At 62.2% G+C, this 54,597-nt stretch carries 55 protein-coding genes and 17 tRNA genes (1 of these 72 running past the window's edge); 49 read left to right on the top strand and 23 right to left on the bottom strand.

Features of this window, described 5'->3' with window-relative positions:
* Positions 1 to 119: 119 nt before the first annotated feature.
* Complete coding sequence (locus JQ597_RS00880; protein WP_212261837.1) at positions 120 to 1,625, top strand: outer membrane protein; 1,506 nt, start codon at positions 120 to 122, stop codon at positions 1,623 to 1,625.
* Between the two features lie 84 nt (positions 1,626 to 1,709).
* Here the strand turns inward: JQ597_RS00880 and JQ597_RS00875 are convergent, their stop codons facing one another.
* The 5 genes from JQ597_RS00875 to parE form a co-directional block, all read right to left on the bottom strand.
* Positions 1,710 to 2,480, bottom strand: a complete 771-nt coding sequence (locus tag JQ597_RS00875) for an SDR family NAD(P)-dependent oxidoreductase (protein WP_212261834.1) — start codon at positions 2,478 to 2,480, stop codon at positions 1,710 to 1,712.
* A gap of 32 nt (positions 2,481 to 2,512) precedes the next feature.
* Positions 2,513 to 2,698, bottom strand: a complete 186-nt coding sequence (locus JQ597_RS00870; RefSeq protein ID WP_212261831.1) for a hypothetical protein — start codon at positions 2,696 to 2,698, stop codon at positions 2,513 to 2,515.
* A 289-nt stretch (positions 2,699 to 2,987) separates the two neighbouring features.
* Positions 2,988 to 3,800, bottom strand: coding sequence for an outer membrane protein (locus JQ597_RS00865; protein WP_212261829.1), 813 nt, complete (start codon positions 3,798 to 3,800; stop codon positions 2,988 to 2,990).
* Positions 3,801 to 4,028: 228 nt separating this feature from the next.
* Positions 4,029 to 4,793 (bottom strand): outer membrane protein, encoded by a 765-nt coding sequence (locus tag JQ597_RS00860; RefSeq protein WP_249133395.1) that lies wholly within the window; start codon positions 4,791 to 4,793, stop codon positions 4,029 to 4,031.
* 323 nt (positions 4,794 to 5,116) lie between these two features.
* Positions 5,117 to 7,174, bottom strand: coding sequence for a DNA topoisomerase IV subunit B (parE, locus tag JQ597_RS00855; RefSeq protein WP_212261822.1), 2,058 nt, complete (start codon positions 7,172 to 7,174; stop codon positions 5,117 to 5,119).
* Positions 7,175 to 7,463: 289 nt separating this feature from the next.
* Between parE and JQ597_RS00850 the strand changes: the two genes are divergently transcribed.
* The 8 genes from JQ597_RS00850 to JQ597_RS00815 all read left to right on the top strand — a co-directional run bounded on the left by JQ597_RS00850 (position 7,464) and on the right by JQ597_RS00815 (position 16,030).
* A complete protein-coding gene (locus JQ597_RS00850) occupies positions 7,464 to 7,994 on the top strand; it encodes a DedA family protein (protein ID WP_212031317.1) in 531 nt (176 codons plus the stop codon).
* A gap of 215 nt (positions 7,995 to 8,209) precedes the next feature.
* The gene (locus tag JQ597_RS00845; RefSeq protein ID WP_212261817.1) at positions 8,210 to 9,199 is read left to right on the top strand and encodes an MBL fold metallo-hydrolase; all 990 of its coding nucleotides are present in this window, start codon (positions 8,210 to 8,212) and stop codon (positions 9,197 to 9,199) included.
* A 281-nt stretch (positions 9,200 to 9,480) separates the two neighbouring features.
* Positions 9,481 to 10,176, top strand: coding sequence for an FMN-binding negative transcriptional regulator (locus tag JQ597_RS00840; RefSeq protein ID WP_212261814.1), 696 nt, complete (start codon positions 9,481 to 9,483; stop codon positions 10,174 to 10,176).
* A complete protein-coding gene (gene argC, locus JQ597_RS00835; RefSeq protein WP_212261808.1) occupies positions 10,173 to 11,150 on the top strand; it encodes an N-acetyl-gamma-glutamyl-phosphate reductase in 978 nt (325 codons plus the stop codon). The genes JQ597_RS00840 and argC overlap by 4 nt, the downstream gene beginning before the upstream one ends.
* A 189-nt stretch (positions 11,151 to 11,339) precedes the next feature.
* Positions 11,340 to 11,933, top strand: coding sequence for a class I SAM-dependent methyltransferase (locus JQ597_RS00830; RefSeq protein ID WP_212261804.1), 594 nt, complete (start codon positions 11,340 to 11,342; stop codon positions 11,931 to 11,933).
* Between the two features lies 1 nt (position 11,934).
* Positions 11,935 to 13,143, top strand: coding sequence for an MFS transporter (locus JQ597_RS00825; RefSeq protein WP_502754156.1), 1,209 nt, complete (start codon positions 11,935 to 11,937; stop codon positions 13,141 to 13,143).
* 230 nt (positions 13,144 to 13,373) lie between these two features.
* Positions 13,374 to 15,176 (top strand): caspase family protein, encoded by a 1,803-nt coding sequence (locus tag JQ597_RS00820; protein ID WP_212261796.1) that lies wholly within the window; start codon positions 13,374 to 13,376, stop codon positions 15,174 to 15,176.
* The gene (locus JQ597_RS00815) at positions 15,161 to 16,030 is read left to right on the top strand and encodes an alpha/beta fold hydrolase (protein WP_212261793.1); all 870 of its coding nucleotides are present in this window, start codon (positions 15,161 to 15,163) and stop codon (positions 16,028 to 16,030) included. Before JQ597_RS00820 ends, JQ597_RS00815 begins: the two co-directional genes overlap by 16 nt.
* A gap of 79 nt (positions 16,031 to 16,109) precedes the next feature.
* Here the strand turns inward: JQ597_RS00815 and JQ597_RS00810 are convergent, their stop codons facing one another.
* A complete protein-coding gene (locus tag JQ597_RS00810; protein ID WP_212261790.1) occupies positions 16,110 to 16,508 on the bottom strand; it encodes an MAPEG family protein in 399 nt (132 codons plus the stop codon).
* Positions 16,509 to 16,578: 70 nt separating this feature from the next.
* A complete protein-coding gene (locus JQ597_RS00805) occupies positions 16,579 to 18,384 on the bottom strand; it encodes a PHA/PHB synthase family protein (protein ID WP_212261786.1) in 1,806 nt (601 codons plus the stop codon).
* A gap of 297 nt (positions 18,385 to 18,681) precedes the next feature.
* Between JQ597_RS00805 and JQ597_RS00800 the strand changes: the two genes are divergently transcribed.
* The 6 genes from JQ597_RS00800 (at position 18,682) to JQ597_RS00775 (ending at position 24,329) form a co-directional block, all read left to right on the top strand.
* Complete coding sequence (locus tag JQ597_RS00800; protein ID WP_212261783.1) at positions 18,682 to 18,975, top strand: hypothetical protein; 294 nt, start codon at positions 18,682 to 18,684, stop codon at positions 18,973 to 18,975.
* 278 nt (positions 18,976 to 19,253) lie between these two features.
* Entirely contained in the window at positions 19,254 to 20,474 is a 1,221-nt protein-coding gene (locus tag JQ597_RS00795; RefSeq protein ID WP_211995011.1) for an LL-diaminopimelate aminotransferase, read from the top strand.
* 79 nt (positions 20,475 to 20,553) lie between these two features.
* A complete protein-coding gene (locus tag JQ597_RS00790) occupies positions 20,554 to 21,873 on the top strand; it encodes a homoserine dehydrogenase (RefSeq protein ID WP_211995012.1) in 1,320 nt (439 codons plus the stop codon).
* A 108-nt stretch (positions 21,874 to 21,981) separates the two neighbouring features.
* Positions 21,982 to 22,980 (top strand): class II fructose-bisphosphatase, encoded by a 999-nt coding sequence (gene glpX, locus JQ597_RS00785; RefSeq protein WP_212261782.1) that lies wholly within the window; start codon positions 21,982 to 21,984, stop codon positions 22,978 to 22,980.
* 132 nt (positions 22,981 to 23,112) lie between these two features.
* Positions 23,113 to 23,562: a GNAT family N-acetyltransferase gene (locus JQ597_RS00780; RefSeq protein WP_212261779.1), complete on the top strand. Its 450-nt coding sequence runs from the start codon at positions 23,113 to 23,115 to the stop codon at positions 23,560 to 23,562.
* 47 nt (positions 23,563 to 23,609) lie between these two features.
* On the top strand, positions 23,610 to 24,329 hold the full coding sequence (locus JQ597_RS00775) for a haloacid dehalogenase type II (RefSeq protein ID WP_212261778.1): 720 nt from the start codon (positions 23,610 to 23,612) through the stop codon (positions 24,327 to 24,329).
* Positions 24,330 to 24,435: 106 nt separating this feature from the next.
* Here JQ597_RS00775 and JQ597_RS00770 read toward each other — a convergent pair whose 3' ends face one another.
* A complete protein-coding gene (locus JQ597_RS00770) occupies positions 24,436 to 25,518 on the bottom strand; it encodes a methyl-accepting chemotaxis protein (RefSeq protein ID WP_212261775.1) in 1,083 nt (360 codons plus the stop codon).
* A 250-nt stretch (positions 25,519 to 25,768) separates the two neighbouring features.
* Positions 25,769 to 25,903 carry a hypothetical protein gene (locus tag JQ597_RS38015; protein ID WP_283813379.1) on the bottom strand — a complete coding sequence of 45 codons (135 nt, stop codon included), beginning with the start codon at positions 25,901 to 25,903 and terminating at the stop codon, positions 25,769 to 25,771.
* A 339-nt stretch (positions 25,904 to 26,242) separates the two neighbouring features.
* On the opposite strand from JQ597_RS38015, the gene JQ597_RS00765 reads away from it, so the two are divergent.
* The 3 genes from JQ597_RS00765 (at position 26,243) to JQ597_RS00755 (ending at position 29,082) form a co-directional block, all read left to right on the top strand.
* The gene (locus tag JQ597_RS00765; RefSeq protein ID WP_212261773.1) at positions 26,243 to 26,668 is read left to right on the top strand and encodes a hypothetical protein; all 426 of its coding nucleotides are present in this window, start codon (positions 26,243 to 26,245) and stop codon (positions 26,666 to 26,668) included.
* A 185-nt stretch (positions 26,669 to 26,853) separates the two neighbouring features.
* Positions 26,854 to 27,894, top strand: a complete 1,041-nt coding sequence (locus JQ597_RS00760) for an HD-GYP domain-containing protein (RefSeq protein ID WP_212261770.1) — start codon at positions 26,854 to 26,856, stop codon at positions 27,892 to 27,894.
* Between the two features lie 81 nt (positions 27,895 to 27,975).
* Positions 27,976 to 29,082, top strand: coding sequence for a DUF2336 domain-containing protein (locus tag JQ597_RS00755; protein ID WP_212261768.1), 1,107 nt, complete (start codon positions 27,976 to 27,978; stop codon positions 29,080 to 29,082).
* Between the two features lie 15 nt (positions 29,083 to 29,097).
* On the opposite strand, the gene JQ597_RS00750 is transcribed toward JQ597_RS00755, so the two are convergent.
* Positions 29,098 to 29,973 carry an ornithine carbamoyltransferase gene (locus JQ597_RS00750; RefSeq protein WP_212261765.1) on the bottom strand — a complete coding sequence of 292 codons (876 nt, stop codon included), beginning with the start codon at positions 29,971 to 29,973 and terminating at the stop codon, positions 29,098 to 29,100.
* 192 nt (positions 29,974 to 30,165) lie between these two features.
* Between JQ597_RS00750 and JQ597_RS00745 the strand changes: the two genes are divergently transcribed.
* Entirely contained in the window at positions 30,166 to 31,461 is a 1,296-nt protein-coding gene (locus JQ597_RS00745; RefSeq protein WP_212261761.1) for a hypothetical protein, read from the top strand.
* Between the two features lie 49 nt (positions 31,462 to 31,510).
* On the opposite strand, the gene JQ597_RS00740 is transcribed toward JQ597_RS00745, so the two are convergent.
* Positions 31,511 to 31,723, bottom strand: a complete 213-nt coding sequence (locus JQ597_RS00740; protein WP_212261757.1) for a dodecin — start codon at positions 31,721 to 31,723, stop codon at positions 31,511 to 31,513.
* A gap of 771 nt (positions 31,724 to 32,494) precedes the next feature.
* On the opposite strand from JQ597_RS00740, the gene recJ reads away from it, so the two are divergent.
* A complete protein-coding gene (gene recJ / locus JQ597_RS00735; RefSeq protein WP_212261754.1) occupies positions 32,495 to 34,336 on the top strand; it encodes a single-stranded-DNA-specific exonuclease RecJ in 1,842 nt (613 codons plus the stop codon).
* Between the two features lie 47 nt (positions 34,337 to 34,383).
* Positions 34,384 to 35,196, top strand: a complete 813-nt coding sequence (locus JQ597_RS00730) for a glucose 1-dehydrogenase (RefSeq protein ID WP_212261752.1) — start codon at positions 34,384 to 34,386, stop codon at positions 35,194 to 35,196.
* Between the two features lie 116 nt (positions 35,197 to 35,312).
* On the opposite strand, the gene JQ597_RS00725 is transcribed toward JQ597_RS00730, so the two are convergent.
* Both JQ597_RS00725 and JQ597_RS00720 read right to left on the bottom strand, forming a co-directional pair.
* On the bottom strand, positions 35,313 to 36,548 hold the full coding sequence (locus JQ597_RS00725) for a lytic murein transglycosylase (RefSeq protein WP_212261750.1): 1,236 nt from the start codon (positions 36,546 to 36,548) through the stop codon (positions 35,313 to 35,315).
* A 99-nt stretch (positions 36,549 to 36,647) separates the two neighbouring features.
* Positions 36,648 to 37,223, bottom strand: coding sequence for a MarR family transcriptional regulator (locus JQ597_RS00720; RefSeq protein ID WP_212261747.1), 576 nt, complete (start codon positions 37,221 to 37,223; stop codon positions 36,648 to 36,650).
* A 104-nt stretch (positions 37,224 to 37,327) separates the two neighbouring features.
* Here JQ597_RS00720 and JQ597_RS00715 point away from each other — a divergent pair, with 104 nt between their 5' ends.
* Entirely contained in the window at positions 37,328 to 37,807 is a 480-nt protein-coding gene (locus tag JQ597_RS00715) for a carboxymuconolactone decarboxylase family protein (protein WP_212261744.1), read from the top strand.
* A gap of 68 nt (positions 37,808 to 37,875) precedes the next feature.
* Here the strand turns inward: JQ597_RS00715 and JQ597_RS00710 are convergent, their stop codons facing one another.
* The 3 genes from JQ597_RS00710 to JQ597_RS00700 form a co-directional block, all read right to left on the bottom strand.
* The gene (locus JQ597_RS00710; protein ID WP_249147144.1) at positions 37,876 to 39,453 is read right to left on the bottom strand and encodes a M23 family peptidase; all 1,578 of its coding nucleotides are present in this window, start codon (positions 39,451 to 39,453) and stop codon (positions 37,876 to 37,878) included.
* Between the two features lie 64 nt (positions 39,454 to 39,517).
* Entirely contained in the window at positions 39,518 to 40,084 is a 567-nt protein-coding gene (efp, locus tag JQ597_RS00705; RefSeq protein ID WP_212261738.1) for an elongation factor P, read from the bottom strand.
* 166 nt (positions 40,085 to 40,250) lie between these two features.
* Positions 40,251 to 41,027, bottom strand: a complete 777-nt coding sequence (locus tag JQ597_RS00700; protein ID WP_212261735.1) for a hypothetical protein — start codon at positions 41,025 to 41,027, stop codon at positions 40,251 to 40,253.
* 248 nt (positions 41,028 to 41,275) lie between these two features.
* Between JQ597_RS00700 and epmA the strand changes: the two genes are divergently transcribed.
* The 4 genes from epmA to JQ597_RS00680 are packed head-to-tail and all read left to right on the top strand — an operon-like array spanning position 41,276 to position 43,899.
* Entirely contained in the window at positions 41,276 to 42,328 is a 1,053-nt protein-coding gene (gene epmA / locus JQ597_RS00695) for an EF-P lysine aminoacylase EpmA (RefSeq protein WP_212261732.1), read from the top strand.
* Entirely contained in the window at positions 42,325 to 43,416 is a 1,092-nt protein-coding gene (locus JQ597_RS00690; protein ID WP_212261730.1) for a lysine-2,3-aminomutase-like protein, read from the top strand. The genes epmA and JQ597_RS00690 overlap by 4 nt, the downstream gene beginning before the upstream one ends.
* Positions 43,367 to 43,630 carry a hypothetical protein gene (locus tag JQ597_RS00685; RefSeq protein WP_212262497.1) on the top strand — a complete coding sequence of 88 codons (264 nt, stop codon included), beginning with the start codon at positions 43,367 to 43,369 and terminating at the stop codon, positions 43,628 to 43,630. The genes JQ597_RS00690 and JQ597_RS00685 overlap by 50 nt, the downstream gene beginning before the upstream one ends.
* 26 nt (positions 43,631 to 43,656) lie before the next feature.
* The gene (locus JQ597_RS00680) at positions 43,657 to 43,899 is read left to right on the top strand and encodes a hypothetical protein (protein ID WP_212261727.1); all 243 of its coding nucleotides are present in this window, start codon (positions 43,657 to 43,659) and stop codon (positions 43,897 to 43,899) included.
* A 112-nt stretch (positions 43,900 to 44,011) separates the two neighbouring features.
* Here JQ597_RS00680 and JQ597_RS00675 read toward each other — a convergent pair whose 3' ends face one another.
* Positions 44,012 to 45,097: a 3-deoxy-7-phosphoheptulonate synthase gene (locus JQ597_RS00675; RefSeq protein WP_212261724.1), complete on the bottom strand. Its 1,086-nt coding sequence runs from the start codon at positions 45,095 to 45,097 to the stop codon at positions 44,012 to 44,014.
* Here JQ597_RS00675 and JQ597_RS00670 point away from each other — a divergent pair.
* The gene (locus tag JQ597_RS00670) at positions 45,084 to 45,242 is read left to right on the top strand and encodes a hypothetical protein (RefSeq protein ID WP_192735767.1); all 159 of its coding nucleotides are present in this window, start codon (positions 45,084 to 45,086) and stop codon (positions 45,240 to 45,242) included. The genes JQ597_RS00675 and JQ597_RS00670 overlap by 14 nt on opposite strands.
* A gap of 103 nt (positions 45,243 to 45,345) precedes the next feature.
* Here JQ597_RS00670 and JQ597_RS00665 read toward each other — a convergent pair whose 3' ends face one another.
* Together JQ597_RS00665 and JQ597_RS00660 are read right to left on the bottom strand one after the other, a co-directional pair.
* Positions 45,346 to 45,933: an HdeD family acid-resistance protein gene (locus JQ597_RS00665; RefSeq protein ID WP_212261721.1), complete on the bottom strand. Its 588-nt coding sequence runs from the start codon at positions 45,931 to 45,933 to the stop codon at positions 45,346 to 45,348.
* Between the two features lie 110 nt (positions 45,934 to 46,043).
* Positions 46,044 to 47,081, bottom strand: coding sequence for a PrsW family glutamic-type intramembrane protease (locus tag JQ597_RS00660; RefSeq protein WP_212261718.1), 1,038 nt, complete (start codon positions 47,079 to 47,081; stop codon positions 46,044 to 46,046).
* A 277-nt stretch (positions 47,082 to 47,358) separates the two neighbouring features.
* Between JQ597_RS00660 and JQ597_RS00655 the strand changes: the two genes are divergently transcribed.
* Positions 47,359 to 48,135: an outer membrane protein gene (locus JQ597_RS00655; RefSeq protein WP_212261715.1), complete on the top strand. Its 777-nt coding sequence runs from the start codon at positions 47,359 to 47,361 to the stop codon at positions 48,133 to 48,135.
* A gap of 181 nt (positions 48,136 to 48,316) precedes the next feature.
* On the opposite strand, the gene JQ597_RS00650 is transcribed toward JQ597_RS00655, so the two are convergent.
* Genes JQ597_RS00650 through JQ597_RS00640 form a run of 3 tightly spaced genes read right to left on the bottom strand, consistent with a single transcriptional unit; the run spans position 48,317 to position 50,184 of the window.
* The gene (locus JQ597_RS00650) at positions 48,317 to 49,549 is read right to left on the bottom strand and encodes a Zn-dependent hydrolase (RefSeq protein ID WP_212261712.1); all 1,233 of its coding nucleotides are present in this window, start codon (positions 49,547 to 49,549) and stop codon (positions 48,317 to 48,319) included.
* 26 nt (positions 49,550 to 49,575) lie between these two features.
* Entirely contained in the window at positions 49,576 to 49,971 is a 396-nt protein-coding gene (locus tag JQ597_RS00645; protein ID WP_212261709.1) for a nuclear transport factor 2 family protein, read from the bottom strand.
* Between the two features lie 18 nt (positions 49,972 to 49,989).
* Complete coding sequence (locus tag JQ597_RS00640) at positions 49,990 to 50,184, bottom strand: hypothetical protein (protein WP_212261706.1); 195 nt, start codon at positions 50,182 to 50,184, stop codon at positions 49,990 to 49,992.
* A 247-nt stretch (positions 50,185 to 50,431) separates the two neighbouring features.
* Between JQ597_RS00640 and JQ597_RS00635 the strand changes: the two genes are divergently transcribed.
* From JQ597_RS00635 to JQ597_RS00555, 17 genes are all read left to right on the top strand, one after another.
* Positions 50,432 to 50,626, top strand: a complete 195-nt coding sequence (locus JQ597_RS00635; protein ID WP_192735774.1) for a hypothetical protein — start codon at positions 50,432 to 50,434, stop codon at positions 50,624 to 50,626.
* A 167-nt stretch (positions 50,627 to 50,793) separates the two neighbouring features.
* A tRNA-Thr gene (locus JQ597_RS00630) sits at positions 50,794 to 50,868 on the top strand.
* Between the two features lie 29 nt (positions 50,869 to 50,897).
* Positions 50,898 to 50,982, top strand: a tRNA-Leu gene (locus tag JQ597_RS00625).
* Between the two features lie 4 nt (positions 50,983 to 50,986).
* Positions 50,987 to 51,061, top strand: a tRNA-Val gene (locus tag JQ597_RS00620).
* A gap of 8 nt (positions 51,062 to 51,069) precedes the next feature.
* A tRNA-Val gene (locus JQ597_RS00615) sits at positions 51,070 to 51,144 on the top strand.
* A gap of 6 nt (positions 51,145 to 51,150) precedes the next feature.
* Positions 51,151 to 51,224 (top strand) — tRNA-Ile (locus tag JQ597_RS00610).
* Between the two features lie 16 nt (positions 51,225 to 51,240).
* Positions 51,241 to 51,384 carry a hypothetical protein gene (locus JQ597_RS00605; RefSeq protein ID WP_212261703.1) on the top strand — a complete coding sequence of 48 codons (144 nt, stop codon included), beginning with the start codon at positions 51,241 to 51,243 and terminating at the stop codon, positions 51,382 to 51,384.
* Positions 51,385 to 51,427: 43 nt separating this feature from the next.
* Positions 51,428 to 51,513 (top strand) — tRNA-Lys (locus JQ597_RS00600).
* A gap of 48 nt (positions 51,514 to 51,561) precedes the next feature.
* Positions 51,562 to 51,644 (top strand) — tRNA-Leu (locus JQ597_RS00595).
* 25 nt (positions 51,645 to 51,669) lie between these two features.
* Positions 51,670 to 51,745 (top strand) — tRNA-Asp (locus JQ597_RS00590).
* A gap of 55 nt (positions 51,746 to 51,800) precedes the next feature.
* Positions 51,801 to 52,337: an HNH endonuclease gene (locus tag JQ597_RS00585; protein ID WP_212261700.1), complete on the top strand. Its 537-nt coding sequence runs from the start codon at positions 51,801 to 51,803 to the stop codon at positions 52,335 to 52,337.
* Between the two features lie 25 nt (positions 52,338 to 52,362).
* Positions 52,363 to 52,438: transfer RNA gene (locus JQ597_RS00580), tRNA-Arg, on the top strand.
* 73 nt (positions 52,439 to 52,511) lie between these two features.
* Positions 52,512 to 52,596, top strand: a tRNA-Tyr gene (locus JQ597_RS00575).
* Between the two features lie 32 nt (positions 52,597 to 52,628).
* Positions 52,629 to 52,702, top strand: a tRNA-Gly gene (locus JQ597_RS00570).
* Between the two features lie 191 nt (positions 52,703 to 52,893).
* Positions 52,894 to 52,969 (top strand) — tRNA-Asn (locus tag JQ597_RS00565).
* Between the two features lie 51 nt (positions 52,970 to 53,020).
* Positions 53,021 to 53,099: transfer RNA gene (locus JQ597_RS00560), tRNA-Arg, on the top strand.
* A 7-nt stretch (positions 53,100 to 53,106) separates the two neighbouring features.
* Positions 53,107 to 53,185, top strand: a tRNA-Pro gene (locus JQ597_RS00555).
* Between the two features lie 6 nt (positions 53,186 to 53,191).
* On the opposite strand, the gene JQ597_RS00550 is transcribed toward JQ597_RS00555, so the two are convergent.
* Entirely contained in the window at positions 53,192 to 53,503 is a 312-nt protein-coding gene (locus tag JQ597_RS00550; RefSeq protein ID WP_212261698.1) for a hypothetical protein, read from the bottom strand.
* Between the two features lie 7 nt (positions 53,504 to 53,510).
* Here JQ597_RS00550 and JQ597_RS00545 point away from each other — a divergent pair.
* From JQ597_RS00545 to JQ597_RS00530, 4 genes are all read left to right on the top strand, one after another.
* Positions 53,511 to 53,587 (top strand) — tRNA-Glu (locus JQ597_RS00545).
* A 4-nt stretch (positions 53,588 to 53,591) separates the two neighbouring features.
* A tRNA-Gln gene (locus JQ597_RS00540) sits at positions 53,592 to 53,669 on the top strand.
* A gap of 166 nt (positions 53,670 to 53,835) precedes the next feature.
* Positions 53,836 to 53,911 (top strand) — tRNA-Trp (locus tag JQ597_RS00535).
* A 454-nt stretch (positions 53,912 to 54,365) separates the two neighbouring features.
* Positions 54,366 to 54,597, top strand: partial view of a hypothetical protein gene (locus JQ597_RS00530; RefSeq protein WP_212261696.1) — the 5' portion only. 68 nt of this gene lie beyond the right edge of the window; only the first 232 of its 300 coding nucleotides appear in the window; the start codon lies at positions 54,366 to 54,368; the stop codon falls past the right edge of the window.

Here is a 54,597-nt window from a genome sequence, read left to right as displayed (position 1 = left end):
GCTCGCGACGTTGCAGCCCTCGCAGTGCCCACGGCGACAAGCCCGGTGCCAGCCGGGACACGTCGGGATTTCGGTTGTCGATGTACGCTCCCCAACTCTGATAGAGGGGATTATTCAAAGTGAAGAAACTGGCGCTCGCCCTGTCCACGGTTGCGGCATTTGCCGCCCCGACTTTCGCGGCGGATCTTCCCGCCCGCACCTATTCCAAGGCACCAGCAATGGCCGTAACGGTGACAGACTGGACCGGTTGCTATGTCGGCGGTGGCGGTGGTTACGGCATGTGGAACCAGGAAAACTCGACCTTCGGCGGCGGCCCGCCCCCCATTCCGGCTGGCGATACCGTAACGACGGGCGGTCGCGGCTATTTCGGAACGGTGCAGATCGGTTGCGACTATCAGTTCGCGGCAGCGGGTGGAAACTTTGTTGTCGGCGCCTTCGGCGATTACGACTTCGCCAGCCTCAAGGGAACGCTTGCTCCCTCCGGTGCCTCTATGGTTGGTGAGGAAAAGATGAGTTCGGCCTGGGCGGTCGGCGGCCGTCTCGGCTGGCTGGTCAGCCCCAGTTTCCTGACCTATTTCTCGGCCGGTTATACCGAGGCGACTTTCGACCGCACCAATTTGAGCTTCAACTTCCCGCCCTTCGTTTCAGCCAATCGTTTCCTGGACAAGCAAACCTATAAGGGCTGGTTCGTCGGCGCCGGCAACGAATATGCACTGGATATCCTGCCCGGCCTGTTCTGGAAGAACGAATATCGCTTCTCGGAATTCGACGCGGCAACTAATTCCATTCGATTGACCGCAACTGGATTGCCAAGTGGCGTCTCAGAGGATTCCAAGAAATTCGTCCACACGGTCCGGAGCGAGCTGGTCTACCGCTTCAACTGGGGCGGATCGGCCCCAGCCAAGACTTACGCCAAGGGTCCAGCTTCGCCCACGCCAGTGGTGAACTGGACCGGGTGCTATGTCGGCGGCGGTGGCGGCTATGGCCTTTGGAACCAGGAAAACACCACTTACGATGACGGTCCGCCCCGGACCCGGTTCAGCGAGTCGGCGACCACGGGGGGCCGTGGCTATCTTGGAACGGTGCAAGGCGGCTGCGACTACCAGCTGGGCGCTGCAGGCGCGCGCTTTGTCGTTGGCGCCTTCGGCGATTACGATTTCAGCAGCCTCAAGGGAAATCTCAATCCGCAGCGTGTTAACGGCGTTGGCGACGAGAAGATGAGTTCGGCCTGGTCGGCTGGCGGCCGTCTCGGTTGGTTGGCGCTGCCCAACCTTCTGACTTATGTCTCGGTCGGCTATACCGAAGCGACCTTCGACCGCACTGATTTTACCGGCATCTCTGCCCCCTTCGGTGTTCCGGCCGGCCTCTTTACGGACAAGCGCACCTACAAGGGCTGGTTCATCGGCGCCGGCGACGAATATGCGCTGAACTTCCTGCCCGGCCTGTTCTGGAAAAACGAGTATCGCTTCTCGGAGTTCGATGTGGCGACCAATCCCATTCGGATCACTGCAACGGGCTTGCCGACTGGTGTCTCGATCGACTCCGAGAAATACACCCACACCGTTCGCAGCCAGTTGGTCTACCGCTTCAACTGGGGTGGCGGTGCGGTCGTTGCGAAGTACTGATCTCTGCTCAATCAGCAGCTGAAAAAGCCCCGGCATCGTCCGGGGCTTTTTTCGTTGCGGAAGTACTTCAGCGTGACGCGGGCGCTATCCCATGACCGAGAAACCACCGTCGATCGGGATCGCGGTGCCGGTGGTGAAATCGGACGCGGGCGAAGACAGAAACACCGCAATCCCGGCGAAATCGTCGATCACGCCCCAGCGCGCTGCCGGCGTGCGCGCCAGCACCTTGTCGTGCAGCCCGTCGATCTGCGCGCGGGCGCCCCTGGTGAGATCGGTGTCGATCCAGCCCGGCAGCACCGCGTTGACCTGGATGTTGTCCGCGGCCCAGGCCACCGCGCAGGCGCGGGTGAACTGCACGATGCCGCCCTTGCTCGCAGCGTAAGCCGACGCAAAGCTGGCGCCGAAGATCGACATCATCGAACCGATATTGATGACCTTGCCGCCGCCGGCTTGTTTCATCGCAGGGTAGACCGCCTGCGAGACCAGGAAGGCGCTGGTTAGGTTGGTCTGGATCACGCTGTTCCACTCGGCGAGATCGAGCACATGCGGCGGTTTGCGGATGCTGATGCCGGCATTGTTGACGAGGATGTCGATCCGGCCGAGTTCGCCGGCCACGCGCGCGGCCATGGCATCGACCGCCGCCTTGTCGGTGACATCTGCGATTACCGATATCGCCTTGGCGCCGTTGCGCGCGAGCTCGGCGGCCGCGGCAACCGATTTGGCTTCATTGCGCCCGACAACCGCAATCGCGGCTCCGGCGTCCGCCAACCCGCGCGCCATGCCGAGGCCGATGCCGCCATTGCCGCCGGTGACGATGGCGACCTTGCCGCTGAGATCGAACAGTTTTGTTTTCATTGTTGTTGTCCCGTTGTTGTTATCGGCCGCGATCAGCTCTTGCCTTGCCAGATCAGGATCAGGCCGAGGGCGCCGAGCACGGCACCATAGCCCGCCCATTGCAGCTGGTTGATCATGAAGCTCGATTGCGGCCAGGTGATCGCGCCGGTGCCCTGGCCGATCCAGAGCAGGCCGACGGCGAGCGCCAGAAAGCCAACGATCAAGAGCAATCTGGCCATGGATACTCCCCGCCGCTTTTGAACGGCTTGACCGGCGTCCCCGGAAACCATTGCCGAGGCCGACCGAGGCTGTCGATCGAATACAATGCGGGCGGCTTCGGCAAGGGCGGAAATGATCAGGAGACTGATGATCGGGGGCAGGCTGCGCCGCGCTTACCAACAGCTCAAGACTGCAACTCGGGCCAGGAGCATGCGGGCGCGGCAACGACCTCACGCAACCAGACACAAAAAAGCCCCGGATGATGCCGGGGCTTTTGAGCTGCTGATTTAGCAGAGATCAATATGTCGATCAGTACTTGGCGACGACCGGGCCACCCCAGTTGAAGCGGTAGACCAGCGAGGTGCTGATGGTCTGCACGAAAGGCTTGAACGTGATATCGCGGCCAAACAGGGCGTTGGTGCCATCAAGGCGTTCCGAGAGACGCTTGCTGTCGAGATAGGCAGCGCGATATTCAGTTTTCATGAACCAGCCCGGCGCGGTGATACCGAAGATGTTCAGGTTGTTCTCGACGCCGCCGCCGACGAACGCGCCACCGGTGTTGAAGCGATCGGTGTGCAGACCGGAAGCAGTACCGGTGTCCGAATTCAGCAGCGTGCTGCCCGTCCAATACGTTCCGGTGTAACCGGCGTTGACGTAGGACAGAACGTTCGGGGCGACGAGATAGCCGAGGCGAGCACCGACGGCCCAGGCGGTTTCCATCTTGGTGGTACCGACGATACCCCCGGTAATCGAACCTGCGCCGATCACGCCCGCATCGCCGATATTGCCCTTGAGGCTGCCAAACGTGCCGTCGCCGAACACGCCGAACACCCACGATGGGCTCGCTTGCCAGTCATAACCAACGCCGACAGTGCCGAACCATCCATCACCACCCGTCCGGGTGTTCGTGCAAATAATGCAAGTACCGGTCGCGGTAGCATCGACGCCTCCGTTGGCATCCCAGACGCCGCCGCCGCCACCGCCGAAAATGTAAAAGCCCGTCCAGCTCGGAGCCATCGCCACCGGAGCCGGAGCCTTGGCATAGCGGGGGGCCATGTCGGCTGCGAGAGCCGGGGCGCTGAATGCCGCAACTGCGGTCAGAGCGAGCACTAATTTCTTCATTGTCCAAACCCTCAATCTTAAGCGTCGTAAACCGACCGCCCAAATGGTGCGCTTGCACCGATTCCCGAAACCCAGTGTCAGGACTATACGCAGTTCCGCCTGAAATGCTGTTGCAGAGCGGCCACACGCCTGGAGAAACCGATCAGCTGCCCTTAACCTGTTGGCTGTCTTGAGCACAAAAAAGCCCCGGACGATGCCGGGGCTTTTGAGCTGCTGATTTAGCAGAGATCAGTACTTGGCGACGACCGGGCCACCCCAGTTGAAGCGATAGACCAGCTCGGTCTTCGCGGTGTAGACGGTCAACTTGCGCGAGTCGATGTTGCCGCCGTTGGCTAGGTTGAACGGGGCGACGCCGGCACCGGCGCACCGCGTACCAGCAAATTGGCAGGTGAGGCTCGAGTCCCCGCGATCATACCAGGAGGCGCGGCCTTCGCTCTTCACGAACAGGCCGGGCAGGAAGTCGAGCTGATATTCGAAGCCGCTGCCGACGAAGAAGCCGTCAAACGTGCGGCCCGGAACCTGAAGGCCGGTTGCGCCGAACGCCGCGACGGTCTCCCGGAGATTGTAGGCTTCGGTGTGCGCCTGAGTGTAGCCGGCGTTGAAATAGGTCAGGAACGACGGGTTCACGAGATAACCGATGCGACCGCCAACAGCCCAGGACCAATCCATCTTGTTTTCGCCGACGAAGGTTTCGCCGGGACCGAACACGCGCCAGGCGTGGTCACCCTTGATGTCGGAGTAGGTGCCATCGACGAAAGCGCCGACAACCCAGCGGCCGCTGAACTGGTAGTCGCAGCCCACGCCAGCCGTTGCCAGCCAGCCATCCGAACCGGAGGTGGCGCCGAGGACGTTGGTGCCGAAGGGGGCGGCACCGTCGCGCGAGTAACGGTCGGTGCGGGAGATGCCATAGCCGCCACCGCCGCTGATCCAGCAGCCGGTCCAGCTTACGGCCGGGGCAACCGCGACCGGAGCCTTGGCATAACGGGGAGCCATGTCAGCCGCGAGAGCCGGGGCAGTCAACGCTGCCATAGCGGTCAGAGCGAGCACCAATTTCTTCATTGTCCAAACCCTCAAAATTAAGCGTCGTAACCGACCGCCCAAATGGTGCGCTTGCACCGATTCCATAAGCCCAGTGACGGGAATATACGCGGTTCCATCTAAAATGCTGTTGCGGCGAGAGCACATCCGCTCGAAAAGGAACCGCGGGAAAGAGCCTGAAAAATAGGCACGATCAGGTGCCCTCATGGGGTGAAACACGCCGAAACCGGCCGGTAGTCCAGATAATCGCGCGGCGTCGGCCGAAATCACCCCGGAGGTCAGACGTCCAGCAGATCCTCGCTGGCAAACTCCGCCTTGTCGGTGATGAAGGCGAATCGGGCCTCGGCCTTGGTGCCCATCAGCCGCTCGACCGAATCGGCGGTGCCTTCGCGGTCGTCGGCCAGCAGCACCACGCGCAGCAGGGTGCGCTTGGCCGGGTCCATCGTGGTTTCCTTGAGCTGCGCCGGCATCATCTCGCCGAGGCCTTTGAAGCGGCCGACATCGACCTTGGCATTGGCGTTGAATTCGCTTCTGAGCAGCGTGTCCTTGTGGGCGTCGTCGCGGGCGTAGACCGTCTTGGCGCCGTGGGTGAGCCGGTAGAGCGGCGGCACTGCGAGATAGAGATGGCCCTCGTCGATCAGCCGCGGCGTCTGCCGGTAGAAGAAAGTGATCAGCAGCGAGGCGATATGGGCGCCGTCGACGTCGGCGTCGGTCATGATGATGATGCGGGAATAGCGCAAATCTTCTTCACGGTATTGCGCGAGCGTGCCGCAGCCGATCGCCTGCATCAGGTCGGAGAGCTGGGCGTTGGCGGTGAGCTTGTCCTTGCCGGCGGAGGCGACGTTGAGGATCTTTCCGCGCAAGGGCAGCACGGCCTGGGTCTTGCGGTCGCGCGCCTGCTTGGCGCTGCCGCCGGCCGAGTCGCCCTCGACGATGAACAGCTCGGAGCCTTCGGTCGCGGTGTTGGTGCAGTCGGCGAGCTTGCCGGGCAGCCGCAGCTTCTTCACTGCGGTCTTGCGCGAGGTCTCTTTCTCGGCGCGGCGGCGCAGCCGCTCGTCGGCGCGCTCGACGACGAAATCCAGCAGCTTGTTGGCCTGCTGCGGATTGCCGGACAGCCAGTGGTCGAACGGGTCCTTGATCGCCTGTTCGACGATCTTCTGGGCCTCGGCGGTGGCGAGGCGGTCCTTGGTCTGGCCCTGGAATTCCGGCTCGCGCACGAACACGCTGAGCATCACGGCCGCGCCCACCATCACGTCTTCCGAGGTGATCGGAGCGGCGCGCTTGCCCTGGCCGATGCGCTCGGCGTGATCCTTCAGGCCGCGCAACATCGCGCTGCGCATGCCGGATTCGTGGGTGCCGCCGTCGGGCGTCGGCACGGTGTTGCAATAGGAGGAGAGGAAGCCGTCGGCGTCCGCCGTCCAGGCCACCGCCCATTCGCAGGCACCGTGGGCGCCGTTGCGTCCCGATTTGCCGGAGAAGATATCCGGGTGCACCAGCGTGTCGGCATGGATCGCGGCGGCCAGATAATCCTTCAAACCCCCGGGGAAGTGGAATTCGTCCTCGGCCGGCACCTCTTCGAGGCCGCGCAGCAATTCAGGATCGCAGCGCCAGCGGATCTTCACGCCACCGAACAGGTAGGCCTTCGAGCGCGCCATCTTGAACAACCGTTGCGGCTTGAAGGCCGCCTTGGCGCCGAAAATCTCGGTGTCGGGCTTGAAGCGGATGGTGGTGCCGCGGCGGTTGTTGATCTTGCCGAGCTCCTGGAGCTTGCCCTTGGGATGACCACGCTCGAAGGTCATCTTGTAGAGTTTTTGTTCGCGTGCGACCTCGACCTCGAGGAGCGAGGAGAGGGCGTTGACGACGGAGACGCCGACGCCGTGCAGGCCGCCCGAGGTCTCATAGACCTTGGAGTCGAACTTGCCGCCGGAATGCAGCGTGCACATGATGACTTCGAGCGCGGATTTCTTCGGAAATTTCGGATGCGGATCGACGGGAATGCCGCGGCCATTGTCGGTCACGGTCAAAAAGCCGTCGGCGCCGAGTTCGACCTCGATGAAGGAGGCATGGCCTGCCAGCGCCTCGTCCATGGCGTTGTCGATGACTTCGGCGAACAGATGGTGCAGCGCCTTTTCATCGGTGCCGCCGATATACATGCCGGGCCGGCGCCGGACCGGCTCCAGACCTTCGAGCACCTCGATATCGGCCGCGGTATAGCCGGCTTCGGCGCTGTTGGACCTGGCGGCGACCTTCAGCGAGGCGCGGCCCTTTGATTCATCGGCCCCGAACAAGTCGCTGGCGGATTTAGTTTTGGCAGCTGTTTTCAATGGCTTGGGCATGGTTCTTCATGTGATGCGCGCAACCTGGCGCAGCGAATCGATCTGTCTGACTATGCCACGGATGGGCTTAAAAAGTGACGGCCGGGCCGAACGCTGCAACCGCTCGGGCCGGCCGTACCACGAGATAAGTGCTGTTGTCAGGCGCGGAACACGGGAGAGGGGGTAAATCACGCACCGCGTCCGCCTTTGTGACTTGAAGTCACGCAACGGGCTGGCGTACCTGTTCCAAGGCCATGGGCTCGCGGGTTTGATTCAATGGCCGGATTGGGGCTGGGAAGGCGTTTAAGGGATGCAAGATTTTGCGCGCGCCCTGGCTGATTTCGTGCGCGATCATCAGGCCTGGGCAGCACCGGTTGTGCTGCTGCTGGCGTTCGGCGAATCGCTGGCGTTCGTCTCACTGGTCGTTCCGGCCTGGGGGGCTCTGGTCGCGATCGGCGCCCTGATGGGCGTCAGCGGCATCAACTTCTGGCCGATCTGGATTGCCGGCGGCATTGGCGCGGGGCTCGGTGACTGGGTCTCCTATTGGTTCGGCTTCAAATACAAGGAGCAGGTCGCTCAGATCTGGCCGCTGTCGCGCTATCCGGAAATCCTGCCGCGCGGCGAGGCCTTTGTAAAAAAGTGGGGCGTGCCCTCCATTTTCATCGGGCGGTTCTTTGGACCGCTGCGGGCGTCGGTGCCGCTCGCAGCCGGCATTTTCGAGATGCCGTATTGGCCATTCCAGATCGCCAATTTCGTCTCCGCGCTGGTCTGGTCGGCAGCGTTGTTGCTGTTTGGCGACGTGATCGCGCACATCATCGAATGGGTGTGGCGGTTGTTGTGACGCAAGCTCGCCCTGCCGGAATAAGCCGCCGGGGGCAGGGGTTAGCTCTCATGATGGGGAACACCGGGCTGCCTGCCGTCGCACCGGCGTCATCGCGCCAGCACTTAAGGGCTGGTAGAAGCGGCGGCAACCAGGGCCGAGAACACGTCACACGGACACGTCGATAAGCGGAAAATCCCGCGAACCGCATTCATCGTCTCACTGGAGGACATCACATGGATTTGACACGACGTTACGCACTCGCCGGTGCCGCGGCTCTCGCTGCTTCGCCTCTGTTGCCCAGCATGCCGGCCAAGGCGGCCGCGCCGATGGCCGACAAACAGGCGCCGAGCTTCTATCGTTACAAGGTGGGGGACGCGCAGGTGACCGTCATTTCCGACGGTGTGAACACGTTTGCGCTCGGCGATAGCTTCATCACCAACGTGAAGAAGGAGGAGGTCGCCGCGGCGCTCGAGAAAGCCCACATGCCGAAAGACAAGGTCAGCATCCAGTTCGGACCGCTGGTCATCAACTCCGGCGGCAAGCTGATCGTTCTCGACACCGGTAACGGCCCGGGCGCCTTCGCTTCCAGCAAGGGCGCGGTCGGCCAGTTCGCAACCAATATGTCCGCGGCCGGCATCGATCCGAAGTCCGTCGATATGGTGGTGATCTCGCATTTCCACGGTGATCACATCAACGGACTTCTGACCGCGGAGAACGTGTTGGCATTCCCCAACGCCGAGGTGTTGGTGCCCGCCACTGAATGGAAATATTTCATGGACGACGGCGAGATGGGCAAGCAGACCACGGAACGCATGAAGGGCGTGTTCGCGAATGCCCGTCGCGTTTTCGACGCAGGCCTCAAGAAGAAGGTGACACCGTACGAGTGGGGCAAGGACGTTGTCCCTGGTCTGCTCGCCGTGGAAACCGCCGGCCACACCCCGGGTCACACCTCCTATGTATTGTCGTCGGGTTCGGGGAAGGTGTTCGTCCAGTCGGATGTCACCAACATCCCCTATCTCTTCGCCGCCAATCCGGGCTGGCACGCCTTCTTCGACCAGGACGCCGCCATGGCCGAGAAGGCCCGGCGCAAGACCTACGACATGGTCGTGGCGGAAAAGCTCATGGTGCAGGGCTTCCACTATCCGTTCCCGGGCCTTGGGAATGTGGAGAAGGACGGCAGTGGGTATCGCGTGGTGCCAGCGCATTGGAACCCGGTGATTTAGGCTTTCCTTGCCCCAACGATCGAGCAAAAGGCCGCCCTTCGGGGCGGCCTTTGTGTTCTAGCCCGGTGTTTTGGCTTGACGATGGAACCGCGCGGCCCTATAGGCACGCCCATGATCAACGCTTCGACCAGCATCATCGCCCGCCGCCGCCGCATTGTCGCGGTATGGGCGGTTGTCTGCGTTTAAGATCATCGCCTCTGCCGCCGGATACGATCCGCGGCTCTTTCCCTTCAAGACACGCGGTTTGATCTGGCGGCTCCTACGTCAAGCAGGAGTTTGAAATGTATACGCCGCCTCCGTTCAAGCCCGACCGTACCGCCAGCCTGGCGTTTGCGGAAGCGCGCGGCTTTGGCCTCGTCTGCGCGTGGGATGGCGCCAAGCCGATTGCCTCACCGCTGCCGTTCTATCTCGGCTTTGCCGATGACGGGACGCCGCGCGCGCTGTTTCATGTTGCCCGTCATAATCCGCTGGTAAAGCTCGCCGGCGGGACCTCGTCCTGGCTGCTGGCCGTGAACGGCGCGGATGCCTATGTGTCGCCCGACTGGTACGTCTCGCCCGATCAAGTGCCGACCTGGCTCTACCAGGCCGTGCACCTGACAGGCACGGTACGGGCACTGTCCGACGACGAACTGGCCGAGCAGATCGAGACGCTCAGCGCCAAGTTCGAAAACTGGCTGTTGCCGAAGAAGCCCTGGTTGTCGTCGAAAATGACGGCCGGGCGGCTGGACGCCATGAAGAAGGCGATCGTGGGTCTGGTGATGACGGTTGAGGAGATCGAGGGCAGCTTCAAATTGAACCAGCACAAATCCGAGACCGACTATGCCGCCATCAGCAACGCGCTGGCGTCGCAGGGTGACGCTGATGCAGCCGAGATCGCAGGTCTGATGCGCGCGGCGCGCCCGCAGGCCTTCATGACCGACATTACCGACACAGCAGCAACGAACGAAGCGACGACGCTTGAAAGGAACGCGCCATGACCCTGACCGATATCAAGCCGCACACGATCGGCGACACCAGGAAGCCCACCATCTTTGTCGATGGCGCGTCCGGAACGACGGGCCTTGGTATTCAGGAGCGGCTGCGCCTGCAGGGCGACGTCGCGCTGAAGAGCATTGCCGAGGACAAGCGCAAGGACGCCGGCGCCAAGCGGGCGCTGATGGAGGAGGTGGATCTCGTGATCCTCTGCCTGCCGGACGATGCGGCGAAGGAAACCGTGGCGCTGATCGACGGCATGGGCGCCAAGGGACCCAAGGTGCTCGACGCCTCGACGGCGTTTCGCGTCGCGCCCGACTGGACCTACGGTTTTGCGGAACTCGCGCCTGACCAGGCCGACAAGATCCGGAGCGCACGGAAAGTCTCAAACCCGGGTTGCTATCCGACCGGCGGGATCGCGCTGCTGCGGCCACTCGTGGATGCCGGTCTGCTGCCGGCGGACTATCCGATCACCATCAATGCCGTCAGCGGTTATTCCGGCGGCGGCAAGTCGATGATCGAAAGTTTCGAGGCCGGCACCGCGCCGTCCTTCGAGCTCTATGGCCTTGGCTTCGAGCACAAACATCTGCCGGAGACGCAGCTTTACTCGCGCCTGACGCGGCGGCCTATTTTCGTTCCGTCGGTCGGCAACTACCGGCAGGGCATGCTGGTGTCGGTGCCGTTGCATCTCGACGCGCTTCCGGCCAAGCCCGATGGCGCCCAACTGCATGCCGCACTCGCAAAGCGGTACGCGGGCAGCAAATATGTTTCCGTGATGCCGCTCGAATACGCGACGTCAAAAACCGGACGCATCGAACCCGAGGCGCTGAACGAGACCAACATGCTCGAACTGTACGTCTTCGCGAGCGAGCAATATCCGCAAGCCGTGCTGGTCGCGCGTCTCGACAATCTCGGCAAGGGCGCCTCCGGAGCCGCCGTGCAGAACATGCGGCTGATGCTCGGGTTGGCCGACAGTTAGGCCCAAAGCCTTACGCTCAAGCCGGCATCACGCCATCAGCGCGATGCCGGCGCTGCCCGTTCGGCCGTCGGGGGCTTGCGAGCGCATCCCAGAACCGCAGAATCCATAGTTGCGTCCGGCGAAGGCGGGTCTACTGTTTTACCGCAACACGCGGCTGATGCTGAGCCTCGCCGACAGCGAGAGGAATTCGTGGACGAGGCGACGCTTCAATTCTACCGCGGCCATGCCGAGGCTTACGCGGCGCGCGAGATCACCTCGCGTCGGGCAAGGCTGGAGGCGTTCGTCTCGCTGCTTCCACCTGGTGCTGCCATTCTCGAACTCGGATGCGGCGCCGGCGGCGACACCGCTGAAATGCTGGCGCGGGGCTTTGACGTGTCGCCGACGGATGGATCGCCGGAAATGGCGGAGGTGGCCTCGCGCCGTCTCGGCCGCCCGGTCGGGACGCTGCTGTTCCATGGCATCGACGCGGTCGAGACTTATGACGGCGTGTGGGCCAATGCCTGCCTGCTGCACGTTCCGCGCGATGAACTAACGCAGGTGCTATCGCTGATCTGGCGCGCGCTGAAACCCGGCGGCGCTTTCTTTGCCAGCTTCAAGACCGGTGACGCCGAAGGCCGCGACACGCTGGGCCGCTACTACAATTACCCGTCGCCGGATTGGCTGCGCGAAACCTACGCCAGCGCGGGCAACTGGAATTCACTTGAGATCGAGACCGGCGAGGTCATGGGCTTCGACAACCAGTGGGCCCCGATGCTGTTTGTCGTGGCCCGGAAAAGCCCCTGATCTGATGGTCCTTCAGTCCGGCAAGACAATTTTCCGCGTTCTGATCGTTCTCGCGATCGCTCAGGTAATCGGATGGGGCACGATCGGGCTTCTTGCGGTCGTGGGCGGGCAGGTCGCCGCCGATCTCCATATGGACATCTCGGCGGTGTTTGCCGGCAACTCGATCTTCTATGTCCTGATGGGTCTGTGCGCTCCGATCCTGGCAAGGCCGTTCACGCAATTTGGCGCCCGCCGGGTGATGATCGCGGGGACCATCATCGGTGCGCCAGGCTTCGTCCTGCTCTCGCTCGCACACGGCCCGATACAGTTTTTCGCTGCGTGGGTGATCCTCGGCACGGCCGGCAGCGCCACGCTGGCCACGGCCGCCTACATCATGCTCAACGAGATCGCCGGGCGGGATGCGAAGCGCGGCATCGGCGCCATGATGCTGGTGACCGGGCTTTCCAGCAGTGTTTTTTGGCCCACCACGTCGTTTCTGTCAGACGTTATGGGCTGGCGCGGAACCTGTCTGGTCTATTCCGGGATGCTGCTGCTGTTGTGCCTTCCGCTCTATTATTTCGGATTGCCGCGTCGAACCGAACCAAAAGATGAGGCGATTTTCGCGGCGCAGCCGGCGGGCACGTCACCTATCGTGAAAAAAAGCACGTTCTTGCTCATCCTGGCTGCGCTCGCGCTCAATGCATTCGTCGCCTTCGGATTCAGCGCCGTGCTGATCGAGCTCCTGAAGGTGGAGGGCCTGTCGCCGGCCACGGCCGTTACCTTCGGCTCGATGCTGGGCGTGATCCAGGTCAGCGCCCGGGGATTGGATTTTCTTGGCGGCGGGCGGTGGGATGGGATCACGACGGGGCTGTTTGCCGGCTCAGCTATCCCTGTGGCGATGTTTCTGCTGATGATCGGCGGCGGATCGCATTGGGCGATCGCGGCCTTCATTCTGCTGTATGGCATGGGCAGCGGCGCGTTCGCGGTCGCCCGGGCGACCATACCCTTGGTGTTCTACGACCAGGCCGAATTCGCCAAGGCGACCTCGCGCATTGCGCTGCCGCTCAACCTCATTTCCGCAGCTTCGCCTCCGGTTCTTGTTGGCTTGCTGACGAATTTCGGCAGCAACGCGCTGCTTGGCCTTGCGATGGCATGTTCGTGCGGGGCTCTCCTGATCCTGCTCTGGCTCAGGAAATTGCGTCCGACGACCGGGGCGATGGCCGCGAACTGATCGGGATAGGGGGGTGCCGGTATCAGAAGCAGTGGAAGATCGCCAGCGCCAGCACGGCCCGTGCGGGGCAGCCGACGGTGACGGCCAGGGTGGCGGAACACCGGTGGTGGGACTTGAGCAGATCGCGCTGTTTCCCGTGATTCGACGATCGCCAGTATTGACCGGCATTGCGACCTTTAGTTGAATGACCCACCGCGTCATGGCACACAGCCGTGGCGGATGGGGGCAGGATGTCGCGTATTGCGATCGTCATCGGGGTCAACAAACCGAAAGCGCCTGCGCCTCTGCAAGGCGCGGTGAACGACGCCAAGGCGTTTTCCGACTGGATCGCCAAGCAAGGTTTTGAAGTAAGGACCTTCACTGACGACAAGGGGCCGGTGGCATTCGCCAGCATTTTTAACGAGGTCGATCGCGTCGTTGACGCGGCCACCTATTCGCAGGTCGTCTTTTACTTCGCCGGCCATGGCTTTCAGAACGGCAGCTCGGAAATCTGGTTGCTCTCGGGCGCTCCGAACAACGCCAGCGAAGCGATATCCGTGGAAGCCTCGGTGATGGCGGCCCGGGAAAGCGGGCTCAAGAACGTGGTGTTCATCTCGGACGCCTGCCGGTCGATCCCCTCGCGAATGCAGGATAGCCGCGTCGATGGCGGCTCGATCTTTCCCAACGTGCCGCTTAAACGGCGTACGCGACCGGAGATCGATCGCGTGTTCGCAACGCTGCCGTCGCTGGTGGCGGTGGAAGCCGCGAAGGCGGACGACAACGCGCGCCTGGGAGGCATCTTCACGAAGGTGTTTATGGCGGGCTATCTCAATCCGCCGCCGGCCTTCATCGATAAGGTCCCGGAGAACGGCGGACTCATCGAGGTTGTGACAAACCGTAAACTCAAGGAGTTGATTTACGAACGGGTCCAGGATGCGGCCTCGGAAGAAATGCCAAAGGCAGGGCAAACTCCGGAGTTCATCCTGGAATCGGTACAGGCCTATGTTGGTCGTGTTGCGCGCGTTACCAGCCCGTTGAATGAGACGGGCTCGGGATTGGAGACCCTCGGTCCCCGAAGACGACTGGCCATGCGGAAACGTCTCCGGCGTGCGGCGCCCGTCCCGTCGGTGGCTGCACTGGCACTCCAGGCAATCGAAGCGGCTGCTCAGGGGCAGGGTGCCCGGGACGCGGCCGCGGCCGTTCGGAAAATCGGCCATGGCGCCAGCATATCCGACGCGATCGACCGCTATCTGGTTGACGCCCCGGTCGACCATTTTGAGACTCAGACCGGCTTTGCGGTGACCGGTGCGCAGGTTGTCGGGGCAACCTCGCCGCAATTTCCAGCCGAAATTCTAGGAACACAACTTGTACGCCTTCATCCGGCACGTATCGACGTTCCCTCGACAAGCGTGCTGATCGAATTCGACGGCGGCAGCGGCACGGTGTTGCCGGGATTGCGCGGTTACATCGGGCACGTCTTCGTCGACGGCGGCAGGGTAAGCAACGTCAATTACGTGCCATCGACGAACAGCAAACGGTGGAGCGAGTACCAGAACGTGCGCCGGGATATAGAGGCATTGCGCGCCGCCGTTGCGGCTGCCGCCAGCCTCGGCGTGTTTCGGATTGCGCCTCAGGAAGCACAGGCATTCGCCAACAATGTAAGACAACTCAAGGTATTCGATCCCGCGCTTGGTCTGTATGCCGCGTACGCCTTTGCCAGTGCCGGTATCGACGATCAGGTCGAATCGGTACTCGAGTACATGCGCCGGGACTTGGTCGCGGAACTGTTTGACGTTGCAATGCTGGCGCGCCGAGGAGTTCGGCCGCGCGAAGCCGGCGCAGATGCCGCAACCGATCTTCCGATCCTGCCGTTCTGTCCGATGTTGCGGCAGGGCTGGTCATTGCTGGCAGTGCGAGACGCCCAATTGCCGGATGCCATGCGCAAGGCACGCGATTGGTTGCTACCGGCCCTATGGACCACTTTCGCGCCGCAAGGCGTCGAGCTTTTACGCGAGGCAATAAAGCGGGGCGATTTGCAATGCGACTGCTGCTGATCCATGGCCGGGCGCAAGAAGGCAAGTCGTCGAAGGTCATCGAGGACGAGTGGATGGCCGCGCTTGGCCGCGGATTCTCGGGTATCGGCGTCAGAATGCCAGCCGGCCTGCAGATCGACGCACCTTTCTACGGCGACGAACTCCTGAAGCAACTGGCGCGTCACGACCTGCCTCCCGCCGACGGCGTCGCGACACGCGGCGGTGCCATGAACGACGAATATGCGGCATTCCTGGAAGATGTGGCGATCCAGCTCAGGAGCGATGACAAGGTTACGCATCGCGAGGTCGAAGAGGAAATGGGGCCGGTACCGCAGCCGCGTGGTCCGGAAAACTGGGAATGGGTTCAGGCCATCATTCGCGTCATCGATCGCCGCACCCCCGGCGTTTCAAACTACAGCATCGGACAATTGCTTCGTGACGTGTTCATCTACGCCAACGATTCCAAAACCCGGCGCGAGATCAACAAGATTGTGGCGGCTCAACTGACGAACGAGCCCACCGTAATTGTCGCCCACTCGCTTGGCTCCGTCGTTGCTTATGAGGTGCTGCGAGAGCATGCCGGCAACTCCGTGCCGCGGCTCGTCACGGTCGGATCTCCGCTTGGAATCCGCGCAATTCGCGACAAGCTCGCAACGCCGCTCACGATGCCGACCGGGATTCGGGACTGGTACAACGCATTCGATGACCGCGATGTCGTCGCGCTCTATCCGCTCAATGCCGAGAATTTTGCTATCAAGCCGCCGATCAAGAACTACCCGTTTGTGAATAATCACACCGACAATCGGCACGGCATCGCCGGGTATCTCGATGATGCCGATGTCGCCACTCAGATCGCCGCGGCGCTCGGCGCCTGACGGACCTACGCACGACCTGACAGGGCACGCTTCCGTGAAGAAGCCGTGCTGTGGATGCACGTAACGTTCGGGATGCCTTTCAAAGCACCTGGAAGATCGCCAGCGCCAGCACGGCTTGCGCGAGGAAGCCGACGGTGAAGGCCAGGGTGCGGAACACCGGCAGGCCCAGCGTGTAGACGATCAGATGGGCGACGCGGGACCAGAAATAGACCATGCAGGCCATCACGGTCCATTTGGTGGAATAGTCGGCCGCGTTGAGGATCAGGACCAGGGGGGCGAAGATGATGAGGTTTTCGACCGCGTTGTCATGCGCGAACATCAGCCGGTTGGCCCATTCCGAATGCGGCTTGTCGTTGCGCGAGGGATTGGCCATGGCGCCGGAGAGGCCGCGGATCTGACAGCGATTGATGATGTAGGGGACCCACAGCAGACCGGTCAAAATCACGGTCAGCGTCAGCCAGAACAGTTCACGCGTCATCGTTTCCCCCTCGCTCGATTTCGATTCCCGATACGGGATATCAGCTTATAGCCAACCCTGCGGGCTTGCGCTACGCGCGGACGCGAACGTAGCTGCCGGGCGCATCCTCGATCGGCGGCATCGCCTCGGAGCCGACCGCGCGCGCGGGCACCATCTCGGCGTCGAGGCCCTCCAGCCATTGACGCCAGTCCGGCCACCACGATCCCTTGTGCTCGGTGGCGTTCTTGAGCCACTCGGCCAGGGTGACGTCCTTGATGTTGTCGTTGGTCCAGTACTGATATTTTCCCGACGCCGGCGGATTGACCACGCCGGCGATGTGGCCGGATCCGGACAGCACGTATTTGACCGGCCCGCCGAAGAACTGCGAGCCGTACAGCACCGAATCCGCGGGCGCGATGTGATCTTCGCGCGTCGCCAGATTATAGACCGGCACCTTCACCTTCGAGAGGTCGAGCAGCGTGTTATCAAGCACCATGCTGCCGGTGGACAGCCGGTTCTCCAGGTAGCAATTGCGCAAGTAGAAGGAATGGTTGGCTGCCGGCATCCGCGTCGCGTCGGAATTCCAGTGCAGCAGGTCGAAGGAGGAGGGCGGTTGTCCCTTCAGGTAATTGCTGATGACGTAGGACCAGATCAGGTCGTTCGAGCGCAGCATATTGAAGGCCATCGCCATCTTGCTGCCTTCAAGCACGCCGGCCGCCTGCATGTCGCGCTCGAGCGCCGAGATCTGGTCTTCGTCGACGAACACAAGCAGATCGCCGGCATGGGTGAAGTCGACCTGGGCTGCAAAGAACGTCGCCGAGGTGACGCGCACGCGGCGCTTTTCGGCGAGCCACGCCAGCGTCGAGGCGAGCAGGGTGCCGCCGACGCAATAACCCGCGGTATGAACCTTCATCTCGCCCGTGACCTTTTCGATGACGTCCATCGCGGTCAGCGGTCCCTGCCTCATGTAGTCGTCAAACGTCTTCTTGCCGAGTTCCTTGTCCGGATTGACCCAGGAGATCACGAACACGGTGATGCCCTGATCGACGCACCATTTGATGTAGGATTTTTCGGGCTTGAGATCGAGGATGTAGAACTTGTTGATCCAGGGCGGCACGATCAGCAGCGGCGTGCGCAGCACGGTTTCCGTGGTGGGCGTGTACTGGATCAGCTGCATCAGCTCGTTCTGGAAAATCACCTTGCCCGGCGTCGTCGCCATGTTGACGCCGACGACGAGGTTGGAGGGATCGGACTGGCGGATGCGCAACGTGCCGCGGCCGGCTTCGATGTCCTCGGCCAGCATCTTCATGCCGCGCACCAGATTGTCGCCGTTCGACGCCAGCGTCTCGCGCAGCACTTCCGGATTGGTGAAGACGAAATTCGACGGCGAGATCGCATTGCTGATCTGCTGGACGTAGAATTCGGCCTTCTTGCGCGTATGCGGATCGATGCCTTCGGCGTTCTTCACCAGTTCCTGCGCCCATTGCGTGGTGAGCAGGTAAAGCTGCATCACGAAGTCGAAGAACTTGTTGGTCTTCCACTCCGGATCCTTGAAGCGTTTGTCGCGCGGCGACGGCTCGATCGCGGGCGGGGCCTCTTCGCCGGCCATGCGGCGCACCGTCGAACCCCAGAGATCGAGATAGGCTTTGGCCATCTTGACCTGCAGATCGGACGCCCGCTCCTTGTCCGAAAGCCAGTATTCGGCGACCGTGCCGAAAGTCTTGATCACCTCAGCGATCTCATTCGGCGGTTTGTCCCTCAGCTCACCGTTTTCGCGCGGCTTCAGGTAGGCCGCGAGCGCCTGGCCACTGCTCTCCATGGCCCTGGCGATGTTCATGGCGAAGGCTTCAGCGTTGAAGGATTTCGCAGCGTGGATTTCGGTGTTAACGTCGGTCATGTCTGGGACACTATAACTTCATTTCGAGTTCGTCACCGCGCCGATTGGCGGCGGTAGTATTGGGTTAATCCTGTTGCACTGCGATAAAATTTCTCCGTTCGGACACATTGAAGCCGCACCGTTTGAGTTACCTGTTCTGGCTTTAATCGTTTCGGGCGACAATGGTTTGAAGGGTTGCGGAGAATTTGACGCAGCTCGACGATCCAGCGCTGCAAGGCGCATACCAACAGCCCTTGCCAACGCGCACTGTGCAAACGATCTAAGGCAACGGGACAGGTATTGGGGACTTCCGGACGGATGCCGGTGGATCGGATCATAAGGCTGTGGTCGATGGCCGCGCTGCTCGCCACCGCGCTCGCGGTCAGCGGCTGCTCGACGTCGATCGCGGATTTGCCAGGTGTCGGCGTGCCGGGCGACGCGCCCGCGCGTCCGAAGGAAGCCGGCGGCTATCTGCCGGTCCACGACCTGCCGCCGGAGCGCGACGAGGCGGTCATCAAGCCGGCGGAGCAGGCCAAGATCGAGGCCGAACTGCGTGCCGCGCGGGATCGTCAGGCGGCCGCGGCCGCTGCGCCAAATCCTGCCGCCAAATAACCTGTCTGTCTTGACGCGTTCGTGACGCGATCCTGCCGCCGCCCCGGATCAAGTCCGGGGCAGGCTTTCGCTTGAAAACGCTATAGTCTCTGGCGCTGCGGGACGCCCGTGCTAAAAGAGCCTTAATTCAACCGCATCACGGTCCGGCACTCAGGATCCTGCGCCTGAATTCGCTCTAAATCATTGATTGAGCGCGAGTTTTGGACGAGGCCGAATTCGGCTTCGAAAACCGCAGATTCTACCGATTCTGTCCCGCTGGTCGTCGGAGCAAGGGTCCCATGGAAGATTTCTACCGCATCCGCCGTCTGCCGCCTTACGTGTTCGAACAGGTCAACCGGGCCAAGGCGGCCGCGCGGAACGCGGGTGCCGACATCATCGACCTCGGCATGGGCAACCCGGATTTGCCGACGCCGGCCCATGTGATCGAGAAGCTGAAGGATACGCTGGGCAAGCCGCGGACCGACCGCTATTCGGCCTCGCGCGGCATTACCGGGCTCCGCAAGGCGCAGGCCGCCTATTACGCGCGCCGGTTCGGCGTCAAGCTCAATCCGGAAACCCAGGTCGTAGCGACCCTGGGCTCCAAGGAGGGCTTCGCCAATGTGGCGCAGGCGATCACCGCGCCCGGTGACGTCGTGCTGTGCCCCAATCCGAGCTATCCCATTCACGCCTTCGGCTTCCTGATGGCGGGCGGCGTGATCCGCTCGGTACCCTCAGAGCCGACGCCGCAATTCTTCGAAGCGGTGGAGCGCGCGATCATCCATTCGATCCCGAAGCCGATCGCGCTGATCGTCTGCTATCCCTCCAATCCGACCGCCTATGTCGCCGACCTCGATTTCTACAAGGATCTGGTGGCGTTCGCGAAGAAGCACGAGATCTTCATCCTGTCGGATCTGGCCTATGCCGAAGTCTATTTCGACGACAAGAACCCGCCGCCCTCGGTGTTGCAGGTTCCCGGCGCGATCGACGTCACAGTCGAATTCACCTCGATGTCGAAGACGTTTTCGATGGCGGGCTGGCGCATGGGCTTTGCCGTCGGCAATGAGCGGATCATCGCCGCGCTGGCGCGGGTGAAATCCTATCTCGACTACGGCGCGTTCACGCCGGTCCAGGTCGCGGCCACCGCGGCCCTGAACGGACCGGATGACTGCATTCGCGAGATGCGCGACACCTACCGCAAGCGCCGCGACGCGCTGGTGGAAAGTTTTGGCCGCGCGGGATGGGATATTCCGCCGCCAGCCGCCTCGATGTTCGCCTGGGCGCCGTTGCCGAAGGCCTTTGAGGGCGTCGGCAGCATGCAGTTCGCCACCCTGATGGTGGAGAAATCGGGCGTGGTAGTGTCGCCGGGCGTCGCCTTTGGCGAGCACGGCGAGGGCTATGTCCGCATCGCCATGGTGGAAAACGAGCAGCGTATTCGCCAGGCCGCGCGCGGCGTGCGCCGCTTCCTTGAAAGCGGCATTGAAACGTTGCACAACGTGGTTCCTCTCGCCAACCGGCGGTAGGCATGATCCCGAAAAGCGGACTTCCGGTTTTCGGAACCAGATCGTGCTTGGTTAGGTCTCTTCGGCAGGTTTTTTGGTCATGGTCGCACCCCTGAAAGTGGGCATCGCGGGGCTCGGCACTGTTGGCGCCGAAGTCGTCCGCCTCATCGAAGCGCAGGCGCGGACCTTGTCGGCGCGCAGTGGACGCGGCGTGCGCGTCGTCGCCGTCACCGCACGCTCCAAGGTGAAGAAGCGCAAGCTCGATCTGCGCGGCATCGAATGGGTCAAAAGCCCGCTGGCGTTGGCCAATCACCCCGGCATCGATTGCTTCGTCGAACTGATGGGCGGTTCCGGCGATCCGGCGCTGTCGGCGATCGAGGCGGCGCTCAAATCAGGCAAATCAGTGGTGACAGCCAACAAGGCGCTGATCGCCAAGCACGGCGTGCGGCTGGCGAAGGCCGCCGAGAAGCATGGCGGCGCGCTGAACTACGAAGCGGCGGTGGGGGCTGCGATCCCCGTCATCAAGACCCTGCGCGAGGGGCTGGCCGGCACATCAGTCAATCGCGTCTATGGCATCCTCAACGGCACCTGCAATTACATATTGACCCGGATGGAGCAGGAGGGCCTGTCGTTCGCCGAATGCCTGAAGGACGCCCAGCGGCTCGGCTATGCCGAGGCCAATCCGTCGTTCGACGTCGATGGCCACGACACCGCCCAAAAGCTTGCGATCCTGGCCAGCCTCGCGTTCGGCACGAAGGTTGCACAGAGCGCGGTGTACGTCGAAGGAATCTCCTCGATCGCGCCGGAAGATCTGCGCGCCGCGGAGGAACTCGGCTATCGGGTCAAATTGCTTGGGGTCGCGGTGCGGACGGCGAAGGGAATTGAACAGCGCGTGCATCCGACCATGGTGCCGAAATCCTCCTCGATTGCGCAAGTGATGGGCGTCACCAATGCCGTCACCATCGACGGCGAGGGCATTCCGCCGATCACGCTGGTCGGCCCGGGCGCCGGAGGTGCGGCCACCGCGTCCGCCGTCGTCGCAGACATCGCCGATGTGGCGCGCGGGATTCGCGCCAAGCCGTTCGGACGCCCGGTTGAGCGCCTGCGCGCGACCACAAAAGCGCCGATGGAACGCCATGAGGGCGGCTATTATATCCGCCTGATGGCGCGCGACCTCGCTGGAACCGCTGCCACCATCGCGACCCGTCTGGCGGAACAGAAGATATCGCTGGAATCGATCGTGCAGCGCCATCCCGACGGCGTTGACGCCAACGGATCAACCAAGAAAGCGTCACCTGTTCCGGTTATTCTGATTACCTATGCAACGTCGGAAGATGCGGTCTATCGTGCGCTGGAAGCGGTGCAGCGCGACAAAGTGATCAGCGGCCGGCCGCAGGTGATACGGATTGAGAAGAACTAGCGCGCAATCCCCCGGTTCGCGCACATGCGCGATCCCCAGATTGTGCGCCACAAGAAACTGATATGCGGACCGAATGGTCCGCTGTGAAGACTCAAAGGAGTGCTTGTTATGTCGACCCATATTTCCGTTCCGCCGCAACTGTTGCTCGAGCGCATTCTCACGCTTGAAATCGTGCGGGTAACGGAACGCGCTGCGGTTTCGGCCGCGCGCTTGCGCGGCCACGGCCAGGAAAAGGCGGCCGACCAGGCCGCGGTCGACGCGATGCGGCGCGAGCTCAACAAGCTGCCGATCGAAGGCACTATCGTGATCGGCGAGGGCGAGCGCGACGAGGCGCCGATGCTGTTCATCGGCGAGAAGGTCGGCCTCAACGCCGGCCCGCAGGTCGATATCGCGGTCGATCCGCTCGAAGGCACCACGCTGTGCGCCAAGAACATGCCGGGCGCGATCGCGACCATGGCGATGGCCGATGGCGGCACGCTGCTGCACGCGCCTGACGTCTACATGCAAAAGCTGGCGGTCGGTCCCGGTTACGCCAAGGGCGTGGTCGAACTGGACGCTTCGCCCGCCGACAATGTGCGCCGGCTCGCCAAAGCAAAAGGCGTCGATCCCGCAGCAATCACCGTGCTGGTGCTCGATCGTCCGCGCCACGCCGACATCATTGCCGGCGTTCGCAGCACGGGCGCCGCGGTGCGCCTGATCACCGACGGCGACGTCGCCGGCGTGATTCATTGCGCCGACCCCGACAATACCGGCGTCGACATGTATATCGGCACCGGCGGTGCGCCCGAGGGCGTGCTGGCGGCGGCCGCGTTGCGCTGCATCGGCGGCCAGATGCAGTGCCGCCTGATCCTCGACTCCGAGGAAAAGCGCGAGCGCGCCTACAAGATGGGCGTCACCGATCCCAAGATGATTTACGGCATCGAGGACATGGCGCGGGGCGACTGCCTGTTCGCGGCGACCGGCGTTACCACTGGTTCCCTGCTGTCCGGCGTCAAGTTCCGCAAGGACGTCATCGAAACCGAAACCGTCGTGATGCGTTCGGTCACTGGTACTGTCCGCTACATCAAGGCCGAGCACCGGCAACTGGACAAGTTCCACCTCGATTAGAGACTCGATTGGAGCCGTTGGCTCTGATTGAAATCAGAGCCAACGCTCTAATCTCCTTGATTGTTCTGACGCGTTTTCTTGACGCGAACCGGTACCCACTTCGCTTGAAAACGCTTTGTGAGGAACATGGAAATGGCTGGAGAAATCATCATCCGGCCGATCGGCGAAGACGAACGTGCGGCGTGGAATCCGCTGTGGGACGGCTATCTCGCCTTCTACAAGACGGCGCTGACGCAGGACGTCAGCGATCTCGCCTGGTCGCGGTTTCACGATCCGGACGAGACGATGTTTGCGCTCGGCGGCTATGTCGATGGCCGGCTCGCCGGGTTCGCGCATTACCTGTTCCATCGCTCGACCTGGGCGCCGAAGCGATATTGTTACCTCGAAGATCTGTACGTCGCGGATGACGTGCGCCGCCATGGGCTGGGGCGTGCGCTGATCGAGGCGGTGTATCAAAAGGCCGAGGCGGCGGGGGCAAGCCGGGTCTATTGGCTGACGCAATCGAATAATGCGCAGGCGCGTGCGCTCTACGACAAGGTTGCCGACAATCTCGGATTCATCCAATACCGTAAGGTGCTTTAATCGTCGCGTCCGACCAATCAAGAACAACAAGGGCAGGGGGAGCAAGCATGTCTGATATTTCGGCGGTCAAAGCGCTGGTGTTCGATGTCTTCGGCACCGTCGTCGACTGGCGCAGCAGCCTGATCGCGGATTTCACCAAATGGTCGCAGACACGGGGCATCAAGGCGGATTGGACCGCGCTCGTTGACGGCTGGCGCGCGGTCTATTCGGCCTCGATGGATGAAGTGAGAAAACATCCCGAACGCGGCTACATGATCCTCGACACGCTGCACCGGCAATCGCTGGAAAAGCTGGTCGCGCAGTTCGGCATATCGGGCCTTGATGACGCCGATTTGCATTACCTCACCATGGGCTGGCACCGGCTGCATCCCTGGCCGGACAGCGTCGCGGGCCTGACGCGGCTGAAGACAAAATACATCATCTCGCCGCTCTCCAACGGCAACGTCGCGCTCTTGACCAACATGGCGAAGTTCGCCGGTCTGCCGTGGGACCTGATCACGTCGGCCGAATTGTTCGAGCATTACAAGCCCGATCCCGAAACCTATCTCGGCGCGGCAAAATTGCTGTGCCTGCCGCCGGAGCAGGTGATGATGGTCGCCGCGCATAACCAGGATTTGAAAGCCGCGCAGAAATACGGTTTGAAGACCGCCTTCGTCGCGCGCCCGACCGAATACGGCCCCTTGCAGAAATACGATTTCGAAGCCAAGGGCGACTGGGACATCGTCGCCAAGGATTTTGGCGGCATTGCCGACAGGATGGGGTGTTAGCAGCTGCGGCCTGTAGCCCGCATGAGCGGAGCGATATGCGGGTGTCAGTACGAGAGAACCCCGGATGTCGCTGCGCTCATCCGGGCTACGCTGGCCACTTCCGCAACTACGCGGCGCTCAATATCACGCCGTACCAGCCAAGCCCCCGATACGTCTCGTACCCCGGAGTCGCGTGAAACGCGACCAGCGTGCCTGATCGGTCCTGGTAGAAGCCGCTGCGCCGTCCATCCAGTGAAAGCTGCACGCGCTCGGTGAGGATGCCCTGGCCGTCGGAGGCCGCGATGACGCGGAATTGCGAATCGACCAGCAGCACACGGGCCTTGTCGGCGGCACCGACGCGCACGCCCTGGACGATGGCGCGGGCCTGCGCTTCCCAATCGAAATGGATCGCGAGAATGCCGGCCGCGGCGGCGTTCGCCTTGCCACCGGCGCGCACGCTGGCGCAATAAGTGGCGACCTGGGCGTGGCCGAGCAGGGGCTGGGATTCAACGTCGCCCGCGACATAGTCGTCGCCCGAGCGCAAAGCCCGCGCGTCGCGAAACCATTTGGTCGACGCCACGTTCTGGCCGACGACGCCATAGCGATCCGCCCGGCCGTTGGCCAGCACATTGCCGTCGAGGTCGCAGAGCCACAGATCCAGATACACGGTATAGGCGCCAAGAATCACCGCGAGCCGCTCCGACACATGCGCGACGGCCGAAGCATCGGGGGAGGCGGCGCAGTCGACGATGGCTGAATCGGTGGCCCACCAGCGCACGTCGCAGGTGCGCTCATAGAGGTTGCGGTCGATCAGCTCGATGGCGTTCAGCGACAGATCCACCATGCGCTCGCCGCGCGACCGGTCGCTCATGCGCGCGATCGAGTTCATCAAATTGCCGGTGCGGTTGGTGAGCTGGCTTTCAAGCTCGCGGGCAATGGTTTCGACCTGCTGGCCGACGTTGCGGACTTCCTGCGCAACCACGGCAAAACCGGCGCCCTGCGCGCCGGCGCGCGAGCTTTCGATCAGCGCGTTCAGCGCCAGCATCTTCATCTGGTTGGTGATTTTCTGGATCGATTTGGTCTTGTCGCAGGCGACCTGGTTGACCTCGGCGGTGAGGCGGGAGATCAGCGCGGAGATGTCGGATTCATCCTCGTCGGTCGCTGAATGGGCCGCGGTTTTGGCGGTCGATCTTGCAAGCGCGACGGACATCTGGAACTTCCTCTGCCTTCGCCCCCTCGATCGATCTCCTGCAGAGCGAATCGGGATTTAGGTGGGCGCACGTTCCATCCGTTGTCGCGAATCTTGCCTAATAGCGGGTTTAAATTCCGGGTCGGCTTGCGTAGTTGTACGGAGGCGAACTGCACGTTGTTTGTGCAGGTCATTTTTTAGGCAGCGACGGGACTCCGCAGCGCAACGACGCGAACCCCGACGGGTGAGGTCGGGGGTCGCCGGCGCTGGCTCAGTAGGTCTTCTTCGGGACCGAGGGCGGGGAAAAGGGGTTGAAGGGCAGGGTGCCGTTGCCCAACTTGCCGCCGGTCACCGCGTCCAGTTCTTTTGCCGTCAGTTCGATCGACTTTTCGTTCGCGCGTTCCATGTTGCTTCTCCTGTTGCTGTCCCGGTGCAACATTGCATCGGTCTGATCAGGACAATGACGGATCGGCGATGGCGGCGCTGTTCCCCGGGTGACAACCGGCGGTGAAGCCGGTTGGGCGCAATGCGCCCCGCAGGCTACGCAATGGTAGGCGTCGCCCGGATGAGCCAAGGTCGCGCGAATCCGCCCCCGATGATAAAGTCCGCGACGTCAGGGCGCTTTCCCGAGACTTGATCGTATCCGACCAAAGCCCAATGGTACGGAAGACATGTCCCGGCGGATATTATTGCAAGTTGCCGTAGGAAAAACCCTCGCCCGCCGGGCCAAGAAGGGGTGTCGATAATGCCAGATCCCGTCGCCTTGTTCGCCACCGTCGTCCTGCTGTTTCCGATGGGTTATTTCCTGCTGGCGGCGCCGGCCTTTCTGCTGGTGTCGCTCGACATTCCGCCGGTCACCCAGCTGTTGCGCGGCATGTTCAGCTCCTATTTCCTGATGGTGGCCATTGCCGGCGCCATTGGGACGGTCGCCGTTGCCATGACGGGCCGGCTGTTTGTCGCCATTGGAATTGCCTTGATCGCGGCCTTCGCGGTCTGGGCGCGCCGCTGGTTTCTGCAGCGGTGGGATGCGCAGCTTCGTGCCAGGGATGCCGGCGACGCCGGTGCGGTGCGCCGGCTGCGGCGGCTGCATTGGGGCGGCATGCTGTGCAATGCGGTCGAGCTGGCGGTTATCTTGATCAGCATTCCCTACGTCGTCGTCACGCCGGCCTGATCAGCGCGGCAGGGCGGACCCCTCACCCAACAAGGTTACGTAGAAGTCCGGAGAAAAACCGGCATGGCGGCAATCTCCCGTTAGGGAGGTTTGCGTACGATTATCCGTTATTGCTTGGAATGATTGTTCACCATTGCGTTCGCTGAACCGGAGAGACCGCAGAGTCGGCTTTCACAGGTGGCACCATGCTTGTTCATTTCGTTACCGATGAACCCACGAAGATTCCAGCCATCCGCGCGATGCTGGAGCCGCAATATGACGTTCAGCCCCAATTGCTGGGGACCGGCAACGCGAGGATCAGCTCAGGCGGCGTATTGATGGTTGACGCCGACCTGCGCAAGCCAGTCCCTGTGGAACAGATCAAGCGTGTCCTGCAGGACCTGCGTTGCGCTTCGGAAAAGCTGTTTGTCGTTCAGAACCATCTGCACCACATGGTGGCTCAGGCGTATGCACTTGGCGCGACAGCCGTGGTTTCGCGTCCAAAGGAAATCATATCGAAACTGCAGCAAATCGATGTCGCCCAGAGGGCCGCGCAGGCCGGCATTGCCGTCGCATCAACCGAGATCACCGATGGTGCGGCAGCCTTCGCATCCATGTTTGCGGCGATACGGGAGGGCAAACCGCTAACGCTTTCGAGTGCCGAGGACGCCACATCGGAGATCGTCAACGGTATCGAGCAAAACGGACTTGGCGTCTGGCTTGACGACGTGCGCCGCTATCACCAAGGCACGTTCCAGCACTGCCTGCTGGTCACGGGAGTGGCGGTCGGCTTCGCCCTGAGTATCAAGTTCTCCAATGCCGACGTAAAGCGGCTCGGACTGGCCGCCACTCTGCACGATGTCGGAAAGGCACGCATTCCCCTGGCTATTCTCGACAAGCCCGGACGTCTTGACCCGGGCGAAGAAGAGATCATGAAACGCCATCCGATTATCGGATACGAATTGTTGAAGGCTCTGCCGGGAATTAGCCCGGAGACTCTTGATGGCGTGAGGCACCACCACGAGTTTCTGGATGGTTCCGGTTATCCCGATGGGCTGACGGCGCCGGAGATTTCCGACCTCGTACGATTGTTGACGATATCCGACATTTTCGCCGCGCTCATCGAGTCGCGGCCGTACAGACCGGCAATGTCCCGGCAGGATGCCTACAAGATCCTGTGCGCCATGGATGGAAAGCTGGAACGGTCGCTCGTGAAGGTGTTTCAGAACGTGGCGCTAACGGCATGACCCAAAACTGCGGAATGAGGTTTGCGACGTTTTCTGCAAGGTAATTTCAGCCCGGACTTCTCATATGGAGCTAGACTAGCCATGGTGGCCGCAGCATCGCCGGATTCTATCGCGGGACTGACCGGGGCCGCAAAGGATGAGTCGGCTCAGCGGGATGCCCGAATTCTGAAGCAGGTGGCGGCCCTGTTCTTGTCCAATGTCGATCGCCTCCGTGAATCCCAGATAGCTGCGTTCGATGGCGTCCTTGTGCCCCTGATCGGGCGGATCGAGGCAGCAACCCTGGTCCACCTGAGCGAAGCCCTGTCCACGACGGATCTCGCGCCGTGCGAGACCATCCGCAAGCTTGCGTTTCACGATGATCCCTTGGTGGCTGCGCCCGTTCTGCGAAACTCCAATCGTCTGTCGGAAGCGGACCTTATTGAAATCGTCAAGACCCGTAGCCAGCAGCATTTGTTGGCAATCTCCGGCAGAAATACTCTCAGCGAAACGCTGACCGATGCGCTGATGAGGCTTGGCGATGTCAACGTCTCCAACGCGCTCGCGCGAAATGCGGGAGCGCGGTTCTCCGAATGCGGTTACGCGACGCTTGTCGGAAGGGCCGAGCGTGACGAAAGCCTCACCGAAAAGCTCGGCCTCCGACTGGACATTCCTGCGAATTTGCTGCGAGAGCTGCTCACAAAGGCGACCGACATCGTGCGGGCGCGATTTTTGACGGCACCGCGGCCGGTTGTGCAGGCGCGTGGGACGAACGCCAAACCGATCAACGCCGCTCCGCGAAAGAAGATTGACTACACCCAGGCGCAGGCCGAGGTCCTGGCGCTCAATCGCTCCGGCAAGCTCAACGATTCAACGGTGAACCGGTTTGCGGTTCGGAGCGAATACGTCCACGTGGTGGCAGCGCTCTCATTGTTGTCTGAGGTGAAGATCGAGGCAATTGAGCCATTGATGGAGCCAGAGCGGTTGTATGGACTGATCGTGGCGTGCAGAGCCAGCAGGTTAAGCTGGTCGACAATGACGATGATCATCCGCAATCGGCCAGGTTGCGCGCCGCCGACGCAACGCGAGCTCGATCAAGCTCACGAGGTATTTGACACCTTATTGCTGTCTGTGGCGCAGTGGACGGCGCGGTTCGGAGCCGATCGAATGGCGGCGAAAAAGATTAATTGTGCAGCTGCGGCACGGCAGTAGAAATCTGCGCTGACGTCAGGAGACGTCGAATGCCCACTCCAGAACTGCATTTTGGGCGTGGAGCAGAAAGGCTTTGGCTTCAATAACGCGACATGCCCGATGCGTCATGGCATCGGCGGATACCTCTTTGCCACGGGATACCGGAGGGCAGGGCACGAAGTCGGCCTCCGGGTGGAGCCTGTCCAGCAGTGTGGGCGTGACCTGATATTCAAGCAACTCCTCGGGTTCAGCATCGGCTGCCCAGCAATCGGTGACGACAAGGTCGGCATCAACAAGTTCGTTCATATCGGCGCTGGTGCGAAAGCGCAGCGTGGAAGCCGCGGCATCCTGGTCGAGCCATTTGTCGGGATGGACCTGGACGACGTTGATCGGCAGGACCGCCGCAGCCTCGATCCACGATCCCAGAATGTTGGATTTTGGAGCGATAACCCCGACCTTGATCCCCTCGATACGGCTGTGCCGGTGGAGGTGAAAGGCCAGATCGCCGAGCGTTTCGCAGGGATGGTTTTGCCGGGTACGGGCGTTGATGACAGGTGCGCGCGCCGAATGGGCAAGAGATCGCATGACGGCCAGATCCGGCGCACGGGTGACAATTCCGTCGAACCAATTGTCGAGGTAGGCGGCGAGATCAGGCAAATCCTCCCGCGTATCCCACCGCAATGGCGCATGGGTGCAAATGCCGCCCATGGCCTGGATGCCGAGGTCAAAGGCCGTCGTGTTCCTCCAGCCGGAGTCGTTCACCACGAGCACGATTCGACGGCCGGCCAGGCTTTGAACCATCCGCCGCTGGCGCCAGAACGCCGCCATGTTCTGGGCGCGCTCGATGATCGCCATCGCGTCGGAGGCATTCAGATCGCTGATCGCCAAAAGATCGCGGGTTTTCTCGTTCATGGTTCTCTTGCTTATAATTTCAATTACCGGCGTCCCATCCAGACGGTGCGCCCGGCGCGGGCGGCGTGGAACTACTTCTTCGGCTCCAATCCTACGGGCTTGTTTACAACCTTGGCTCGAGTGTCTCTAATGGATTCGGGGCTCTAGCGAACAATCGCATTGTTGTTCCGGTTTCCCTGAGGCGGTTCCTCAATGGCGAATGCTGGTGTGATGTCGACTGCGGCCGCAGATCTCGTCCGTAAGGCCGTCCTCCTTGCCTCTTCGTTGTTGTTCTTGGCCGCCCTGTCAGGCTGCCAGCCCGGTACGTCCGAAGGCATCAAGTTCGGCTGGTTTTACCGGATGGTCGTCGAACTGTCGCATGGCGGCGAGCCGCTCAATATGGAAGTCATTATCGGCTGCGGCTCGCAGGTCAGGCAAATCCCTGGCGAAGGGCGAAGCGCGCGCGCGATTTGGGCGCCTTACATCTTCGGAGTTCGCACAAAAAACGGCGAGGGCGTTTTGGTGCAGAGCCCGAATATCTGCGACCGGGATGTTGTCAAGGAGCCGGTGCCTGCCGATTTCCTTCCCGTTGTGTTCTGGGCGCCGGATGCTGGCAACCTGGAGTTTCTCGTCGCTTATCTTCACGAGAGCGCCTACGAGCAGCCGGTCTCGAAGCTGAAATTCCATCGCGCCACTATTACCGAAGCAACCGAAGCCGATTACAGGGCGTGGCGCGAGACCAAGTGGAAGGACAACATTGTCCCGATCGGAAGTCGGCGTGAAGATCACGTCAACGGGCGAAGCTATTTCCGTGGCGAAGGGTTTTTCCCCAAGGAAGATCCGCGCAACAAACTGTTGTTGCGCATGTCTTGCTATTCCTTTCTCCGGGTCCCCATTCCCTCCGATCTGCAGGAACTGATCAGGGCGCAATGGCCGCCGACTCATCCCCATTATTGGCTGCTTGGGTGGCCAATCGCGTGGCCGATCCTGTTCGAGGAAAAGCCGGACGTCACGCATTACTGGGAGAAATTTCGTGCCGAGGCCAGGCGGCGGGGACTCCTGGATCGCGAGGAGCCGCGCGGTCTTGCCACCTTCTATGAAGGCAAGGGAGTCAACCGCCGCTCCGGGGTGGGTCATCTCGAGCGCAATCCAAAATCGCTGGCCTCCGGTCAGGGGTTACGAATCCCGGTTCGCGTTGAGACAGGTTTTCCTTGGGCAACCGAGCGGATGAAGACACAAGGCGCGTTCGACCTTCACGCCGACACCGCGAACGGCGCTGACCAGGGTTTTGCTTACTGCTACCGCGACTTGTTTGGCTACTACTTCTCCCAGCCGCCGGTTGGAGAACTACGGGCGGCCGATCATCGCATCCTTATCGACGGCAAACTGATCGGAATCTGGCCGGAAGCAAAAACCATGGCTCCGGGCGCCGTCATCGTCGAGCGCGACGAATATCTCTGGCTCAAAAACGATTTCCCGCTGACGCATGAACTCGCGAGGATGCAATGAAAGCCGTCGGGCGGATTGAGCCGGAGGCGCAATCCGCCGTCACTGTCAGCTATTGCGTCTCCAGCGTAAACCCGATTTTGAGGGTCACCTGATAGTGAGCAATCTTGCCGTCCTTGATGTGCCCCCGAGTTTCGACGACTTCAAACCAATCCATGTTTCGGATCGTCTTGCCGGCCAGTTCGACTGCCGTATTGATGGCGTCCTCGATGCTGGTTTCAGACGAGCCGACGATTTCAAGAATCTTGTAAACATGATTCTTCATTTTGGACCCTCCCGGCCGATTGCACCCCTTGATGCATCCTTTCGCCCCGACCGAAGGCGACGATGCGACAACGACAAGGGATGTCGTGATTTCGCAGACAATAACCAGATGCAACCGGAGTGGTTCCCGATCGGCAAGTCATGAGCCAATCGCCCGACGAACTGCGACAAAACAACCCGACGGGCAAATCAGTTCTGCTTTTCGGAAATCATGTCAAGTGCAAATTTCCGAAAATCAAAAATATTTCCCTTTCCTTCGACCCAAATCACCGGCACATTCTTGCCATCCCGTCCCACTCAGAGGGGCGTCGGCCGTCGTCACGACGAGGGGCGGGGATGCGGTGGACGTTGAGGTTGCGATTGACGGTCGTGACTGACGCGTACGGCGAAAGCGTGTGGTCCTGGCGCTCGTAACGGCGTCAAGTCTTTCGGGAGCTAACGCTTCCGAGGGGCGACGGTGGCAATAGAGGCCGTCTCACCGGGGAGAGCGCGTCATAAGCCGTAAAGCCACTGCGCAGGGAATGTCGGATGTTCTCCGCTGCCCTGTATGCTCATGTGCAGCATTCTTATGCACAATCGCACATGAGACCGCGGGTGCAGCGCGCATCCGGCATTCCCTGCGCCCTCTGTCTTCGAGGGCGAAGAATTTGATAGCAAACCTCGGGCGACCAGCGCCGCGAGCTGTTGACGCACGTCTGCTTTGCTTTGACATTGATTTGGGAAGTGCGCAGAGATGGCGGGCTGACCCCAGGCCCGCTAGACCGAAAGCCCTATGACGCCTCCCGCCACCGCTTTGCCCGTTGAATTGCCGCCGGCGTTCCTCGGCGTGTCGCAATCGGCGACCGGCAAATTGTGGCGCGACCGGCTCGATGCGCGGGGGGCGGCGAAGGCGCTGGCGATCGTGCAGCGCTACCAGCTGCCGGAGATGCTGGCACGGGTGATCGCGGGCCGCGATGTCGAGATCGACGCCGTCGAGGATTTCCTCGATCCGACCATCCGCAAATTGATGCCGGATCCCCACACCGTGACGCAGATGGAGACCGCGGCCAAACGCATCGCGGACGCGGCCACACGCGGCGAGAAAGTCGCGATCTTCGGCGATTACGATGTCGACGGCGCCACGTCTGCGGCGCTGCTGACCTGGCACTTGCGCCATTGCGGGCTCGACCCCTTGATCCATATTCCCGACCGCATCTTCGAAGGCTACGGGCCCAATGTGGAGGCCGTGCGCGCGCTTGCAGGTCGCGGCGCGACGCTGCTGGTGACAGTCGATTGCGGCACCACCAGCATCGAGCCACTGGCGGAAGCACGAAAGCTCGGCATGTCCGTCGTCGTCATCGATCACCATCAAACCGGCGACGAACTGCCTGAGGTCGACGCGCTGGTGAATCCGAACCGGGCAGATGATCTTTCGGGCCTCGGTTATCTCGCCGCCGTCGGCCTCGTGCTGGTGACGCTGGTCGCCGTTAACAGGGAATTGCGCGGCCGCGGCTTCTGGAACAGCGAACGGCCGGAGCCGGATTTGCTCGGCATGCTGCATCACGTGGCGCTCGGCACCGTCGCCGATGTCGCGCCGCTGACCGGGCTCAACCGTGCCTTCGTCGCCAAGGGCCTGATCGCGATGCGCCGCCGCGACCATGTCGGGCACACCGCCCTGATGGACGTGTCGCGGCTCAATGGCCCGCCCGAGGCCTGGCACCTCGGCTTCATGCTGGGGCCGCGCATCAATGCCGGCGGCCGCATCGGCCGGGCTGATTTGGGCGTGCGGCTGTTGCTGGAAGGCGATATCTCCGAGGCCGCGCGGATCGCCGCCGAGCTGGATCGGCTGAACTCCGAGCGCCGCATCATCGAGCAGGCGGCGGAAGCGCAGGCCGAAGCCGAGGCGCTGGCTTCGCTCGGGCTCGAGGACAAGGGGTCGGTCATCGTCACGGCCTCCGAAGGCTGGCATCCCGGCGTCGTCGGCCTCGTCGCCTCGCGGCTGAAGGAGAAATTCGCGCGGCCGGCGTTTGCGATCGCATTGGAGCCGGGCGGCATCGGCACCGGTTCGGGCCGCTCGATTTCGGGCGTCGACCTCGGCAAGGCGGTGCGGCAGGCCGTGAAGGAAAAACTGCTGATGAAAGGCGGTGGCCACGCCATGGCCGCGGGCGTGACGCTGCGCAAGGAAAAGCTCGCGGAGTTTCGCGCCTATATGGAAAGCGCGCTCGCCGAAGACGTCGCCAGTTCCCGTCACGAAAACGAGCTGTTTATCGACGGTGCGGTGAGCGCCCGCAGCGTGACACCGGAATTCGCAGGCATCCTGAACCGCGCCGGGCCGTTCGGCGCCGGCAATCCGGAGCCTGTGATCGCGCTGCCGGCGCATCAGCTGGTCTATGCCGATGAAGTCGGACAAGCGCATCTGCGCGTGCGCTTCAAGTCCGGCGACGGCGTCATCGTCAACGGCATCGCGTTCCGGTCCGTCGGGCAAAAGCTCGGCCACGCACTGACGCAAAACCGCGGCCAGCCGCTGCATGTCGCAGGCTCGCTCGCGGTCGATCGCTACCAGGGCACCGAGCGCGTGCAATTGCGCGTGATCGATGTCGCCGTGCCCGATCAGGGACCGGCCGTGATCAGGTAGGTTCATCCACCAGACGACAAAACCAACAACCAAAAACGGGAGCAGACATGACAGGACAGGTTCAGGGAAAAGTCGCGCTCGTAACCGGCGGCGCATCCGGCATCGGCGCGGCATGTGCCGAATTGCTGGCGCGCGAAGGCGCTTCGGTTGCGGTCACCGATGTCGACGAGCTCAGGGGGCCGGAGGTTGTCGCCGGGATCAAGAAGGCCGGCAACGAGGCTGTCTTCCTGCAGCAGGACGTCACCAGCGAAGCGCGCTGGATCGATGTCGTAGCCGAGGTGATGAAGCGCTATGGCCGGCTCGACGTGCTGGTTTCCAACGCGGGCATCGGCATCGCGGTGCCCTCGATCACGGAGATGTCGCTGGAAGACTGGCGGCGGCAGACCGCGATCAATCTCGACGGCGTGTTCCTGTCGGTGAAGCACTGCCTGCCGGCGATGCGCAAGACCGGCGGCGGCTCCGTGATCATGATGTCGTCGCTCGCCGGCATTCGCGGCGCGGCCAGCCTGTCCGGCTATTGCGCCACCAAGGGCGGCGTCCGGCTGTTTGCGAAAGCGATCGCGATGGAATGTGCCACGTTCGGCGACGGCATCCGCGTCAACTCGGTACATCCGGGGATCATCGACACGCCGATCTGGGGCAAGATCCCGACAGAGGCGACGGGGCGCGGCCAGAACGCGCCGATCGATCCCGAGGAGCGGGCGAAGTTCGCGACGCCGCTGGCCCGCGCCGGCCATGCCATGGACATCGCGAAAGGCGTTTTGTATCTCGCCTCCGATGCGTCGAGCTACGTGACCGGAACTGAACTCGTCATTGACGGCGGTATGAACGCTGGCGGGGTCGCGCGGCCGGGGGCGTGACTATGTTTGTCCGTCATTCCGGGATGGTCCGAAGGACCAGACCTCAGATGCGCAATTGCGCATCGGGGAATCTCGAGATTCCGGGTTCACGCTTCGCGTGCCCCGGAATGACCGGACTAACCGCCTTGCCGCAGCCGCGCCAGCACCTTGAGCCCGCCATAGCCATCGGCCGGCAACAGGCCCATCTTGGTCTGGTAATCCCGGACCGCCTTCATGGTGTCATTCCCGACTCGGCCATCGGTGCCGCCGGTGTCGAAGCCGGCTTTTGTCAGCCGCGTCTGCATCTCCTGCACCTCGGCCAGCGTCAGCGCGCGTTCGGAGCCCGGGAAGGGATGAATGAACGGCGGCGCGCCGAGAATGCGGTCGCCGAGATGGCAGATCGCAAGCGCATAATTCATCGACGGATTGTAGCTGCGCACCGCATAGAAATTCGGCCCGAGCAGGAACGCCGGTCCGCCGGCGACCGGCACCCACAATTGCGCGGATGCATTCGGTTGCGGGAACGGCTTGCCGTCGGCGCGGGTGACGCCGGCGCCGGCCCACGCCGCATAGGTGCGGTTGCCGCTGCCGGACGCGCCGCCGGCGCGGACCTCATAACCCCAGTGTTCGCCGCGGTGGTACTTGCCGCGATTGACCAGATAGCGCGCGCTCGAGCCCAGCGCGTCGTCCGGCCTGCCGAACGGCGAGACGCGGCCGTCCTTGTCGTAGTCCATGCCGACATTGAGCCAGACTTCCGGCATCCACTGGGTATGCCCCATCGCGCCGGCCCAGGATCCCCGCATTTCCTCCGGCGTGCCCCAACCGCGGTCGACGATCTTCAGCGCGTTGATCAGTTCGGTTTCCCAATAGGCGCGGCGGCGCGGCTCGTTCCAGGCCAGCGCTGCGAGCGAGGGAAAGATCGGGCGCATATGGTTCTGCTGCACCAAGGGATCGCCAAAGGCGGATTCAACGCCCCACAGCGCCAGCAATGTGCCGCGCTCGACGCCAAAGTCCTGCTCGATCCTAGTGAACAGCGCCTCGTTCTTCCGCAGCGCTTCCTTGCCCGCCGTGATGCGCCAGTCCGAGGCGCGGCGATTGACGTATTGCCAGATCTGCTCGTGGAATTCCGGCTGCTTCTGCATCTGCCGGAACACGGACATGTCGGGCTCGATCCGGCCCATCACGCGGCTCCAGGTCGCGTCCGATATGCCTTTTGCCAGGGCGCGAGCGCGGAAGGTATCGCGCCACTGGTCGAAGCCGGGCGGCGCCGCGGCCAACGCGGCAAGCGGATTGGCGAGCACAGCTGCGGCGCCGATGCCGGCTTGCAGCAGGGCACGGCGGGTCGGCGATCTCAGAGAATCGAACGGGTCCATGGCGGTATTGTACGGGGCAGGGTGCGCTCACCAAAGCGCATTTGCATGGCGCCGTCGTCGCAGCCGGAACGCGGAACTCCGGAAGGTAGAATAGCTGCCCTAGGCCTGCTGAAAGTCCGCGGCAATCCGTGCGAGCCAACGCCGGACGGTCGCCTGCGCGGAGGCCGAGAACCCGGCCGCCAGCCGCCGCTCCACCGCCTGGACATGGCGTCGGCATTTGTCGAGCAGGACCGTGCCGCGACGGGTCAGTGTCCACTGCAGCACCCGGCCGTGGATCGGGTGCGGGGTCTTCCGGATGGCGCCGTCGCGTTCCAAATTGCGGATGATGACGCCGACGGTTTGCGGAGTCAGCAGGGCGACCCGCGCGAGATCGGCGCCCGACAGGCCGGGATAGGCCCGCAGCATCGTCAGCACCACGAATTGCGGCGTGGTGACACCGAGTTCGGCGAGTGCCCGCTCCAGTGTCAGCCGGGTCGCGGCCTGGGCCTGCCGCAGCAAATAGGCGAGGTGGCCTTGCTCGCCGCGCTTGCCTTCGCCCGGCGGCGGCGGGCGGATCATCGCGAGCACGGGATTGGCGGCGGATTTTGTCCGGCGCTGGTGAGGGTTTTTGCGAGAGGATTTCCGGCGCGCAGGCTTTTTTGCCGCGACGGTTTTTTTGGATTTTTTCGACGCCATTTTTTGCGGCCGGCGCGGTTTGGATTTTACCGAAGCTCTGATCTTGCGCGCCATATAAGGGCTCTTATAATAAATCAGTACACTGATAACAGAAGGCAATGAACATGTCACATGCCCGCAAGGAATATAAGGATTTCATGGCGCTGGCGCCCGAGGCCTATGAGGTCGTGCTGGCGCTCGGCAAGGTCGCCGCCGCGGCGGGCATCGACAAGCAACTGCTCGAACTGATCAAGCTGCGCGCCTCGCAGATCAACGGCTGTGCGTTTTGCGTGCAGTATCACATCCTGCAAAGCGAGAACCTCGGCATGTCGGCCGACAAGCTCAACCTGGTCGTGGTCTGGCGCGAGGCGCCGCAATTCTCAGCCCGCGAACGCGCGGCCTTGGCGTGGACGGAAGCGTTGACGTTGCTCAGCGGCGGCGTCAGCGACGAGGTCTATGCGCAGGCGAGCGCCGAATTCTCGGAAAAGGAACTGGCCTATCTCACCTCGGCGATTGCCTCGATCAACGTCTGGAACAGATTCGGCGCCGCTTTCCGCTGGACCCCGCCGGCGCGGCAAAAGCCGGTCGGTGCTGCTGCGTCCTAGCGAACGGCCACAGCGTTTTCGAGCGAAGTGGAACCCGGTTCGCGTGAAGAAAACGCGTGAACAAGAGCCTAGTTGCCGCTCTCGCCACCTTCCTGCGGATCGGGCCGGATCACGTCTAGCGGCTGGGCGTGGGCGACAGCGGCCGGCGCGACAGGGTCCGTGCCGAGCTCGCGCCCGCGACCGCGCAGCAGGCGCTCATAGGCCGAGATCAGCGTGGTGTAGGGATTGACCCAGATCCAGCCGTCCCGCGTGAACACCTGCACGTCGAAATGCAGATGCAGCGAGGTGCCGTTGGGAAAGTCGAGATAGTTCGAAGCCACGCCGATTTTTTCGCCCTCAGTGACCTGGCGGCCATTGAGGATGCCGTCCGCGTCCAGGCTGGACGGATTCATGTGCATGTAGCGAAAGCGGATATGTTCGTTACGGGTGTTGACCTGCAACGTCGCCGCCTGCTGCTTCAGCGAACGGATCAGGACGCCGTCGCGAACCGCGACGACCGCCTGCTGCTTCGGATCGCAACTGCCCGGGCTTTCGCCGTTCTGCGCCATGCACGCGCCGGGACGGATGTCCTGCCCCTGATGGCCGAAACCGGCGGCACATTGGCCGACCTCGAAACTGCGCGCCTCGCAGAAATTGTCCTGCCAGGGATATCCGCGCTCGTCGGGTTTGCGTTTGCCGAAGGATTGCGAGCGGGCGAACGCGGGCGCCTTTTCCAGCGGAAACCGGATCTGCGAATAGACGGTGACATCGGTGCGGCCGCCGCGCTTGCGCGCGCCGCTGTTGGCGACGATGTCACCGCTCGGACGATAGGTGAAGTCGGGCGAGGGCACGATCGGCCGCTCGGCAATCTCGGACGAAATATCCCGGCGCGGCCGCGACGGCTGGCCGCCGGCGATGCGCAGCGCCTTGAGGAAGCGTTCGGCGACCGGATAGGCCTCGCGGCAGGCCAGCCGCCGCGGGCGCGGCGTCGAGTCGAGGCACTGGATCGACACCACATAGGGCACGCCGAAGCGCGTGAAGGCGTAGCGCACATAGCCTTCGCGGATGAAGCGCCGCAGGTCCGGGAATTGCGCCGCCAGCGCCTTGACCGGCTCGCCCTTGCCGGCGAGCGGATCGGCGAGGTCGTAGGTCAGGATCGAGCCCGTGATCTGCACCTCGACGGGCTTAGCGTAAGTCCGCTGCGGCATGCCGTCGCCCGCGCCCGGCTCGAACGAAAACATCGCGTCGTAGCCGGCTGCGCCGGCGTGGAACAGATCGGCGGGGCGGAAGTCGGCTTGATAGCGCGATACCGAGAGGGTGTCGGGTGCGCCGTTCTGGCGGGCATCGAGATAGCTTGCGGTGTCGAACGGCAACAGCACCGGAACAGGACTGCGTCCGATCCCGGGGAATACAGGCGAGGTAATCGCGTTCAGTTGCACCAGCGCTGGCATCGAGCGCGGGTCCCAGCGGGGCGCCCGCCGCTGGCTGGCAAAGGTGAAGGCGGACGCAACCGCGGGCTGGGTATTGATCTCGGAGCGGAGCTGATCCAGCACCGCGCGCCATTCGACGCGAATGGCCGAGATCGAAGGCGTCCGGAACTCGTCGGCCGATGCACCGATGGCGCAGGCGGAAAGCACGCAAAAGGCTGCCAGCCAGCGCCTCAGCAAGCGGACAGCCTTGGTACCCAATGCATCGCCCCCCGGCGCATGCCCCGATGTCTAACTCTGGCGCCTAGTCCTTGGCGCGCTCGACGTAGGAGCCGTCCTCGGTCATGACCACGATCCGCGTTCCCGTTCCGACGTGCGGCGGCACGTTGGTGCGTACGCCGTTGGAAAGGATAGCAGGTTTGTAGGACGAAGACGCGGTCTGGCCCTTGGTGACCGGCTCGGTTTCGACAACTTCCAGCGTCGCGCGCTGCGGCATCTGGATCGCGACCGGAACCATGTCGTGCAGCGAGAGCTTCACCGACATGTTTTCCTGCAGATACGGCGCGGCCGAACCGATGATTTCCTTGGACACCTGGACCTGGTCGTAGGTCTCGCCGTTCATGAAATGGAAGCCATCGGTGTCCTCGTAGAGGTAGTTGAAATTGTGATCCTCGATCGTCGCCTTCTCGACCTGGTCGGTGGTCTTGTAGCGTTCCGAAATCTTCACGCCGTCGCCGATCCGGCGCATTTCGATCTGACTGACCGGAGTTCCCTTGCCGGGATGGATGTTCTCGGCGGTCAGAACCACATAGAGCTTGCCGTCCTGCTCGATGACGTTGCCCTTGCGAATTGAACTGGCGATGACTTTCAAAGCGGTTTTCCTGAATTTCTGGCCTCCGACCGGTCAGGACAATTGTGTCCCGCGGCCAATGAGGCGGTTTCGGGCTGCAACATACTGATTTGCCCTCCAGATACCAGCCTTTTGCGGCCCGTTCCGGCAGGTTACGGACTGGCCGGATCGACGGTCCGTGCGGCGGCTATTTCCGCTTGGGGCGAGGGGACGTGAAGGCCTGGGCGTTGTGCTCGGCAAAGGCGGCGGGCACCGTAAATGTCCCGGTTTTCAGGTCATAGGCACACCACCAGTCCTCGATATAGGGCCGCGGCTTGTCTTCGCCCTGGGCGTCGAAGGAGAGGCTGATCACGACGTAGCGGCTGTCGGGCCAATGCAGGCCCAACCCAGCGTAATTGTCGTCCATTCCTTTGACGAGGGCGGCAAATACGTGACTGAGCGAATCGCGGTCCTTGGGGTCGCGACGCAGCTTTTTGGCTGCCGGCGAGCCCCAGAAATAATCCCAGGCCATCTCGCTCAGCGGCTTCGGCGTGGCGGAGGAAAACTGAAATCCGTTCCGCCGGTACAGAAACAGCGTTTGGAAACCGGCACCGGTTTTCTGCATGCGTACCAGCCACTGGCTGTTCGGGGTAAAGCGAAAGCCTGCGGGGTAGCCCGCGAGATCGATGCCTTCGCCAGTATTCAGCAGCGAGGGGTGTCGACGCCCCTCGTCGAAGGTCCAGAACTGGAACAGAAAACCTTCATCGCCCTTGTCCGCGGCATATTGCTCAACCCGAATTTGCCTGTCGGGTGAGGTGAAAATGTCATCCGCATCCGTCTTCAGTTTGAACTCAGACCCGGGGCCGGTCGCGCTGGCGGGCGTTGGCGTGGTGACGACGAGCAACAGCATACCTGCCAGCAGAAGCGCTGTTCGTCGTAACCATCCGCCAGACATGTGTGCATTCCGTTCCATTTTGCTGCCCATTGGACTCGCCAATGGCCGCGAGGTTCAGGGCGCAACTTCAAGTTCGCGGCGCCGATCGCGCGAATGGACAAGACGTGCGTCTTTCGACATGACAGACGGACCGGACGCGGGGTATCCGCGGTGTTCCCGGCATGGCTGCTTTCCAGCGGAGAAAGTTGAATAGTGTCAATGGTATCCGGCGATATCCTGAACGTTTTCATGGGCTCGTACGCCGCTGCAGGCGCGCGCGCCGCTCCGGCTGGTTGCTGATGGCCGGGATCGACCAACCATCGCCATGGTGGTCGCCGGCGCGGCATGCGGACCGGAAGCCGTTCCTGATGGCGCGGGCTGCGATCACGAAGGGCTTGCGGGCCTGGTTCGACGAGCAGGGATTCGCCGAGGCCGAGACGGGCATCCTGCAGGTCTCGCCGGGCAACGAGACGCATCTGCACGCGCCCCGGACCGAACTGACCGGCGGAGACGGAACCCGCGCGCTGCGCTATTTGCGGACTTCACCGGAGTTCGCTGCCAAGAAACTGCTCGCGGCGGGCGAAGACAAGATATTCGAGTTTGCACGCGTGTTCCGCGACCGCGAGCGCGGCGATCTTCATTTGCCTGAATTCACCATGCTGGAATGGTACCGCGCCAACGCGGCATATGACGCCATTATGGCCGACACGATTGTGGTGATCGCCCATGCGGCGCAGGCGACGGGCATCGGGCAATTCTCGTTTCGCGGCCGCATCACCGATCCCTTCGCCGAGCCTGAATTGCTGACGGTCGCGACCGCGTTCGAACAGTTCGCCGGGATCGACTTGCTGGCGACGGTCGCGGGTGGCGAAGGGGATCGCAGGGCGCTCGCCGAGGCGTCAAAATCGCGGGTGCGGATTGCGGACGACGACACCTGGTCCGATATCTTCAGCAAGGTCCTGGTCGAGCATATCGAACCAAATCTCGGGCAGGGGTGTTTGACGGTATTATTTGAGTATCCGGTGCCGGAGGCAGCGCTGGCGCGCGCGAAAGCGTCCGATCCGCGCGTGGCCGAGCGGTTTGAGGTCTACGCTTGCGGCGTCGAGCTTGCGAACGGGTTTGGCGAATTGACCGATGCTGCCGAACAGCGCCGCCGTTTTGCGCAGGCAATGGACGAGAAAGCGCGGCGTTACGGCGAACGCTATCCGCTCGACGAGGATTTCCTGCAGGCGGTCGCCGTGATGCCGCAGGCCAGCGGTGTCGCGCTCGGTTTTGACCGACTGGTGATGCTGGCAAGCGGTGCGCTCAGGGTGGATCAGGTGGTATGGACACCACCGGCGGGAGAAGCATGAACAGGATCGATCCGAAATTGGCGGCGACGTTGCGGCAACCGGCGGAACTCGTCGATTGCGGGCTGGCGCCTGCGGCTGAACTGGCCGATCTCGAACAGGTGGCCGCGCGCTACGCGATTGCGGTGACGCCGGATATCGCCGCGCTGATCGATACCGATGATCCAGACGACCCGATCGCGCGGCAGTTCGTTCCAAGCACGCTGGAACTGGTGCAGGAGGCCGGCGAGCGCGCCGATCCGATCGGCGATGACGCCCATTCACCGGTCGCCGGCATCGTTCATCGCTATCCGGATCGTGTGCTGTTCAAACTGGTTCACGTTTGCGCGGTGTATTGCCGCTTCTGTTTTCGCCGCGAGATGGTCGGCCCCGGCAAGGCGACGGCGCTGTCGGACAACGCCTATCGTGACGCGCTCGACTATATCCGAGTGCATCCCGAGATCTGGGAAGTCATCCTGACCGGCGGCGATCCCCTGATGCTGTCGCCGCGCCGGTTGGCCGAGATCATGGCCGACATCGCCGCCATCGATCACGTCAAAATCATCCGCCTTCACACCCGCGTGCCGGTCGCGGCCCCCGCGCGCATCAGCGACGAGATGGTCGCAGCGTTGAGGGTTGGTGGCGCCACGACCTGGGTCGCGGTTCACGCCAACCATCCGCGTGAGCTGACGGTGGAAGCCCGCGCCGCTTGCGCCCGGTTGGTCGATGCCGGCATCCCCCTGGTGAGCCAGTCGGTGCTGCTCCGCGGTGTCAATGACGATGCGGCGACGCTGGAAGCCCTGATGCGGTCCTTCGTCGAATGCCGGATCAAGCCGTATTACCTGCACCATGGCGATCTCGCGCCGGGCACCTCGCATCTGCGCACCACGATCGAGCGCGGACAGGAACTGATGCGCGGCTTGCGCGGACGCGTTTCCGGGCTATGTCAGCCCGATTACGTGCTCGATATTCCCGGCGGCCACGGCAAGGCGCCGATCGGCCCGCATTATTTGTCGCATCCAAATTCCCGGGAACGTGAACTATCCTCGGAAACGCGTTATCGTGTCGTCGATTATTGCGGTGACGTTCACCTCTATCCGCCGAAGCCGTGAACCGGCGATGACGGACGGGGATCAGGGAGGGCAGAAGCCGCCGGAAGACGAGAGCAGCCGCGCGATCGAAAACGCGGTAATGCTGGCTTTCTTCGCGGTGCTGGTAGCAGCCGGTATCTGGTTGCTCAGCACCATGTCCGATGTACGAAAGGCGCAGGATTGCGCGGCCCAGGGGCGTCGCAATTGTGGAACGATCGATGTTCCGGCGCGATAACAAGAAATGAGAGCGGGAGAACCAAAATGCGAAAATTGATCCTGTCGGTGGCGCTTCTGGTTCTGACCGGTAGTCCGGACGTGTTCGCGCAAGGCTCAACGGTGCCGAAAAATTCGGACAAGCCGGTGATCCAGGCGCCAATCGGTCATCGCCAGCCACGCGCCAGCGACGTTCCCAGCGAGAAAAATTTGAACGATCCGAACGATCCCCTGAGCAAGGAAAATGCTCTCCTCGACAAAAAGATCAAGAGCATCTGCCGCGGCTGCTAGGCGCGGGGCACAAAGGCCGCTCCACACCACGATTGATCGGCTTGACCGGCCAGAGTCTGCTTCATCAGCTTGAGCAGACTCTGGCTGTAACGTTTTGGTCGACCATGGATTCTTAAGCCGACCGTTCATTGAACGGTCGGCGCGCCAAGCCCCGTCTCGCCTCGACGGCGTCGGCCAGGACGTTGAGCGCCTGCACGGTGGTTTCCCAGTCGATGCAGCCGTCCGTGATGCTCTGACCATAGGTGAGCGGCTTGCCCGGCACCACATCCTGGCGGCCCGCGACGAGATTGCTCTCCATCATCACGCCCGTGATGCGTGTTTCACCAGCGGATATCTGCTGCGCGATGTCGGCCGCAACCAATGGCTGGTTCTCGGGCTTCTTGCTGCTGTTGGCGTGGCTGGTGTCGATCATGATCCGCGGTGTCACGCCTGAACGGGTGAGTTCGGCCGAAGCGGCATCGACGCTGTCAGCGGCATAGTTCGGCTTGCTGCCGCCGCGCAGGATGATGTGGCAGTCATCATTGCCGGTCGTAGCCGCGATCGCCGAGCGTCCGCCCTTGGTGACCGCCATGAAATGGTGGGGATGCGACGCCGACTTCACGGCCTCGGCCGCGATGCGCACATTGCCGTCGGTTCCGTTCTTGAAGCCGACCGCGCAGGAAAGTCCGGACGCGAGTTCGCGATGGATCTGGCTTTCCGTGGTGCGCGCGCCGATCGCCGCCCACGCCACCAGGTCGGCGATGTATTGCGGCGTCGTCATGTCGAGGAATTCGGTGCCGGCCGGCAGACCAAGATTGTTCACCGCTGAAAGCACGTTGCGGGCGAGACGCAGGCCCCTGTTGATGTCGAAGCTGCCGTCGAGGCCGGGATCGTTGATCAATCCCTTCCAGCCGACTGTCGTGCGCGGCTTCTCGAAATAGACGCGCATCACGATCTCGAGGCGGTCGGCCAGCCGCTCGCGCAGGGCGACGAGGCGCTCGGCGTATTCGACGGCAGCAGCGGGATCGTGCACCGAGCAGGGTCCGACAATGACCAGAAGCCGGTCATCGGTTCCGTTCAGGATCGCGTGGATGGCGTTGCGCGCCGCCATCACGATGCGCGTGGCGGTCAAAGTGCGCGGTATCTCGCGCATGACCTCTTGCGGCGTCGTCAGCTCTTTCAGTTCGCTTATTCGAAGATCGTCGGTGGTGCTCAACACGGCTCTGGCTCCTGTTTTGAAGAACCTGCCGGCCAATAAAAAAGCCGCCAGGATTTGGCGGCTGTTCGGATTATTTGCTGCAATTATTCAGATTGCGCGTGATCCTCCCACCGCCAGCGAGCTGTCGAAGCTAAAATACCAATAGTTGCTGGCGGCGATCATGATCATGGCCGGCTCTATAGCTCACGCATCGGGACTTGTCATCCCCCAATCGGCGGTGGAATTGGCTCGCGCAGCGCCAGCCCGTGTCAGGCCTTGCGCGCGGCGAGCGCCATGCCGACCAGCGACGCGCCGCCAAGCACCAGGTTGATCCCGACCAGGAGACCGATCGCCCATTCCGCTGAACCCGGAAGGCCGGCAATGATCAGGAACGAGATCAGGATGTCCATCAGTCCGGAGACCAGCAGCCAGGACCAGCGCCCGGACAATTCGCGGCGGTGCTCCAGCGCGTACATGATGGTGGTGACGCCTTCGATCAGAAAGTAGGCGCCGACGACGATGGTCAGCGTCAGCACGCCCTGCATCGGCCGCGCCAACAGCACGAGGCCGGCAAGCACGGCCAGCGCTGCGGAAAACAGCGACCACCAGAAGCCCGGCATCTGCCGGGCCCAATAGGTGACGACCAGCCCGGCGATCCCGCTGATCAGGAACATCCAGCCGAGGAATATGGTCACCGCCAGGCTTGCCAGCGGCGGCACGATCATTGCGGCCAGGCCGAGCACCGCCAGCAGAATGCCTTCGAACAGGAAGGCTTTCCAATGCGCCTTCACGGCGGCGCCCATGTCGGACTGCAATTTGGCGATGTCCTTGGGAAGCATATCTTGGGGAAGGGTCATCACAGCTCTCCCGCTACGCACGGGCCGATACTAGAGCGTTTTCGAGCGAACAGGAATGGTTGGCGCAAGGAATTGGCGGGTTGAAAATGCGTCCAATTTTAGCTGAGGCGCTAACCAGCCTCGCTCGCCGACGAAAAGCCCTCCGACGTCGTGCGCATCCGGTTACGGCCAAAGACGTAGACAGCCGTGGTCGCGACCAGCAGGGCGAGGCCGATCAGGATCGATGTGAAACCGATCGGGATCAGAACCAGCGAGGCGTTGCGTTCCGGATTGATGAACCAGTGGTGCAGCGAGGTCAGCAGGAACGACACGCCCGCAAAACCTGCACCGCCGCCCACGACCAGCAGCGCCCACATTCGCCGCAACTGGCTCAGCCGCTCGCGCGCAATCTCGGTGCGCGGCGCGTGATGGCGGCCGACGCGCCGCACCAGCCGCGCCGCAAATCCGATCGAGCTGAAGCCGATGATCAGGCTTGCCGTTCCCAGCAGCATCCGCGTGGTGGAGCCGAGATCGGGATGCTTTTGCAGAATCAGCAGCGGAAAATCGAACGCCGCATGCAGCGCGACCGGCGCAAACAGGGCCAGCATCCAGCTCGAGATGCGGGCGAGGTCGCGATTGTGCCTGTTGGCACCGAGCGCCGTGCCCGCACGTGCGATCGCGATATAGGCGCCGGCGATAATGCCGAGCGCACCGTGGAACGGCACGGTGAGGACGCTGCGCAATGCCGCCAGCGATCGCCACATGTCGGCGTGCTGCACCAGGTACGCCAGATTTTCGTAGGCTGCGAATCCGAGGCCCGCGGCTGCGCCGTAAACGACGGTGTCCATCGGATCGGCAAAGGTGCGACGCTTCCACGACACCGCGATGATTACGATCACCTTGACGATCTCCTCAGGCGCGGCAACGCCGAACACCGAGCGGAGCCCCTGGGTCATCCAGGGATTTCCGGGGACCGCGAGAATCGCGGCAAACGGCGCCCGTGCGATTCCGAGCAGCGAAATACTGGCCGCGCCCAGCACGAATGCGATCCACACCTGCGCTGGCGGGCCGGGGCGCTCGTCAGCGGCGATGACCAGCCACAGCAAAAGCAACGCGGGCGCGATCGCGGCGACGCCGATGACGGTCGGGAGGGATTGAAGCAGGAGCATTTAGGGGACTTTGTTCGGATGGATCGAAAATGGCCGTAAATTCAGCGCTTTGCAAGGAAGGCAAACGCGACTTGTTGTCGCCAAAAGGCGAGGGGCGGACTGGCTAATTGTTACGTTTCGAGATGGGTTTCCCAGCAATTCGGGAGCGGGCAAGGGCGTTGATCGCGGGAACTTCGATCCCAACTCTTTCCTCCTGACTGTGACCGCCGCGCCACAGCATTAGCTGCCTAATTCCTCTACAACCATTGGCAGCAATATTGGCCCAAGGGGAATCAACATGAAGAAATTTGCACTGGGAATGCTTGCTGCGGTTGCAATGACTGGATCGGCTGTCGCGGCCGATATGGCTCCCCGTTACGCCAAGGCGCCGCCTCCGGCTCCGGTCGTGGTGTACAACTGGACCGGCTGCTACATCGGCGGCAACATCGGCGGCGGCTGGGCACGAACCTCGCAGGAACGCACCGAAGTCATCGGCGTCGGACTGGTTGTTCCGGCGACCAATTACGGTTCAAGCGACGGCAGTGATTTCGTCGGCGGCGCGCAGATCGGCTGCGACTACCAGTTCGCGGGCAATTGGGTGCTCGGCATCCAGGGCATGTACAACTACGCGCGCATCGACCACTCGCATTTCCTGACGGCGTTCCCGACCTTCAGGTCCGATGTCACCACCAAGGACATCTTCACGGTAACGGGCCGCTTGGGCTACCTGTTCACGCCCCAGTTGCTCGGCTACATCAAGGGTGGTGGCGCCTGGACCAAGTCTGACTATGAGATCTTCCAGCCGGGTGGCGTGCTGCTGTCCGAAACCGCTTACGGCGTCAGCCGCAGTGGCTGGACCATCGGCGGCGGTCTCGAATGGATGTTCGCTCCGGGCTGGTCGGTGTTCGGCGAATACAATTACATGGACTTCGGTCACAAGGACGTCGCGTTTACGACTGCGCCCGCCGCTGTCGGATTCCCGGACCGTGTCCGCACGAAGCTGGAAGTTTCCACCGCGCTGGTTGGTGTGAACTACAAGTTCAACTGGGGTGGCCCGGTCGTCGCAAGGTACTGAGCCTTGAAGGACTGAGCCTGGTACCAGGTACTGAGTTCTTCCCGAGACTAATTAAAAGCCCCGGCATCGTCCGGGGCTTTTTTTGTGGCGAGAGCAGACGCACCGAGATGACCGTCGTGCAATCGGCTTGGCGCGTAGCGAGGCCGATTTCGACCTGCAGGCGCAATGAGCGTTGGCGTGCTTAGCCCGCCAAGAGGCGCCGGCAAGCGTCGACAAACACCGCGGCGCCGGTGACGATGTCGGCGTCATCAGTGTTCTCGGTCCAGTGATGGCTGATGCCGCCGATCGAGGGCACGAACAGCATGCCTGACGGCATGATGGTCGAGAGAATCTGGGCGTCGTGACCGGCGGCGCTGGGCATGCGGATCGACCTGCCGCCGGCAAGCGCCTTGCTCACAGCTTCGATCGCTTGCTGGAACGAGGCGTCCATCATCGCGGGCGCGCCAGTGCGAATGCGCTCCACCGCAACCGTGCAGGGGCCGCGCGCGCTGACGTCGGCGGCCATGCTTCGCAGCAAATCCTCCAGGCGATCGATCACAGCGGGGTCGTCGTCGCGTATCTGGAACAGCATTTCCGCGGATCCCGGGATGATGCTCGGCGCACCCGGATCAAGCCTGATCGAACCGGTGGTCCAAACCGTGCGCGGCCCGCAGGCTTTCGGAAACCGTTCGTCGATATCGACGCAGAATTTCGCCAGCGCGAGGCCAGCGTCCTTGCGCACGGCCATCCGCGTCGTGCCGGCGTGGTTTTGCTCGCCGGTGAAGGTGATTCGGTATTGCCAGATACCGACGATGGAGGTGACGACGCCGATATTGAGCGCGCCGCCCTCGAGGGTCTGACCCTGTTCGATATGCGCTTCGAGATATCCGATGTGGCGCCCGCGTTCGGCGGTGGCGCGCGGGCGGCCGGCGAGGCCGATTTCGCGTAGCGCCTCGCGCATGGTGCGATCGCTGTTGCGGTCGCGCGCGGCGTCGACGTCAGCCTCGGTGAGAGCGCCGACATAGGAACGGCTGCCGAGGAAACTGCCGAAATGGCCTTCCTCATCGCACCAGGATGCGACCTCGACGGCGCCCTTGATGCTCGGATCCGGATTGATGACGCGGGCGGCTTCAAGCGCATAGATGACACCCAGCGGACCATCGAGCCAGCCCGCGTAATTCTGGCTTTCGAGATGCGAGCCCGCCAACAGTTTCGGGCCCGGTTTCGTGCTGGTGCCCAGCACATTGCCGATGCCGTCGATCTCGGCGACAAGGCCCGCCTCGGGAAGCCGCTGCACCAGCCATTCCAGCGAGCGCATATGCGGCTCCGAGAAGGTCGGCTTGTGGACACCGGTCTTGTAGGCGCCGATGCCACGCAACGTATGGAGGTCGGCGAGAACGCGGGCGCCGTCGAAGGGAAGGGTCTTGTCGGGCATTGCTGGTGCCTCTCCTTGATTGGCAGTCAGGGGCCGGTCGGCTTGCGATAAACATCCTTGGTCGCGAGCCTTCCATCGCGAAACGTATAACACTCGACGCCGCGTTGTTCGCGCTGTTCACCGGTGGCGCGCACGGTTTCGCTGACACGGAACGTCATGAAGGTCATATCATTGGCGTGGTGATAGGCCACGTCATGGAAGCGTTGCGCCGAGAACAGGGCCTTTTGCTCGGCGAGATGTTCGGCAATGGCGGCGGCGCCGGCGAGGGATTTGGTTACCGCCAGGCCATCGTGAAAGGTCCAGAGAAAGTCAGGCGTCACCACGGAATAGAGCGCAACCATGTCTCCCTTGAACAGGGCGCGGGCGAAGCCTTTGAACAGATCGTCGCGTTCGGTGGAGGAGGGCGCCATGATTTTATTCACGCTCCAACAATCCCTGGCTTAGAAAGTGTACCGGCTGATGAGCATTTTTTCGATCACGTTCGGCAGCAGAGCGAACCGGCGCGAACGAGTCAAATCTCCATTATTTTGAGGCGGTTGTCCCGCACCGACGCGGCGAGATGATCCAACAAGCGCGATGCCGTTCAGAAAAATGTTTGCTTCGATCCCTTGACGAATTTTCAATCTTCTGCGCATACCAACGCCCCTTCGCCGGAATCCGCCGGCGCTCTTAAGGACCGAAGCCATGTTGAGCCTACGCTCACATATCGTCGCGAAAGCCGCCGCCGCGCTGCCGTTTATTCGGCCGTGCGATTGGTCGCGCATGTGCGTGGCGAAGCAAGGTCCGAGCTATCTGGCGCCCGAAAATCTCGGGACCACCAGGACAGCGAGAGCGTAAATCGGCAGCGGGAATCTACCCTCTGCCTCAAGGCAGAGAGCGAAGATGACCCGCGACAGCACCACAGGACTCGAGGACCGTGACCGCCAGAGGATTTTGTCCTCGCCGGTGGCGCATGCCTTCGTGCGCATCGTGACGCAGCGCCGCGGCATCTCCGAGGCCGAGGCCGAGCAAGTCTATCTCGATTACATCAACCGAGCGCAGCCGGCGGACAATTGCCGGCGTCGTGAGGACGCTTGATCATTTCAAGCGATTTCGAATTCAGGATGGCCGTCCCTGCAAGGACATAAGACGGCCCGCTGATCCGGTACTGGTCCCCTTTGGTGGGGCGGCAAACGGTGGTTTCAGGGCAGCGAAGCAATTTCTGTTGGCCGGGGTTGTCCCGGCCGTTTGTAAATTTTTCTAGAGCTGGCGTAGCTCAGATGGAGAGCAGCGGTTTTGTAAACCGAAGCGCGGAGACTCGAGCCCTCCCGCCAGCACCAATCGTCGAGTGTGATCTTCAATACGTAACGCGAGCGTGGCGAAACTGGTAGACGCACCGCACTCAGACTGCGACGGGCTTGCCCGTGGGGGTTCAATTCCCTCCGCTCGCACCATCACGCTCCCGTAGCCAAGCGGTAAGGCATCGGTTTTACGCACCGACATACGCTCGTTCGATCCGAGCCGGGGGCACCACCAATCATGCGCTTTTAGCTCAGTGGCAGAGTACCGCCGCGACATGGCGGTTGTCCGCGGTTCGATTCCGTGAAGGCGCACCAATTCACGCTCTTGTAGCACAATGGCAGTGCGACCGCTCGATAAGCGGTTGATGCAGGTTCGATTCCTGACGGGAGCACCAATCAAAGGAAGCCAACATGATCATCGTTTTTTCGCCTGTGACGGAACGCAACGATGCCTTCAAGGCACACCTTGCGAAACCGGCGCGGCTGGTCGCCGCAAACCATCGAGACGATGGATCCGGAGCGTTAAACCTGACTGGAGATGGAGCGGCCTTTTAAGCCGTGCGCAAGTGGTTCGAAACCACCCGGATTCTCCAATCAAGGACCAGTGCCCCCAGCGGCCAAGGGAGCGGATTCTTAATCCGTCGACGCAAGTCACCGTCGGTTCGAGTCCGACCTGGTCCTCCACTTCGAAAGAGATTCCCGACCGGGTCAGGAACACAAGAAATCAACGCTGCGGCTGTGGTGGAACGGTAGACACCCGCGCTTGAGGGGCGTGCGCCTTGTGCATCCGAGTTCGAGTCTCGGCGGCCGCACCATTTTGCAGAATTTCTCTCTCAAACCGCTCCTGGACCCAGCTGGCGACGGGGCTCGACTGTCGATCGAGTTTTGGCGAGTTCGATTCTCGTCAGGGGCGCCACTGCGAATTCACCTTGAAAGAATTCCGTGATCAGCATCAACGCGAGGAGGTTTTCATGTTCCAGTATTGCTCCGCGCTGGTGCTCAACGCGGATTTCCAGCCGCTGAGTTACTTCCCGCTCAGCCTGTTCGGCTGGGAGGACGCCATCAAGGCGGTCGTCAAGGGATCTCACGTCGTCGTCGCTGAATACGACGAGGTCGCCCGGAGCCCGTCGATCCAGATGAAATTGCCGTCGGTGATCGCGCTGCGCTGTTATGTGCGGCCGCCGACCAGGGTTGCCTTCACCCGGTTCAACGTGTTCCTCCGGGATCACTTCGTTTGCCAGTACTGCGCCGTCCAGCACCGCCCGAGCGATCTCACCTTCGACCATGTCCTGCCGCGCGCCGGCGGCGGCGTGACATCATGGGAGAACATCGCCACGGCATGCAGCCCCTGCAATATGCGGAAAGACACGCGACTGCAGAAACCCCGCCGGAAGCCGTTCGAGCCCACGGTGCATCAGCTTATGGCTGCGCAGCGGCACTTCCCGCCGAACTTCCTGCACGAGACCTGGCGCGACTTCCTGTACTGGGATGTCGAACTCGAGAAATAAGCCGCCGGCCACGGCCGGCGGTAATCACCACGTAGCTCAACTGGATGAGCGCGACCATCCGAAGGTTGAGGATGTAGGTTCGAGTCCTATCGTGGTGGCCAGGATTGATGTCCAGAACGTGCGGCTCCTGCCAGCGCAGAGCTTCGGTTCTACGGCAGGTCTTCGGGACATTTGGGGTAACGCCAAGTCTGGTGACTGAGCGGGCCTGTAAAGCCTGCGCCTTTGCGCACGCGCGGTTCAATTCCGCGGTTACCCACCATCCCCTGGATTCGCCAACAGCCGTCTAAACCCGCGGACCTGGTATATTGGGAGTGCCATGCGCTGCCCGCGCATTGATAGCGGTTCGATTCCGCTGGTCCGCGCCATCTTGCGAAACTGCGCGCGTTACGCAGTTCGCCGTCCAGGAAGCTAATCCAGTGAAAGCATCGGTTTGAAACGCCGAGGAGGTCAGGGCGGCACTGACTCTGGACACCATCACGGGGAGTGCACAAGGGTGCATTTGATCCTTGCAAGATCGAAGCGGCCGGGGCGGTACCGGCACTCTCCACCACCTCATTCCCGCCGAGCCATCTCGGTGAGGGCGCCCGGCTGTTAACCGGGGTAGCGCGGTTCGAAACCGTGGGCGGGAGCCAATCCTGTTGTCGGCCGATGCGTCGATGCAAGACAGGAGCATGTACCGTCAACGACCTGTAGCTCAGTTGGAGTCAGAGCGCCGTGCTACGAACGCGGAGGCCGGGGGTTCGAGTCCCTCCAGGTCGGCCAATGTCTACAGTCTGTAGGGGAGCCTGGTCGTCCCTACCTGCCTTGGAAGCAGGGGATCGCTGGTTCGAATCCAGCCAGACTGACCACGCCAATCACAGATCAGCCGCCTTCCTGGCTGCCGCGACGCTGTCCTTGATACCATTGGAGTTGAGAATCCCATCTTCGAATGCGATTCGCGCTGCGGTGAGCCTTCGGTTCAGTTGCAGCTTGGGACCGGCTCCAAATAGCCGGTCGATCTCCGAGGTTATCTGAAGCATTTGCGCGGCGGCTTCATGGCTGACACCAAGCTCATCAAGCCGTGCAGCGACCGACTTTTCCCGTTGCGTTAGCGGCCGTTTCTTTACCGATTTCGGTTTCCACTTTTTCGCGATCGCCCTTTTGGTCTTCTTCGCTTTCTTTATCACCGTAGCCGCTCCCTTCGTCTGGCGGTCCAGGATAACACCCATTCACGGTGAAGGTCACCGGTTTGAATCCGGTAGGGAGCGCCATTGCGGGCGCGTCGCCAAGTTGGTCTAAGGCGCCGGATTTTGATTCCGGTGACCGCTGGTTCGAATCCAGCCGCGCTCACCAAATCCATCGCTCGGCCTCTCGGGAGGGCTTGCTGCTCATAACGGCGAACAGGACGGTTCGAAACCGTTACGAGCGACCATTGCCCTTCCGACCTCGTCTATCAGCTAGGACGCTTGCTTGTGGCGCAGGAAAACACGGGGCAGCACCGTGGGTCGGGACCAAGCTGGGGAGTGAAGCTCAAGTGGACGAGCGCTGGTCTCCAAAACCAGAGGTTCCAGGTTCGAGGCTTGGTTCTCCCGCCATTTTTTCCGTGGCATTGAGAAATGATTGCCGCGCCCAGGAATGAATTCGTTTGCGCGCGGTGGGCGCCCACCAGCGATCGCAATCGAGTGGCTCCGAGTTCACTCATCTTGAAGCGAGCGCGGCCACGCGGGGAAATTCCGTCCGTGGCAGTCGCTTCCTCGGACGGGGTTTCGGGTTTGATGCAGGCGTAATCTATCAAACCCGGCGCTCAGCGGGAGCGCCGATCAAAGGCTAACAGTCGGTCAGATTGCAGAAAAGTAGAGTCGGGAAAACTTGGTAGTTGTACGCATTTCGTAGCTCAAATACGTCTGGAGGCGAGCGAATTTCGGAAAGCGGCAATGGGCCGGCTTGCTTGATCTGGGTCAAGGTTTGCGGAGTTTCTGGGATCAGCATTGCGCTGCAATGCATTCGTGCTTTTCACCCTTTCCAAGATAAATCCTAAGGGAGGTTTCGATGATTTTGGTTCAGAGGAGTGTTAGCGTCGCGCCTGGAATGTTGTCGGCAGCAATGGCATTCGCAAACGAGATCAGTACCCAAGTAAAAACAACTACGGGCATCGATCTGAAAATAGCTGTTCCGGTTGGAGGTAATGCTGCTCGCATGGCTTGGATTGCCAACTACGAGAACTTGGCCCAGTACGAGGCTATGGGGCTGAAGCTTCTTGGTGATCAAAAATACCTGGAGC

Source organism: Bradyrhizobium sp. AUGA SZCCT0177, from assembly GCF_018130125.1.
Taxonomy (GTDB): Bacteria; Pseudomonadota; Alphaproteobacteria; order Rhizobiales; family Xanthobacteraceae; genus Bradyrhizobium.
Note: the sequence above shows the minus strand (reverse complement) of the source record. Positions and strands in the feature narration are given on the sequence as shown.

What these genes read in the sequence shown, in the direction of transcription:
- JQ597_RS00875 (WP_212261834.1), bottom strand. Translation starts at nt 2,480, where the DNA reads ATGAAAACAAAACTGTTCGATCTCAGCGGCAAGGTCGCCATCGTCACC.
- JQ597_RS00870 (WP_212261831.1), bottom strand. Translation starts at nt 2,698, where the DNA reads ATGGCCAGATTGCTCTTGATCGTTGGCTTTCTGGCGCTCGCCGTCGGC.
- JQ597_RS00865 (WP_212261829.1), bottom strand. Translation starts at nt 3,800, where the DNA reads ATGAAGAAATTAGTGCTCGCTCTGACCGCAGTTGCGGCATTCAGCGCC.
- JQ597_RS00860 (WP_249133395.1), bottom strand. Translation starts at nt 4,793, where the DNA reads ATGGCTCCCCGTTATGCCAAGGCTCCGGTCGCGGTTGCCCCGGCCGTA.
- parE (WP_212261822.1), bottom strand. Translation starts at nt 7,174, where the DNA reads ATGCCCAAGCCATTGAAAACAGCTGCCAAAACTAAATCCGCCAGCGAC.
- JQ597_RS00850 (WP_212031317.1), top strand. Translation starts at nt 7,464, where the DNA reads ATGCAAGATTTTGCGCGCGCCCTGGCTGATTTCGTGCGCGATCATCAG.
- JQ597_RS00845 (WP_212261817.1), top strand. Translation starts at nt 8,210, where the DNA reads ATGGATTTGACACGACGTTACGCACTCGCCGGTGCCGCGGCTCTCGCT.
- JQ597_RS00840 (WP_212261814.1), top strand. Translation starts at nt 9,481, where the DNA reads ATGTATACGCCGCCTCCGTTCAAGCCCGACCGTACCGCCAGCCTGGCG.
- argC (WP_212261808.1), top strand. Translation starts at nt 10,173, where the DNA reads ATGACCCTGACCGATATCAAGCCGCACACGATCGGCGACACCAGGAAG.
- JQ597_RS00820 (WP_212261796.1), top strand. Translation starts at nt 13,374, where the DNA reads ATGTCGCGTATTGCGATCGTCATCGGGGTCAACAAACCGAAAGCGCCT.
- JQ597_RS00815 (WP_212261793.1), top strand. Translation starts at nt 15,161, where the DNA reads ATGCGACTGCTGCTGATCCATGGCCGGGCGCAAGAAGGCAAGTCGTCG.
- JQ597_RS00810 (WP_212261790.1), bottom strand. Translation starts at nt 16,508, where the DNA reads ATGACGCGTGAACTGTTCTGGCTGACGCTGACCGTGATTTTGACCGGT.
- JQ597_RS00805 (WP_212261786.1), bottom strand. Translation starts at nt 18,384, where the DNA reads ATGACCGACGTTAACACCGAAATCCACGCTGCGAAATCCTTCAACGCT.
- JQ597_RS00800 (WP_212261783.1), top strand. Translation starts at nt 18,682, where the DNA reads ATGCCGGTGGATCGGATCATAAGGCTGTGGTCGATGGCCGCGCTGCTC.
- JQ597_RS00795 (WP_211995011.1), top strand. Translation starts at nt 19,254, where the DNA reads ATGGAAGATTTCTACCGCATCCGCCGTCTGCCGCCTTACGTGTTCGAA.
- JQ597_RS00790 (WP_211995012.1), top strand. Translation starts at nt 20,554, where the DNA reads ATGGTCGCACCCCTGAAAGTGGGCATCGCGGGGCTCGGCACTGTTGGC.
- glpX (WP_212261782.1), top strand. Translation starts at nt 21,982, where the DNA reads ATGTCGACCCATATTTCCGTTCCGCCGCAACTGTTGCTCGAGCGCATT.
- JQ597_RS00780 (WP_212261779.1), top strand. Translation starts at nt 23,113, where the DNA reads ATGGCTGGAGAAATCATCATCCGGCCGATCGGCGAAGACGAACGTGCG.
- JQ597_RS00775 (WP_212261778.1), top strand. Translation starts at nt 23,610, where the DNA reads ATGTCTGATATTTCGGCGGTCAAAGCGCTGGTGTTCGATGTCTTCGGC.
- JQ597_RS00770 (WP_212261775.1), bottom strand. Translation starts at nt 25,518, where the DNA reads ATGTCCGTCGCGCTTGCAAGATCGACCGCCAAAACCGCGGCCCATTCA.
- JQ597_RS38015 (WP_283813379.1), bottom strand. Translation starts at nt 25,903, where the DNA reads ATGGAACGCGCGAACGAAAAGTCGATCGAACTGACGGCAAAAGAACTG.
- JQ597_RS00765 (WP_212261773.1), top strand. Translation starts at nt 26,243, where the DNA reads ATGCCAGATCCCGTCGCCTTGTTCGCCACCGTCGTCCTGCTGTTTCCG.
- JQ597_RS00760 (WP_212261770.1), top strand. Translation starts at nt 26,854, where the DNA reads ATGCTTGTTCATTTCGTTACCGATGAACCCACGAAGATTCCAGCCATC.
- JQ597_RS00755 (WP_212261768.1), top strand. Translation starts at nt 27,976, where the DNA reads ATGGTGGCCGCAGCATCGCCGGATTCTATCGCGGGACTGACCGGGGCC.
- JQ597_RS00750 (WP_212261765.1), bottom strand. Translation starts at nt 29,973, where the DNA reads ATGAACGAGAAAACCCGCGATCTTTTGGCGATCAGCGATCTGAATGCC.
- JQ597_RS00745 (WP_212261761.1), top strand. Translation starts at nt 30,166, where the DNA reads ATGGCGAATGCTGGTGTGATGTCGACTGCGGCCGCAGATCTCGTCCGT.
- JQ597_RS00740 (WP_212261757.1), bottom strand. Translation starts at nt 31,723, where the DNA reads ATGAAGAATCATGTTTACAAGATTCTTGAAATCGTCGGCTCGTCTGAA.
- recJ (WP_212261754.1), top strand. Translation starts at nt 32,495, where the DNA reads ATGACGCCTCCCGCCACCGCTTTGCCCGTTGAATTGCCGCCGGCGTTC.
- JQ597_RS00730 (WP_212261752.1), top strand. Translation starts at nt 34,384, where the DNA reads ATGACAGGACAGGTTCAGGGAAAAGTCGCGCTCGTAACCGGCGGCGCA.
- JQ597_RS00725 (WP_212261750.1), bottom strand. Translation starts at nt 36,548, where the DNA reads ATGGACCCGTTCGATTCTCTGAGATCGCCGACCCGCCGTGCCCTGCTG.
- JQ597_RS00720 (WP_212261747.1), bottom strand. Translation starts at nt 37,223, where the DNA reads ATGGCGTCGAAAAAATCCAAAAAAACCGTCGCGGCAAAAAAGCCTGCG.
- JQ597_RS00715 (WP_212261744.1), top strand. Translation starts at nt 37,328, where the DNA reads ATGTCACATGCCCGCAAGGAATATAAGGATTTCATGGCGCTGGCGCCC.
- JQ597_RS00700 (WP_212261735.1), bottom strand. Translation starts at nt 41,027, where the DNA reads ATGGGCAGCAAAATGGAACGGAATGCACACATGTCTGGCGGATGGTTA.
- epmA (WP_212261732.1), top strand. Translation starts at nt 41,276, where the DNA reads ATGGCCGGGATCGACCAACCATCGCCATGGTGGTCGCCGGCGCGGCAT.
- JQ597_RS00690 (WP_212261730.1), top strand. Translation starts at nt 42,325, where the DNA reads ATGAACAGGATCGATCCGAAATTGGCGGCGACGTTGCGGCAACCGGCG.
- JQ597_RS00680 (WP_212261727.1), top strand. Translation starts at nt 43,657, where the DNA reads ATGCGAAAATTGATCCTGTCGGTGGCGCTTCTGGTTCTGACCGGTAGT.
- JQ597_RS00665 (WP_212261721.1), bottom strand. Translation starts at nt 45,933, where the DNA reads ATGACCCTTCCCCAAGATATGCTTCCCAAGGACATCGCCAAATTGCAG.
- JQ597_RS00660 (WP_212261718.1), bottom strand. Translation starts at nt 47,081, where the DNA reads ATGCTCCTGCTTCAATCCCTCCCGACCGTCATCGGCGTCGCCGCGATC.
- JQ597_RS00655 (WP_212261715.1), top strand. Translation starts at nt 47,359, where the DNA reads ATGAAGAAATTTGCACTGGGAATGCTTGCTGCGGTTGCAATGACTGGA.
- JQ597_RS00650 (WP_212261712.1), bottom strand. Translation starts at nt 49,549, where the DNA reads ATGCCCGACAAGACCCTTCCCTTCGACGGCGCCCGCGTTCTCGCCGAC.
- JQ597_RS00640 (WP_212261706.1), bottom strand. Translation starts at nt 50,184, where the DNA reads ATGCGCAGAAGATTGAAAATTCGTCAAGGGATCGAAGCAAACATTTTT.
- JQ597_RS00635 (WP_192735774.1), top strand. Translation starts at nt 50,432, where the DNA reads ATGACCCGCGACAGCACCACAGGACTCGAGGACCGTGACCGCCAGAGG.
- JQ597_RS00605 (WP_212261703.1), top strand. Translation starts at nt 51,241, where the DNA reads ATGATCATCGTTTTTTCGCCTGTGACGGAACGCAACGATGCCTTCAAG.
- JQ597_RS00585 (WP_212261700.1), top strand. Translation starts at nt 51,801, where the DNA reads ATGTTCCAGTATTGCTCCGCGCTGGTGCTCAACGCGGATTTCCAGCCG.